Source organism: Clostridium sp. MCC353, from assembly GCF_018785315.1.
Classification (GTDB): Bacteria; Bacillota; Clostridia; order Lachnospirales; family Lachnospiraceae; genus CHH4-2.
This window is the reverse complement of sequence record NZ_WQPN01000134.1, coordinates 16,810-74,480: the sequence shown is the minus strand read 5'-3', so window position 1 is coordinate 74,480 and position 57,671 is coordinate 16,810. Positions and strand designations below refer to the sequence as shown.

Below are 57,671 nucleotides of genomic sequence, written 5' to 3'. Positions count from 1 at the left end.
GGATAAATCGACAAACTCTATGCCAAGCTGCATCTGAAGCGCCTCTATCAGCTGATTTTCCGTAATAAAACCATGATTGATCAGCAGTGTACCAAGCCTCTCTTTTGTCTCCTTCTGAAGGGCGAGCGCCTCCTCAAGCTGGCTGTCACTGATCAGCCCCACTGACTGCAGCAGGTCTCCCAATCTCTTATATGCCACGGCTTTCTCCTTTTTCCCGTCTTATTAAACCGTCTGAATTGTATGCAGTAAACCGGTTAATTACACAAACTTCTTAATATTTTCTTACAATCCAGTATATCAAATCAAAATTTAATTATCAACCAACAACGCTGTTTGTAACCAATTACGTATATTTATGAAAAAAAAGACCGGAATCAATGGACTTTCCACTGCTTCCGGTCTTCTCCCCGATTTTTACTTTTTTAACTCCACAGCTGCTGCCATGACCAATAAGAAAACAAACCATACAGCCAGCAAAACCATAAACATTTTCAACCCAAACAGTATATGGCGGAACCAGGCCCCAAACAAGCCGCGAAAAAAATGCCCCAGAACCGGAGTTTTTAACTCCGCCCTCTGCTGCTCTTTCACAGCATTCTTTATGTATTTCTTTGCCTCTTTAAACTGCTGAGACGACTGAAATGCCCCAGCCGGAATCATAAAGAATAACATATTTCTGCCAATATCAGCTGAAAAGAATATGTTTTTTCCCACCGTTAAGACCTTCCGGAAATCCCCATAGTTGGCAGAACAATTGAGTTCCGGCTGTTCATCGTTGTAAAACCAGACATATCTGGGCGTCAGGGAACAATGAAAGGTGATCACACCATTTGCGAGCCGGTTATCCTTTTGCAGAATTCGCCGGTAATAGAAAATCCACAGCAGCACCAACACAAAGCTGTATATGATCAATAAAATCATTAAATTCCTCATCGTTGCCGGCGGAACATCCGCTATTGCATTCCATACAATATAAATGGCAATAAAAACCGAAAGCAAAATCTGCGCCAGCAGACTGGCCGTACAATATGCGGCAAATGCGCAGCTTTTTCTCTGTCCTTTTTTTGTCAATTGAAAAATAAGATTCATCTTTCCCCTTTATCCAATCCCTTTTATATTATATTTAACTGTTAAAAAACTCCATATCACCTTTTGAAACAGATTCAATCCTATACCATCCGCTCTCGATCACCATAGCCGACAGCTTTCCGCCAAACACACATCCCGTATCAAGGCATATACTTCCGCTTTCAGGAAGGCCGTACCTTGTTCCCTGAGAAATTACGGCTGGACTCCCCGATTCATTCCGGTAAATGACTTCTTTTCCAGGAGTATGTCCATATACCAGCAGCTTTCCTCCATACGGTTCCCCACATGCAATCCCTCTGTCCCATAAAAATACATCCCTTTCCGTATGTTCCGGGCCGCCGCAGGAAATGCCGGCATGTACACAGATCAAGTCATCATTTTCCCAATACAAAGGCAGATTTCTTAAATAACCGGTATATTTCTGTATTCTGCTCCCCGCTTTGTAAAAACTCTTTCTCGTTTTCCCTCCGCCGTTGCTGTTCCAAAGGCCCCTTTCCCCGCTGTCAGCCGCATCAACCGCCAAATCCTCATGATTGCCCATCAGGCAAACAAAACGTTCCCCCATGGCCGAATTCAGTTCCAATGCCTTCATAAGAACCTGATAAGACTCCGGCCCTCTGTCCATAAGATCTCCCAGCAGAATCAGCCTGTCGGACAAAATGCTTAACTCCACTTTATTTAACAGCGCGGTAAACTCATGGTAACATCCATGGATATCTCCGATTATGATCGTCCTCATATATAGTTTCACCCCTCTTTATCATAAGCTGATAAAATAGAAACATCTGCTGAAATGACAGCGGCCGCTTGATGGTGCTGTATCACAAACTCTTATAATCATTAGTATAAATTCTTAAACCGGCCTAACGGCTGCCTTCCTCAGTGAATAAAAGAAGGGCGTAATACTTGAGAGGTTCCTTTTCCTTCATTCCCCTCAAATACCCGACATACTCTTCTTCTGTCATTTCATTTTTCCAGGTATAGCTGATATTGTAAATACGCTGGGCGTTAATAATGCTCTCATGACTGCCCGCCGTTTCCTGCCACTCCAAGGATTTTGGCAAAGGGTTACGCACAATCCAGTCTCCAAGAATGCTCACAATCACATCTTTGATATCCATATACCCATTTTCAATATTCGTCTCACATTGTCCGCAGTTTACCAGTAATTCCGTTATATTTTGGCACTCATACCCCGCTTTAATGGATGATTTACCTTTTTTCGCTGATTCTACAGGCAGTTTATTGAATAACTGTTTCCATTTATTCAGATATTGCTTCTTAAATTCGGAAAATCCTGCTTTTTTCAGCTTCAGACAATAAAAATACTGTCTTTCATAATCCGTCAGCCCCTCAAACTGAGACCCCGGCTTCTCATAATCTCCGAAATAGGACCGGATGGCGCTGCAATAAAGAACGGCAAATAATTCCGGCATGAGTTCATCCGCTTCAAATTTATTATGGGATGACCAGTTTCTGAAATTACGGACAGCCTGGTGGTAACACCTGATATTCGGATATTTATCCAGGCTCTGAATTTTGGCGCTTTCTTCATGGAACATGGCAGCCACCTGCATCGCCTGGTAGTAAAGCCTGTATGTATTGGACGGTTTTGATACCGGAAAGAGCATTTGAATCCGGTCCAGCATATTGCAGATGCTTTCCGGGCTGATCTTCGTCTCCTCTTTACCATACAGTGAATTGAAGAGTATGATATCCTTCCCCGATCTCAATTCCTCTTTCCAATATTCGCAGGACTGGAAAACCAGCCTTCTTATTTGATAATAGGAATCCTGATAGAATTTATCAATCCATGCTCTCCCTTCCATCCTAATCGTTCTTTTTTCAAATATAATCCCCTGATCCGGGTCTATATGTGCGCTCTTTAAAAATTCAATCGGTTCAAACGTACTGTTTCCGGTCAAAATGAGCATTCTGTCGTTGGGATAACCGCAGTTCAGAAGGAATAGATACAGATACATTCCGGCTTTTACTTCGAACTCCCTCCACTTCCCCCCGCCTTTTGAATCTGTCTTTTGGCGGTCATATTCCCGGACAAAAACCTTTCTGGATTTCAGTCTTTCATTTATTTCATCAAACTCCATAGAATCCATTCCCTGGCGCATATTGATATCAAAAACGATTAAATCAAACTGGTTCCGCTCCTCTTCTATCCACTTTAGTGCTTTGAGATAATTCTTTTCCAATACCACATTGCACCCATGTTCAAAAAACAGCTCTTCTTTCCGTTCCTTATCCGCCTGGGATTCGCCGCCTGGACTGGCTTCGCATTCCAAAAAATTAGATTCAAACCCGCTGTCATTATCATCACAGTCATCGATCCACAGTATATTTTTATACGTCATTCCCGATTTCTCCTTCCATCCTTCGTTGAACGCCCCTGTTTTACTCAAACAGGGCGTTTCCCAACCGGATTTTTGTCGTAAACAGATCCTCATCTGATTCCGTCACGATCGCATCACCTTTCAAACCTCCGGCCTCATTGATGATCTCTATGGCGTCCGCCTCCGCCTCTAAACCAAATCCCCCTTCTTTGCTTTTTGCACTATTTTTATCGATATGGTTTTGGGCTGTTATTAAAAAACAACCGTCGTCTTCCGTAAATTCGACGGAAGCGCCCTTTTCTTTATCGGCATATTTAAAAATGTTAATGATCAGTTCCGTTAAAACACCGGTAATCAGCAGAGCGGCGTAAGATTCATCTTCAAATGCCAATGAGTTCCATCTCTCCGACACCCGGACCGTCAATGGAAACAGATTTTTATTAAACCAGGAAATGATATCACCATTTTCCGAGAACAAAATGTTTTCTTCAAAACTGTTGCGAATCCCAATCAGATCATAATCAGTAAATTTCTCCCTGATTCGTTTCGCGCCGGGACCGCCGTCATGCACCAGAGTGACCATGCATCTGGTCATCGCGTCATGCATCAATTTATCCACGCCGACTCCATCCAGCCCATCAGGGCAGATTGACGCTCTGATCTTATCCTGTAATTCTGATTTTCTATCTTCAAAACGCAGTTTCAACATCTCGATATCCTTTGTCAGGTTCTTTTTTACGCTGTATTCATAGAGTATTTTTCTGCCGTAGTTCTTCAGCTCTGTATCGTCTTTTTTTAACAGAGATGTGGCAACGTTGTAGAGGGATGTGGCCCGCATTCCCATGTAGGTGTGGGAGAATTGGTTCACTACTTTTTTTCTCTCGGCAATGGCCTTTTCCCGTTCAGCCTCACTCCTCTTTAGTCGGCTCCTTTCCGACAGCATGATACTCATGACCTGATCCATTCCATCGGCAGGCAAATAATGAGGTAAAAACAACGCTCTCGAAATATCTTCCCTCAACTCCGTAAAATTTGAGAAAATCTTTTCTGTCCCTAATTCGGCCAAAAAGCTCTGCTTGCTTATAAACTTTATATATGGAATACCTAAACCAAATTCAGAGAATAATTCCGGATGTATTGTACGGAATTCTCCATCCTTCACCTCTCCTTTAAATGTGCTTGGACGCTCTATCCCATAGGCAATGTTTACTAATTCTTTATCCAGAACTGCTTCATATGCATCCACCGATGTGTCTTCACCTTCCGTATCCAAGTAGCTGCGGACAGCGATGATACACTTATACATATTTGCAAATTGATATTTGGGTTCAATCTGCAATAATTCATCTAAAAAAGACACTGCTGTATTCAAATCTTCATCTGCTGCATTCTTTAAATATACGATAATTTGTTTTACAAATGGTTTTACTACATCCCATTTCTCATCGATCTCTGAAACTACAGTATCAAGATATTCCTTTTTGCCGGTCTCTGAATATTTATTTAGTATTTCATCATTCAGAACGATTTTTAAACTGCTGAAATATGATAAAAGGCAGGCCAGTATCATCTTTTCTTCCACTTGTACATACCTGCCCAGCGTTTCATCCTCCCAGCTGAGCTGTATTTGATTGACGTTAAAAATCCCCAATCGGTCAAACAGGCCACAGTTGTAATACAAATTAAGGGTGCAGCCCACGGCCATTGCCACTTCATCGTTACTTTTGTTTTCCTTACAAAAATCATTCAGCAGAGTAACCATGCGGGCCTTAGCGCATTCTGCAAGATATCCATCCACTTCCGGCATTCGGAAATCTCTTATATAGTCGCCCTTTTCCTCATTCTGTTTTTCAGGAACACCCTCTGCATTTTTCGGAATCTCTTCCCAATTGCTGTATATTTTTCCAAAACTATAAAAACTGTTCCCCCATATCCCTGCGCCATTCACTAATGAATGCAATTCATTGCTTATCTTATACAGCAGTTCTATAACCTGATCCATCTCTATCCCCTCCTTCTGGCATTTGAGTATGTTTCCATGCCGGAAAACTTTAATATGTTTCCATTGATATCACAATCAAAAAAACGGTTCATATTAAAAACTTCGATCTTCTTCATCCCTTACCACCTTTCAAGCCAACAAGCATTTTCCATCCCCGGTCCATGGAAACAAGATACCTGCTCTGCCCCAAAGGCAAAGCAGGCGCTTATTATTCGCAGAGACAGCCTCCCGTCAGTGCGCAGACCACTTTTAACGGACAACACAGACATTTTACTTCCATAGATACCACCTTTCAGCCATATCCTCTTCTTGTTACAGCTTCACCTCATCAATCCCCTGTAATTCGGACCTCGTATCTAATCCCAAAACAGTCCTGCGATCGATCCGATGGCCCCTCCAATGGTCGCTCCCAGCCCGGAAGTCACCGGGCCGCCCAATGCTCCGATGGCTGCGCCGATACTTCCGCCTGCAGCGGCTCCTGTCGCTCCGCCTGTTAAAACATCTCCACACTTGTCCTTAAAATCTGACATACACATTACCTCCATTTTCAAATTCTTCCGACTGTAAATAATAGATACCTGATACGAAAACCGTATCATATTGGCCGTTATCGGGGATCTATTATTCCCAATGCCTCTTTCAGGCCTTTCACCAGCACGCCTGAGAAATTCAAGTTTTGCTTTTTGGCCAGATCATCCAGCCATTTGGGTATGGTCAACGTCTTCTTCACATAGACCACTTTTTGTGTATATCTGAAATAGGGCATCCATAAATGAACATATATCAGTTTCTCGCCTTCATCCAACGGTATCCGGCTTTCTTCTAAGGGGGGCGGATTCCCAATTCCTGCATCTTCATTGCTGGTAATGCAGAGCGCAAGCACTTCCTGAGCTGCCCTGACGGCATCTTCCTCTGTGTCCGCCTGTGTCATATGTTCCGGAAAGTTTGGAAAAGTTATTAATAATGTACCATCTTCATCCTTGTGGATTTTTATTGGGTATACATAATTTTCTTTCATATTGTCCTCCGTCTGAACCATTGCGTTAAATCGGCTTTATTTCTTTAAAATCCAAATGAATAAATAGTTTCGCCATTCCAGCACGTATCTTAATACGTGTTCTATATTTTAAATAATACCACGTGTTTCAATACGTGTCAACACCTTTTTTATATTTTTTCTATTGACTAAAACCAATCCCTTTTTTATACTTAAAGAAATTAGTTTCATATCTTCGAAGCGATCAAACATTATGTCACTGTTGACTTTGCTTCATAAAGGAGATTCATATGAATACTAATTTTAGAAAAATCGAGAAAACGATTGTTGCTGACGGCTGGGCTTTGGATCGTATTAACGGTTCGCATTACCTCTACAAAAAAGAGGGCTTCTCGCCCATCGTGATTCCCAATCATAAAGGCAGGGATTTGTCCATCGGCGTGACTAAAAATCTCGAAAGTATCACTGGGTTATCTCTTCGGAGGTAACCTTTTTTGTTTTGCCTTCCAGTAACCCGTCTGTTATATGCGCAAAAAAACGCCCATTTCTGAGCGTTTTCTTCTATTCCATATGTTCTCTTCCTCTGTCTAACTCTAAGGAAAAAGCTAAAATACCGCAGTCTGTTTATCAATCAGCCGGCAGTTTCCACATTCACTTATTTGCGCTTCAGCACAAACACATAGCTTCCTTCTTTCAAGGAAATTTCAAATACATCTACAACAGCAAACCCATTTTCCACGCTCATCTTCCTCACATATTCCCCATTGCGGGAGTATAAAACCATGATCCCGTCCGGTTTAAGAAAATGCCCTGCTGACGCAAAAAATGATTGATACAGGCTCTTAATCTCTTCTTCCGTCTTTCTCCCAATGCTAAACGGCAGATCGGTGATGATTTCATCAAATAAATACTCATGTTTAAATTCGAAGAAATCCCGGTTAATGTAATGGATAATCTGCCCTGCCGCCTCCGTATTTTTCCTGGACTTTAAAATGGCCTCTTCCTGGATGTCCACGCCGTACATGGTATTGGCCTTAACCGCTTTATGGCGTTCAATCAGCATGGTGCCCACCCCGCAGAACGGATCCAGCACTTGTGCGTCCTCTTTTCTGTATTTTTCTGTCAGCTTCACGGCCAGGGCAGCATTTACTGCTTTTATGCTGGTTGGAACCACCTCTTTCCTGTAGGAAAAGCGACGATCCTTCAAGGTATATAATTTCAGCAGAATGTTAAAGCCGCCTTCCTTGTTCTCGATCAAACGGATCTCAAACTCATAATTAGAGGTGGTGTTGATCAGTTTGCGGTCCGATAATCTTTCAATTTGGGAAGACAGTTTTTTCGCAAATGCGCTTCTTTTATCCAGTTCCATCCTGCTTTTTAACTCCACCCGGAAATAAAATGGCAGTCCGCCGTTATGATTCCGGGCCAGAAAATCAAGAAGCTGGGATTTAACAATGATTTCAGCCGCCTGGCCGGCATCCATGGGACAGGTTCTCATCCCCTTCACCACAAACAATAGATCCTGGTAAGTCCTTATCTTGTCCATCCAGTCCAGCCCAGTTACCCGGGCCATAATGCCTGCATTAAAGATCTTTGCTTTGGCTTCCGGCTCTAAATCCAGCAGTTCTTTCATCGTGACTTCAGGAAAATTCCGGTTGGTCAGCAAAATGATATCATAAACGTCCTCACTGCCCGTGAATACATGGCTTTTAACTCCCTCTATAGTCAAAATCATGGAGGAAAGCTGGCGTATTTCTTCCGTAATATGCTTTAAATTCTCCGGCGGGGCCTCCACCTCTGACAATTCATTAAGACGGCCCTTAAAGTATTCCAGATAGTTCCTATAATCAAAATTCTTTATGGCTATCAAATACGAACTCTTCACAAACATCTGCTGTTCTGCCCTGTATGCCTGAAAAAGCGGTTCTAAATATTCCTTTTTCCCCAGCTCTCCCATCAATAAAGCGGCGTTCTTACGGACTTTGGCATCCTCATCCTGCAAAAGCCCGATAAGGCGCTCTTCTGCCCCTGCCATACAGGAAACCGCCTGTTCCCTTCCTCTTGCCCCTTTCAGTTCCTGGCGCAGCCTGCTCAAATTCTGTCTTGTGTCCTGGTTATTTACTATCTGATCCCAAATTTCTTTTATCATAGTTCTCCTTTTGTAAATTTTGATTTCAGATAAGTATACTATAATCCGGCAGATTTTGCCATAGACAGACGAAAGCATTTTTTAAACACATTCCAACATCCGTATAAACCGATCCAGTTTTTCGTCAGTTACTTCTTTATACTTCCGTGCAGATTACGATTATTGAAACAGTTTATACGTTTCCATTTTCTTAACACTGCCGCGCTTCACCAGTTCCGCCTGGAACTCCACTTTTTTTGCCAGCGTCCGCCTGCGGTGGATGCGCTCTTCAAGCACCGCCACCGCTTCTTTTCCCATCTCATAGGTATGCATGTCCACCGTAGACAATGTGGGGAATGAAATTGAAATCAACTCCAACTCTTTTTCCGTCCACCCCGGCAGCACAATAAACTGCCGGACCGTAGCCAGCCTCTGCCGCCGTTATCACGTTCATGTGCTGGTCAGTTCCGACGCCCATTCCTGCTATTCTGTGGGAAATCATGTTGAAGCGCTCAACATGCTGGAGGAATTGGGCTTTCCGGAAGAACTGGTGATCAACAGTTCACCGGAGAGACTGGAAAAGTATTTTTCGGAAAAACAGTCTTTTTGAATCAAAACATTAAAACGAGGGCGTCCAAAAAGTTATAAATTAACTTGATGGACGCCCTCATTTAATGGTTTAATATAACGGAACAGTACCGGCATTCACGGATTTACTCCGCCCCTGGTGATTGGGTATTTTGGATGTTTTGGATGTTTTTTTCAACAACTCTTACTATGCTCTATTTGTTGCCGCGTTGTCCCCTCCCAGCTCTATCTGCATTTTCAGCTAATAGCAATTTTTTATTTCTTATTTATCTCTAACATAAATTTTACATCTTCTTTCAAATCATCACTGAATTCTTCAAGATCATCAAAGCTTATTGCACCGTCAAGAATCAATGAAACGATGTCCCACATCATATTAGATTTACTCAATGAGATACAAACGCCCGGCGTTTTTTTATCTCTCTTCACTCTTTTCTCCAACTCCCAGAATTTGGTTGACGCCGGCAAATCGCTGGATAAAAACTCTGTATATTGCCCAAGAAGTCTTTCCATGTAATCTTCCTGCCATCCGGATATTTTTTCTCTATAAAGTTTCCAATCTTTTTTCGATGGTTCCATCATTTTACATTTTCCTCCAGCTCTAATTCATAAAAAATATGTTTCAGGTTCTCCGAAATTGTGCTTCTTCCTTTACCCAAAAGCTTTGCAATTACATCCCGGGCAAGTCAGACAGCCTCATTCAGAGCACAGACTTCTATCATGTCAGCACTCCCTTCCTTGTTTTAATTCTAACAAAATAAAGTTTTTTGCACAACCCAATCTATTAGTAATTGGAGTTCTCTCCAGGCGCCAGATACACCAGCGATTTGACGGTCTCTCCCTACTTTCTCATCACTCCGATTTCAAAGAATATCCTTTCTGTTCCATCTGCCATCTTATGGTTCTTTCGTGACACACTGACACCTCCAATCATCAGATTTATTCTTGTCATGTTATATTTCTTATTTAATTATTTTACTATGCTGAAACAAATATCTGCAACAAAAGACGCCCATTTTCCAGGCGTCTTCTACCATACTGCATTATTTTCTTAATTTAGCAAAAACAACACTTTTCGACACCTATATTTCTGGTAATTGGGTGAAATAGATATTTTTATTTTGGTGCTTCTATCATGCTGAGGTAGCGATCTAGCTGCTGTTCTACCAGTTCCGCAATCATCTCAGCAAATGGCACAAGATTCCCTTGTCCTAGCTGACGTAATTCGACTTTATTCGACAACCGCCTCTCTTGATTGGATGAAATAGATATTTCTCATCTACCACATATAAGGCATAGACTAAACACATTATGACTTGTCACTTACACCTGTTTAATACTCGTTTTGTATCAAGTGCCCCTGCTCCATCTCATCTTTCAATATCTCATACACATAAGGGGCTCCTTCTAAATACAATCCCGTATCCTCATCTAACAGTTTTTCGTATATTTCTGAATTATAAAATACCTTCATTGCTTCCGCAATGTCAATTTTACGATCCTCTACAAGAAAGGCAATGATATCCTGTGTAATATACTCTATCAATTGATCACGTTTATTCACGCAGAATTCCCTCCTTCCTCAAATAGGCAATCGCTTTCTTCGTGTGAAATGAATACTGATTCGTCAATTTTTTAAACTTCATCTCCCGAACCAAAGTATCCACATCAATCAGCCCATTAGAAAACTGGCGAAACAAAAGAGCCAAGTCATCATTGGCAACAGGACCAATTACCAAGTCATACTTATTATCCAGATTGCACGCTTCACTCGCTATATCTTTGAATTCCCTGCTTCGATTATATAACAAATAGCGCCCACTCTTTTGTCGGAAATTTAAATTTTCTTACCCTGATATCCCCGTCGGTAAGGGCAGTTTCATCAAATTCATATACTGTGATACAAGGCTTACCACCGTAGATTCGTGCAACTCTTGATGCCATTTTCTCTGCCTGGTCTCTAATCTCGGTTAAATAAAAGCCTTTTCCAAAATCTTTATATGGGCTACACTTATTTAAATCTATCTTGCTTATTTCAATGTTAGAACCATGATACAATCTCACTATAGGTTTCCTCCATTATTCTTACAAATAATGTCCAAATCCTCTACTGCATCTTCAATGGACAATGTATGCTCCACTTCATAATGTACTTTTAAAAAATCAATTCCTTTATGTCTATACAAATACTGGAATGCAATTCGCGGATGAAGCGCCTTTGCTCTTGCAAATTCATTCACACAAACTACCATATAATTGATCTGCTTTCTTACGGCCTCCGGCATGTCAACACTCCTTTCCTATTCTGATTGTAACAAAATAAAGTCTTTTGCACAACCTAATCTATTATTAATCGGAATTCTCTCTAAAATTATTTTTTGGACATTCCAAGAAATTTATTCATCCTGAGATTTTCTCCCAATGAATTTTAAAGGGAGACTACGACACCTTGATGCCGTCCGTCTCCCTTATTGACTGATTTTATCGTTGTCCTTCAACCTCAGGCCCATTCGTCCTGCATTGCTTTCGGATTTTATCGTTGCCCGCCAACCTCAGGTATATTCGCCCTGCATTGCTTTCGGATTTTAGGTGTCAGCCACACCAGCGAGTTGACGCTCGCTTTCCTATATTTATTATACGCAATAATATCAGAAATAGCAATCTATCTTTTCAACGTCACCTGTTATATGAATGTGTCTGAAGTCTATTTTACTATACAGTATTATTTCCTTAAACTATTCCAATCGACACCATTCGACATCTATATCTCATCAATCGCCTTCCCAATATCCCCCCTCATATACTTATTCCCAAACTCAACCCACTTCACTGCCTCATAAGCATTCGCCCTGGCCTGCTTCAGATCATCTCCGGTCGCCGTAACTCCCAGCACCCGTCCGCCGTTGGTTACCACATCGCCGTCCTCATCGAACTTACTCCCCGCGTGGAACACATAGTATCCGTCTTTTCCGGCAAATGCATCCAGGCCGCTGATCTTAAATCCTTTTTCATAGTGTTCAGGATACCCAGCCGATGCCAGCACCACGCACACCGCCGCGTTGTCCTCAAACTCCAGTTCCACCTGATCCAGGGTTCCGTCGATGCAGGCTTCAAATACATCTACAATATCATTTTTCATTCTCGGAAGCACAACCTGGGTCTCCGGATCTCCGAATCTGGCATTGTATTCCAGAACTTTCGGCCCGTTCTCCGTCAGCATGAGGCCAAAGAATATAATTCCTTTAAATTCCCTTCCCTCCGCTTTCATGGCGTCCACGGTCGCCTGATAAATGTGTTTTTTACAGAATGCATCCACTTCCTCCGTATAGAAGGGACTGGGTGAAAATGTTCCCATACCGCCCGTATTAAGCCCCTGATCCCCGTCTTTGGCCCGTTTGTGATCCTGAGCCGAAGTCATGATCTTAATGGTGTTCCCGTCTACAAAAGAGAGCACTGAAACCTCTCTTCCGGTCATAAACTCCTCCACCACAATCCTGTTTCCCGCAGAACCAAACTGTTTGTCCAGCATCAGGGTCTTAACGCCCTCTTTCGCTTCTTCCAGCGTATTGCAGATCAAAACCCCTTTTCCCAGAGCCAGGCCGTCCGCTTTCAGCACGATGGGCATAGGAGCTGTCTCCAGATATTCAAGAGCAGCTTCTGCTGAATCAAAATTCTCATACGCTGCCGTAGGGATATTGTATTTTTTCATCAAATCCTTGGAAAATGCCTTAGATCCCTCCAGTATCGCCGCGTTCTTACGAGGTCCGAACACCCGTAAACCCGCTGCCTCAAACGCGTCCACAGCTCCCGCCGCCAGAGGATCATCCGGCCCTATAATGGACAAATCGATCTCATGTCCCTTTGCAAATTCCACCAGCTTATCAAATTCCATCACACCAATGTCCACGCACTCAGCCACTTCGGCAATTCCTGCATTTCCCGGCGCGCAGTAGATCTTTTCTACCCTGGGGCTCTGTGCCGCTTTCCATGCAATCGCATGTTCCCGTCCGCCTCCGCCAACGATCAGTACTTTCATATATTCCTCCGTTCCGCCGCTCAAAACGGCTCAAAATACATAGTCAAATTTTATTCCATTCCCTTGAGGCCTTTCTGCTTCCATCCTCATGCTCACTGCCCTCATGAATCCAAAATACCCCATCCGGGATGCAGGTCCCCCTGCACCCCAATGGGGAAATCATCTGTTCGCTATCATCTGGATGGCCTGCGGAAGTATCACCCATTCCGCCTGTTCCATCACCCGTCTCTGAAGGATCTCCGGCGTATCGCCTTCCATCACTTCCACCGCCTTCTGCAGAATGATGGGGCCGGAATCAACCCCTTCATCCACATAATGAACCGTGGCCCCTGTGATCTTCACGCCTCTTTTGAGAGCCGCTTCATGAACTTTCAGCCCATAATATCCCACGCCGCAGAACGAAGGGATCAGGGATGGATGGATGTTGATGATCTTATTGCGGTATTTCTGGATCATGGCAACAGGAATGGTCACCAGGAATCCGGCCAGCACGATCAAATCCAGCTCATATTCATCCACTTTTGCCAAAAATGCCTCATTAAACGCCTCTCTGGTTTCAAAATCCTTAGGCGAAACCGCAATTGCCGGTATCCCGTGATTTCTGGCCCGTTCCAGCGCATATGCGTTCTTATTATTGCTGATAACCACCTGGATTTCAGCATTCGTAATCTTTTTGCTGTCCAATGCATCCAAAATGGCCTGAAGGTTGGTTCCTCCGCCGGAAACCATCACGCCCACTCTCAGCATAAGGTCACTCCCTTTTCTCCCGCTTCCACAGAACCGATCACATAAGGAGTTTCACCGGCATCTTTTATGGCCGCAGCCGTTTTATCCACATCCGCAGGATCCACCGCCACGATCATGCCGATCCCCATATTGTAAGTATTGTACATCATCTCTTCCGCGATCTCGCCCTTTGCAGCCAGCAGCCTGAAAATAGCAGGCACTTCATAGCTGTCCTTTTTAATCACCGCTCTGGTTCCTTCTTTTAACATACGCGGGATGTTCTCGTAGAAGCCGCCGCCCGTAATATGGCTGCATGCTTTTATCTTAACGCCCGCTTCTTTAACCGAACGGAGCGCTTTTACATAGATCTTGGTAGGAGCGATTAATGCCTCTCCCAAGGTGGTGCCAAGCTCCTCATAATAGGTGTTCAGCCCCTCCTTATTCATTTCATTTTCAAATACCTTACGAACTAAAGAGAATCCATTGCTATGTACGCCTGAAGAAGCCATGCCGATCAGCACATCCCCTTCCGCCAGGTCTTTTCCATCGATTAAATCCTTCTGATCCACTACGCCTACGGCAAAACCGGCCAGATCGTACTCATCTTCCGGATAAAATCCAGGCATCTCGGCAGTTTCACCGCCCACCAAAGCCGCATTGGACTGCTTGCAGCCGTCCGCCACTCCGCTGACGATTGCAGCGATCTTTTCAGGCACATTTTTCCCACATGCGATATAATCCAGGAAAAACAACGGCTCGCCGCCCGCGCAGGCCACATCGTTCACACACATGGCAACACAGTCGATTCCCACCGTATTGTGTTTATCCAAAATAAATGCCAGCTTCAGCTTGGTTCCGACCCCGTCCGTACCGGATAACAGCACCGGATGATCCATGCCCTTAATCGCTTCTAAAGAAAATGCACCTGAAAAACCGCCGATTCCGCCTAAAACTTCCGGCCTCATGGTCTCCATCACATGTTTCTTCATCAGTTCCACCGATTTATAACCAGCTTCAATATCAACTCCAGCCTTCTTGTAATCCATAACTTCCTCCATCTCCATTTTCCGCCCATATCCTGTTTAAACTCCGCTTTACGCGGGTTTGGCGGCAATCAATTTAACTGTTATTATTTCTGTGCAAGATACTCTTTATATCCGATCTGATCTAATTTCTCAGCTTTTTTAACCACATCATTTTTAAGGGATTCCGAATAATCTTTCAATCTCTGAAGAAGTTCCGGATCAGAGGTGGCCAGAATTTTAGCCGCCAGGATACCGGCGTTCATTCCGCCGTTGATCGCCACCGTAGCTACCGGGATTCCCGACGGCATCTGAACAATTGAGTAAAGGGAATCCACACCGCCAAGGTCTGAAGTCTTCATCGGAATACCGATTACAGGCATTGGGAAAATAGCCGCGCACATGCCGGGAAGGTGGGCCGCTTTTCCGGCTCCGGCAATAATCACCTTAAAGCCTTTTGCCTCCGCAGACTTTGCATATTCAAAAAATACATCCGGCTCTCTGTGAGCTGAAATAATGGTCATCTCACATTCCACGCCTAATTTCTCTAAGATATCTGCTGCCTGTGCCATTACCGGCATATCTGAGTCGCTGCCCATAACAATACCAACTTTTGCCATAGTAAATTCTCCTTTTCTCATTATAATCCTTTGATCCCAAAGCCATTCATAACATTGCGCTCCAGGATTAATAAGCTCATCTTATAAGTAATATTAATTAATGCATACTTACTTATTAATTATAATACTAGGTTTTATTCCCTGCGTCAATGATTTTTTCATACATAATTCAATCGCTTAACCGCTTGGGTTAAAATGCCCGGTTTAACTCCTCCAAACCGGGGAGCACAAACCGGCCGTTCTCAATAATTCTCACAGCATTTCCCTTCCGGTCAACCGCTTCGATATAATCCAGTTCATCATAGGGAATTGTAATATCCGTGTGGCAGTTAAAGTAAGCTTTTGACACATCCTCTTTCCTGAGCAGGGAAATTTCATTATCCCGCGCAATGATCTCCTTGCCGTCCGGATTATAAACCGGAGAATCTTCCGACCAGCTGTAACAGGTATCTCCGACCGCAAAATGAGGCCCCATCTTCTCCACAATCAGGATCGGCAGTTTATCGATAATTCCAAATTTCTTAGCCATGGCATAGGCGGTGGTGTTGGTCCCTATGGCGAACTCACCCATTGGAACCGAATCATGGTTCTTTAAGATCACCTGCTTCACCAGCCTCTTTCCCTCTTCTTCCTTTTCAAAGTTCCCACATCCGTAATCCGTCACCATGCCGTTTTCAAATGTAAGGCGCAGGTTCTTAAACTGAATATCACCGATGTAGACATTTTCCACATGCAGAATCCCTTCTGTTCCCTTTAAAACCGGGGATGTAAAAACTTCTCCCAGCGGAATATTGACGTCAGCCACGCAGTTTTCAAAATTCGTCTGTTTATCCGGGCATTCCAGCTCATGAAGAGCCACGAAAAGCTGTGTTTCATTGCCCCCGCTGCCCTTGATCCTCACACCGGCAGCCCGGTCCAGCACATCGATGATCACCTGCTGAATCCCTTTATAAACTTCGTAATCCAGGGTATTGATTCGGATGGTTTCCTTGAAAATATCTTCAAAATCTTTCCCAATGGCCGGAATTGGAAATGCGATGATCGTAAAGCTGGTCTCATCTCCCGGCATATATTCATTGGATATCTGCATGGATTCATTGGCATAAGCGATGGTAAGCTGTTCCTGCTTTTTCGAAAGGCCAAACGCCTCCGGTTTGTTGACCGGCTCGAAACCATTTTCCCCAAAAGTCTCAATCACAGCAGGTCCGGCAAAAAGGGACGCTTCCTTTTTTAACGCCTCATAGGAAGAGCGCAGAATGTCCTTTCTCTTATTTTTAAAGGTTCCGGTCAGGTAAACAGCTCCGTCGTAACGGTGGTCATATTCATACTGCTTATTTCCCGAAGCGCTGTAATACCCCACTTTCCGGTTGGGGTTTTTATTTAAAGTCTGGACGGCCGCCCGGTAAATAACCGGCTCCAGCCCCATGTTTCTGAAATTAATAACCGCCTGCTTTACCATCCGTTCAAAACCCAGTTCATACCGGATCGCCACATTTTTCTTCCCCGACAGATCCCTGCCCATCACTTCAAACCCCTTGCGGTAGCCTTCCGTATAGGTATGGGCCATGAGCTCAATCGTTTCCTGAGGCAGGCTGTTTAAAAAACCGGCTGTCTTTAATTCATTATCCGTAATCTGCTCACCGAAATGGTACAGATATCTGAGATCATTCAGGTTCTCATTCATGATGATATCCACAGCGAAAGAGAACCCGGGATCCAGCGATTCCCTCATCCGGTAAGAGATCATCTGATCCGCGTAATCGTTGATAAACCAGTAAAGGGCGTCCTTGATCTTCTTTGCCTGGGGAATCCCTTCCTCAAACATGTTATAGATTTCGATAAACAGCTCGTTCAGAATCGTAATATCCCCAAGCCTGTTCTCATAAGCGAATACAATATCCCCTCTGATTTCCGCATAAAGAAAAGAGAGGAGCTGTCCCACACCGTCTCCCAGCATCTTCACCGCATAGGCAGGGTTTGCGAAGCTCTTCTCATATGTGCCTTCCTCTATATCCTGATACAGCCTGCGGTTCCATGATTTTAGCTCCTCAAAAGGTGCTTCTTTCAGCATTCCCCGGTTTAATTCCTCCACCAGTTTACCGATCATCAAGATAAAATCCGCCGTCCGTTTAAAATACTCCCTGTAAGGCAGAGAAACCGTATCCTCTCCCTCCATCTCCCTGATCCGCTCCATGGAAAGCTCATACCGCTCCATGACCGCTTCATTCTCTTCTTTCAACAATACACGGTAATCCATAATTTCAGCCTCCTATTCCCACAATCATAATCAAAATCCAGGCGAAAATTTCCAGCCCTCCAACCACAATTCCCACTTTGGCCAGAATATAGTTCTTTTCCTTCTCCAAAAAGGAAAGAGCTCCGTACCAGACCCCCACCAAGTTGAGAATCAGACTGCAAAATACCATGGCCGCCACATTGAGCGGCGCCTGTCCCTGGTTCTTTATACTCAGATACATGCCGGCCGCAAATAAGCACAAACCTGCTGTCACCAAACCGATGGACATAAAACTGCGTTTTGCCAGCGGCTTTTTCACATATGAAACTCTAGTATGTCTTCTTTCCACGAAGTTTCCTCCTAACCCGGGCTTTCTGAATGATTTTATAACAGATAAATCCCAAAATACCTCCAATGGTATTGAGTAAGAGGTCATCCACATCAAAACTTCCCACCTTGAAAATCAATTGTGTTGTCTCTATGCAGAGGCTTAAACTGAATCCCAGAAGAAAGGTATTATACCAATGGCGTCCTCTTCTGCTCACAACCGGAAGGAAAAATCCAAACGGCATGAATGCGATTACATTGCCGAATATATTCAAAAAAAATGCCTTAAAGCCAAGCTGCTCCCTGTATATATAAAACCGCTTAATCTCCTTAAACAACTGCAGGTTATATGCGTATCTCGTCTGTTCCTGGGCAGACCTTCCAAATGATTCTGCAAAGAACATAAAATATGTCAAAGAAATCAGATAGAGAATAAAAAAAATCCATCCGAACTTCTGAAGTTTCGTACTCCCTTTTATCATAATACTCCTCAATGGTTATAAAAGGACAGCACTCACCCTTGGCGAATACTGCCCCTTTTAATTAAAATGTTATATTTGATTTACGCTTCAGCAAAACGGCGCCGCTGATAATGGACATTGTTCCGGCTGCAATTCCTGCCGCCAAAATGATAATGCCTACAACGATACTGCAGACTCCGGCATTTCTCATCGTTTTATAAACCTTTTCCATTCGGTTCACTCCTTATTTTACACCATACTGATCATAATACATATCGATGGCTGCTTTAATCTTATCATCAATAATAATCTTTCCCTGATATTCCTTATTATACAAATGTTCCACCACATCATTCATGGTTACGATGGCATTCGCGTCGAATCCATAGGTTTCTTTGATCTCTTCCAAAGCGCTCTTTTCGCCTTTTCCCCTCTCCATCCGGTTTAAGGAAACCATCAGTCCGATGATCTGGACCTTACCCTGGGCCTGGATGATGGGAAATGTCTCTTCAATGGATTTGCCGGATGTGGTAACATCCTCGATAATTACCACCTTATCACCGTCTTTGATCGGGCTGCCAAGCAGTATGCCCACATCGCCATGATCCTTCACTTCCTTGCGGTTGGAACAATACTTAATATCCTTGCCGTATAATTCGCTGAATGCGATTGTGGTTGCCACACTCAACGGAATCCCCTTATAAGCCGGCCCGAACAATACGTCAAAATCCGTTCCGTAGTTATCGTGGATTGCTTTTGCATAATATTCGCCCAGTTTGCGAAGCTGGGTTCCCGTCACATAGGCTCCCGCATTCATAAAAAATGGGGATTTTCTTCCGCTCTTTAATGTAAATTCTCCAAATTTCAGCACCTGGCTGTCTACCATAAACTCAATAAATTCCTGCTTATACTGTTCCACTGATTCTTCCTCCGTAACCGGCGTTCACCGCTGTGTTTATCGTGAATCATAACACAGATCAGTCCACACACCCAATTAATTCATTAATATCTTCTATATTATACTTCTTCATGTACGCTTCAATGCCCGCTGCAATTTCCTCCGTCGCGTATGGATTATGGAAATTGGCCGTGCCCACGGATACCGCCGAAGCTCCCGCCATCATAAACTCAATGGCGTCTTCCGCGTTCATAATGCCTCCCATCCCAATCACAGGAACCGATACCGCATGGGATACCTGATAAACCATGCGCACCGCCACAGGTTTGATCGCAGGGCCGGAAAGCCCGCCCGTTTTATTGGCCACCGCAAAACATCTCTTGTGAATATCGATCTTCATGCCGGTCAGCGTGTTGATCAGGGACAGCACATCCGCGCCCCCCGCCTCCGCTGCCTTTGCCATCACCGTGATATCCGTAACATTGGGGCTCAGCTTCATAATAACCGGCTGTCTGGCGTATTTCTTCACCTCTCTGGTGATCGCCTCCACCGCTTTCGGATCTTGTCCGAAGGCGATTCCTCCCTCCTTTACATTGGGGCAGGAAATGTTGATCTCCAGCATATCCACCGGCTCATCCGCCAGCCGTTCCACCACTTCCACATAATCCTCAGTGGTTCTTCCGCATACGTTGACAATGATCTTAGTATCATATTTCTTCAAAAACGGAATGTCCCGTTCCACAAACACATCGATTCCCGGATTCTGAAGGCCGATGGCATTGATCATACCTCCATAGGTTTCCGCTATTCTGGGCGTTGGATTGCCGGGCCAGGGCACATTGGCCACACCCTTTGTCACCACCGCTCCCAGCTTGTTCAAATCCACCATCCCGCCGTATTCAGCGCCGGAACCAAATGTCCCCGACGCAGTCATGACCGGATTGTTAAGGGTAATCCCCGCCAGAGTCACTTTCGTATTCATCACAATTCCACCTCCTCTGCACGGAATACCGGTCCGTCCTTGCAGATCCGTTTATTATGCACGTGGGAATGGTGATCCACTTCTTTGGACTGGCAGACACAGGCCAGACAGGCGCCGATTCCGCAGGCCATCTTCTCTTCCAGAGACAGCCAGCATTCGATTCCATGTTCCGCTGCATAGGATTTAATGGCGCGCAGCATAGGCGTAGGGCCGCAGGCATAGATCACTTCCGCATCCAGCCCCTGTTCCCGGATGGCATCCAGCACATTCCCTCTGGTGCCCGTGCTTCCGTCTTCCGTAGCTATTGTCACACTGCCGTAATCCTCAAATTCCCGGTTTAAAAACAGCACGTCCCGGTAACCTAAAACCATCTGTTTCTCCCCGTCCAGATTCTTTGCCAGTTCCAGCATAGGCGGTATTCCGATTCCGCCGCCGATCAAAAATGACTTTCTGCCCTTATTTTCCGCCACCGGGAAACCATTTCCCAACGGCCCCATGATCACAATCTCATCATCCGCCTCATATCCGGAGAATTCCTCCGTCCCCGCTCCAACAACCCGGTAAACAATCCTCAGCTTTCCCGCGTCCTTATCCACTTCACAAATGCTGATGGGCCTGGGAAGGAGTTTCGAACCGTCCTTTGAATAGACGGAAATGAACTGCCCCGGAACCGCCTGTTCCGCAATCTCCCCGCAGCAGATCCACATGCTGTACACATCAGGAACCAGCCTTTTCTGGCTGTCCACAACCGCAGTTAATTTCACCTGACTCATGGACTTCCTCCTATAATACGCTGTTTATATCGGCAACCATATCAATCACTGCCTGTCTGGAGGCCTCCGCGAAATGCTCCGCGCCGAATTTTGCGTATTTTTCCTGTTTGTATGCAGCGATAATTCCTCTGGAGGAATTGACAATTGCTCCCAGACCGTCTTCATTAAAGCAGTATTTTAAATCTTCTGCAGTTCCGCCCTGGGCGCCGTAGCCAGGCACCAGGAAATAAGTATTGGGCATTAATTTGCGGAGGATTCTGCTCATCTCAGGATAGGTAGCTCCCACTACCGCTCCGATGTTGCTGTAAGCTCCGTCCATGGATTCATTTCCCCATTCTACAACTTTATCGGCTACAAGCTCATATAACGGCCTTCCGTCGATCAGCTTATCCTGGAACTCCCCGCTGGACGGATTGGAGGTCTTAACCAGGATAAATAAACCTTTATCTTCCTTATTACATACATCTACAAAGGGTTTTACCCCGTCGGTTCCAAAATACGGATTAACGGTCACAAAATCCGTATGGAATCCGGAATAGGACTTGGAGCCAACCTGAACCTGACCGATGTGGGCGGTGGCGTATGCCGCAGAAGTTGAGCCGATATCGCCCCTCTTGGCGTCCCCGATTACAACAAGCCCTTTCTCCCGGCAATAGCTCACTGTCTTTTCATATATCTTTAAACCTTCGATTCCGAACTGCTCATACATGGCAATCTGCGGTTTAACAGACGGAATCAAGTCACAGGTATGATCAACGATTTCTTTATTAAACTGCCAGATCGCATCAGCAGCCCCCTCCAAAGTCTCTCCAAACTCCGCAAATGACTTTTTCGTGATATGCTCCGGGATATACCCCAGCATCGGATCCAATCCCACACAGATCGGCGCTTTCGTTTTCTGTATTTTTTCGATCAATTGACTAATCATCAACCATATCCTCCTCGGTTTTCTCTTAATTGTTATTCTTTCCCATTTTAGCATAAGTCCATGGTTATTGCAATGTTATCGTCCCCACATACTCCCCATTTTTATAAACCTTCCTGCTCAGGGATTCCTCCACTTCAAAGCCCATTCTAAGCCACAGTTCCTCCGCCGCCAGCATGATATGGGCCAGCACGATTCCGATGTTAAATTCCCTCATAGACGACAGCATAGGAACCGGCAGACGGTCCCGGCAGGAAAACAGGCTGAAATGGTCCTTATATACGATGAAACGCCATGGCTGCGTATTCATGGAAGACGGAGCCAGACGGGCCGCCTTTAAAATAGTCTTCACATTCTCGCTGGGTTCCTCTTTAAAAATACACAGATCCTTCAGCGAAAGCCTTTTTGCCCTTGAAGCCTCCCTCAGAAGAACTCCCTGGGCATATCCGAACGCAATGACAATGATCTCTTTCCATCCCCTGGGCAGCAGAACATCAGCCTTAGATCCCCCCAGATAACAGCTCCCAAGCCCTTTGGCGGTCAGGTATAAAACCACCTGTTCCGCCAGATAGCCGCCGTTTCGTTCACATCCCTTTTTATCCTGTGAAGAGAGCACCAGATAGTAGGGCGCATTGACTTTCCACAGCCCTTTTAATCTGACCGATCCCTTTGTATTATCGAGTATTTCCGCCTTAGTCTCAATCTCATAGTCCAAAAGCGCCGCTTTTCTGCAGAATGCCAGTATCTGATCCAGCATTTTCTGCGGAAGCAGGGCCTCTGAAAACTTACGGACCGACTTTCTTCCGCTTATGGCCTCATATAGGTTCATCCTCATTCTCCTGTTCAAATTCTTCCAACAAACTCTCAAATACCTTCAAAGCTTCCTCAACCGGTTCCGGAGAAGACATATCCACCCCACACAGCCGTAATAAATCGATTGGAGACATGGAGTTTCCTCCACTTAAAAACTTAAAATAGCCATTTATCGTTTCCTGATCCCCACTCAGGATCTTTGTGCTGATGGCAATTGCGGCTGAAAAGCCGGTTGCGTACTGGTATACGTAAAATGGCGTATAAAAGTGGGGAATCCGGGACCATTCATAATCAATTTCCGGATCCACAACCATGTCCGGACCAAAATAATCCACATTTAACTGATGATACAGCCCGCAAAGCGTCTGCGCTGTCAGGCTCTTTCCTTCTTCCGCCATCTTATGGGTCATGGCTTCAAACTCCGCAAACATGGCCTGACGGAATAAGGTGGTGCGGAAACTCTCTAAAAAATGATTGATCAGATACTTTTTTTCTTTCTTGTCTTTGCTGCACCCCAGCAAATGACGGATCAGCAGCGCCTCATTGCAGGTAGACGCCACTTCCGCCACAAAGATCTTATATCCTGCATAAGTATAAGGCTGGCTATGGTCAGAATGCCAGGAATGAAGGGCATGCCCCATCTCATGGACCAGAGTGAACACGTAATCCAGGGTATCATTATAATTGAGAAGCACATAGGGATGGCTTCCATAAGCGCCCCAGGAATAGGCCCCGCTCCGCTTTCCTTCATTCTCATACACATCGATCCACCGGTTATCAAAGCCTTCCCTGAGAAGTTCCAGATATCTGCCGCCTAACGGCGTAAGTCCGGCCTCAGCCATTTCCTTGGCTTCTTCAAAAGATACGGTTTTCTTAACATCTGAAACCATGGGCGCATAAATATCATACATATGGATCTCATCCAGCCCCATCACCTTTTTCCTGATTCCCACATAACGGTGCAGAGCCGGAAGAAACCGGCGGACCGCTTTAATCAGGTTGTCGTAGACTTCCTCCGGTATCTCATTCTCCGCCAGGACATGGGCCCGGCTGGATGAATAGTTCTTCGCCTTAGCATAAAATATGGCTTGCTTTACGTTGGCGCTGTAAGTGGCGGCCAGGGTGTTGCTGAATTGTTTATAACATCCATAAAGAGCCTGGAACGCATCCTTTCTGACCCGCCTGTCACTGCTTTCCATCAAAGAAATATAATTTCCATGGGTGATCTGCACCTCATTTCCATCCGCATCTTTGATTACAGGGAAACGAAGATCCGCATTGTTAAACATTCCGAATATCTGGGACGGGCTTTGGGTGGCCTCATAGGAATCGGCCAGAAGCGCCTCCATCTCAGGCGACAGGGTATGCTGCTTCTTCGGCATCAATAAATCCACGGCCCGTTTAAAATGTTCCAGCCCATTGCCGGATTCCATATACTCCTTTAAAAGCCCCTCATCCATTGACAGGATTTCAGGTACAATATAGGAGGACAGGGCCGCCGCTTTATAAGAAAGGCTTTGCGCCCTGGACGTATAATCCTGATAAAGAGGATTTGCCGTATCCTGGTCTGATTTCTGCTTCGCATAGACGAAAATCCGTTCCAGCTTTAAGGACAGTTCATCATCCAGTTTCAAACATTCATACAGGGTTTTGGCGGAATCAGCCAGATGGCCCTTAAACTCCTCATAGCGTTCCAACTGCGCCTCTGTTTCTTTATATAAAGATTCCCACTCCCTGTCGTCAGAAAACATATCTTCCATTTTCCATGTGAACTCCACTGGTATCTCTTCTCTTTTTTTCATCATTTCTCCCTTCCAAAGCTTATATTCGTCAAATCAAACCGCTCACCACAGGCACCACCAGAACCGTCATCAGTCCAGCCACCGCAATGGCTAAACTGCTCATCGCCCCTTCGATTTCCCCGATCTCCAGCGCTTTCGCCGTACCGATCGCATGGGCGGAAGTGCCCAGTGCCAATCCCTTTGCGATGGGATGGGTGATTTTCGCAATCTTAAATAAAGTCTCTGCTATTATGTTCCCTAAAATTCCGGTAATTATGATACTAACCACCGTTAACGTTACAATTCCTCCCGCTTCTTCGCTGACTCCCATACCGATTGCGGTTGTAATGGATTTGGGAAGCAGGGTGACATAGTGCACATGTTCCAGTTTAAACACCAGGCTCAACGCAAAAATGCTGAACGCGCTGGCCGCCACTCCCGACGCAATGCCGCCGATCACAGCCAGCAGGTGCTTCTTTAACAGCCTCAGCTGCTTATACAGCGGAATTGCCAGACACACTGTGGCAGGCGTCAAAAAATAGGAGATATAACTTGCCCCTCTATTATATTCTTCATAATCGATCTTAAATACCACCAAAAACAAAATAACCAGCGCCACGGAAATGAGAAGCGGATTAAACAGGGCCAGCTTCGTTTTATTCTTAACCCAGATACCAAACAGATAAGTGACCGTACTGATTACCAGTCCGAAAAATAGGGATGCAGACAACATATCGCTCATGATTTTCTCCTCTCATTTCTGTGTATAATCCATTCTGCTGTCTTACCTGTAACAATCATGACCACTATGGTGGAAACACATGATATCACAACAATGGGAATCAACACTGCCTTCAGCGCTTCAAAACTGTCGAGAAGTCCCACCGAAACCGGCACAAACATGAGAGGCATCAGGTCCAGAAGCAGGTTTCCCGTCCGCTCCACATCCTCTAACTTTATTATCCCTGAACACAGCCCCGCCAAAAGCAAAAACAGCCCGTACACTCCCGAAGGGATGGGAAATGGAAGAATCTGGTTCAACAGTTCCCCGATCATGGTAATTCCAAAAATAATGCTGATTTGTTTTAAGTATTTCATTGCTTTCCCCCGATATTCCGCTTATTCTTTTTGTAATTCATATTCTACCATTATGATATTGTTCAAACAATGTAAAATATGGAAAATATTTGGTTGAAACAGGCGCCTTTCTTGTACTATACTATATAAAAACCGGAAAAGAGAGATCTTATGAAAACCAAACAGACCTGGACACTCAGTGAAGAAGAAAAAATTCAGATTCGTTCTGTCGTAACATCCTGCTGCGGCCATGATTCCACGCGGCTTTCCTATCCCCTGGAGGAGGGCGCCCGCCATTTTCTGCTTTTCGATGACGACGGCTCTCTCATAAGCGCCCTATCCCTCTTCTTTTCCTGGGAAGACTGCTGTGAATGCACCGCTTTCACCCTTCCTGAAAAGCGGGGCCAGGGCTGTTTTTCCCAGCTCTTTGATCTGGCCCTCTCCTGGCTGGAAGAAAAGGAAGAAAAGGAAGACGCCGGATATGATCTGCTTTTCGTAACTTCCCCCGGATGCCGGGAAACGATGAACGTACTCAATGCCATCGGAGCTGAATACGACTATTCTGAATATATGATGGAACGCGCCATAAAAAAAGAGACAGAGCCGGAAGATCCCATCCACCTTGAATTTCAGGAAGACGGGCTCTGCCTCGGCCTGTTAAATCATCAATTGATCGGAAGCTGCCGTCTGGATTACGGCTGCGGTTCCGCCTGCCTTTATGAAATGGAAATAAAAGAACCCTTCAGAAACCAGGGTCTGGGCACACGTTTTCTATGGAGCCTCTTTCCCCGTCTGATGGAAAACGGAATCCTCATTCTCCGTCTGCAGGTGACAAGCGCCAATAAAGCGGCCCTGTCCTTATATAAGAAAACAGGGTTCCACATCTGCGAAACCCTGTCCTACTACCTTTATTAACCGAATGGCTGTTGATGGTTACTTTTTAACGGTGATTCCCTGGGCCTCAATTCTCTTTCTGATTTCCAGCATCTTAATATCCGTCTGGGCAATCACATCTGCGCAGGTCTTTAATTCCTGCCCGATCTCTTCCGAATCCACAAATTCCTTTTTATATTTCAACTGATGATCCAGGCTGGCCCAGAAGTCCATCGCGATTGTCCTGATCTGCACTTCAACCCTCATGGGTTTTTTCCGGTCGGAAAAGAATACCGGAATCTCGATGATCATGTGATAACTTCTGTAACCATTGGGCTTGGGATTCTTAATATAATCTTTAATCGTAATGACCGTTATATCATCCTGCCGGATCAGCATGTCCGCAACTTCATAAATATCATCCACAAAGGAACAGATCACACGGATACCCGCCACATCATCCAGATTATTCAGCACCGATTCAAGGGAAATCTCCAGCCCTCTCCTCTGCAGCTTTTCAATAATGCTCTTAGGCTTTTTCACTCTGGATTTTATCATCTCAATGGGATTTCTCTGGTTTTTCACTGAAAGTTCGTCGTTTAACACCTCTAACTTGGTTTTCACTTCACGGATTGCGCAGGTAAACATCATCATCACCTGCTGGAACTGATATGCCTGATCCGCCCAATTATCCGGAACATGCACCAAATCCGGAACGCTGACGATGGATTGTTCCAATTCACTATTGGGATTCATGTTAATATTCATTAGTACACCTCTGGTTCCTATTGTCCTACGAATATTATATACGTAAATCACATTATCATCAATGGGAGAATGCTTAAAATTTTCTAAAGCCCCCAGACTTACAGTTCACAGCCCTCTATGAGCAAAGCCAACCGGACGGAGCTGCCGGCCTGCCGGCTTTACTGATGAGGGGCTGTGAGCAAAAACCTGTCAGCAGAATCATTCTTTACAAAAATATCCCTCCATGTTATGATTCAATCAGATTTTCATCCTATAAAATCTGCTATTTTATTTTAATTTCAACCATGAACGGAGTTTGTGTCGGTGCGGCATCCGCAGGCTCTGTTTTTTAATAAAAAGCTGCGCAGAAATGAGGACATTTATGGAAAAATTAGGTTATTATAATGGAAATTACGGGCCATTGGACGAGATGACCGTTCCGATGAACGACCGCGTCTGCTGGTTCGGGGACGGCGTTTACGAAGCCACCACTGCCAGGAATCACGTTCCCTTTGCCATGGACGATCACATCGACCGCTTTTACAACAGCGCCGGCCTTTTAAAGATCAAACTTCCTTATACAAAAGCCGGGATGAAGGCGCTGGTGATGGACATGGTTCAAAAAGTGGATTCTCCCAACCAATTTGTCTACTGGCAGGCTACCAGAGGAACGGCAGAACGGACCCACGAATTCCCCAAGGGAGATGTTCCGGTCAATATCTGGATTATGATCAAACCCGGCGGCGAATTCGACCTCTCCAAAAAGCTGAAACTGATCACCACAGAAGACACCCGTTTCCTTCACTGCAATATTAAAACCCTGAACCTTCTGCCCAACGTCATGGCCGCCCAAAAGGCCTCCGAAGCGGGCTGCAATGAAGCCGTCTTCCACCGCGGAAACATCGTGACAGAATGCGCACACAGCAATGTGTCCATCATAAAGGACGGCGTATTCAAAACCCATCCAACCGACCACTACATACTGCCGGGAATCACCCGCTCCCATCTGATCCGCATCTGCAAGGATCACAACATCCCTGTGGACGAAACGCCTTTTACCCTGGATGAGCTGATGTCCGCCGATGAGGTAATCGTATCCAGCGCCAGCAAACTCTGCAAAACGGCCTGTGAAATTGACGGAATCCCAGTAGGCGGAAAGGCGGCTGAGATTGTGGATGTGCTTAAAGATGCGTATTGGAAAAAATATCTGGCAGATACGGAAATGAGGGAATAATTTCCACTTAATGTTTACGTAAGAGTAACGCCGGGAAGAAACAAGGCTTGTTCAAGCACCTGTTTTGTCAGAGTGCCCGCGCCTTGACGGCCTTTATGTTCAAGTCATTATCTATAATCAAGGCTCTCTGCACCGTATTCATAGCGCAGACCTCCTTTTCTAGTCAATACCCCCTTACTACTTCTGGACGCAAAATATCCAGAAGTGCATGGGGCCATACCAGCGACATGACAATCCAGCCTTGCCCATATAATGTCCGCCGCAATTTTCCCATATACACAAAAACGCCGCCCATTGTCTCCAATAGCGGCGTTTTGTTGTAGGTTGGCACCTGTTTTTTCAGTTGTTTTATTATGCCCTTGTCAAAAACCTTTATAGATTTGATATATAGCAGGAAAGCGGGACGAGGGGGCGGCGGCAGGTCCGGGCTTTGGGAACGGGCCGGGCCGGATGGAATCCAACGGTGCAGGAAGGCGTCTGGAAACCGTTTAGTTAATCTTAGGCCGCAGGGATGGAAAAAGACGGGCAGAAACTGAAAACCAAATCAGTTTCTGAGATGCCCACTGAACGGTGAAGTCCATAAAGAGTTCACCGTGAATGGGCATCGGACCGTCCTTTTCCATCCCTGCGGCCTTAGATTAACTTACGGTTGGAAGCCGCTTTCCTGCGCCGTTGGATTCCGTCCGGCCCGGCCCGTTCCCAAAGCCCGGACCTGCCGCCGCCCCCTCGTCCCGCTTTCCTGCGTAACGTTCACGGCTTAAATCAAATTTTCTCCACAATCCCCGCCGCCTCATCAAGCCACGGCGCGTCTAAATACTCTATGGTTCCCGCATCCACAGCCCCTGCCGTTTCCGGCCGGATCGGGATCTTCGCGATTACCGGAACACCATACTCTTTGGCAACTTCATCAATATGGCTCTCACCGAATACGGAAATCTTCTTTCCGCAGTCCGGGCATTCCAGATAGCTCATATTTTCAACCAGCCCGATAATCGGAATGTTCATCTTCTTCGCCATATTAACCGCTTTACCAACGATCATGGACACCAGTTCCTGAGGGGATGTGACAATGATAATTCCATCCACAGGAAGGGACTGGAATACGGTAAGAGGGACATCTCCTGTTCCCGGAGGCATATCCACAAACATATAGTCAACATTCTCCCACAGGGTTTCCTGCCAGAACTGTTTTACCGCGCCCGCAATCACAGGTCCTCTCCAGATAACAGGATCCGTATCATGATCCAAAAGAAGGTTGGCCGACATGATCTCGATACCGGTTGAACTGGTGGCCGGAACCATCAGGTTCTCTCCCGCCATTCCAACGCTGTCTTTGGAAATGCCAAATGCCTTGGGTATGGAAGGTCCTGTAATATCCGCATCCAAAATGGCTGTCTTATGACCTTTTGCGTTCATCTTCACCGCCATCATGGCTGTAACCAGGGATTTGCCCACTCCGCCCTTTCCGCTGACAACTCCAATCACTTTTTTAACGGAACTTGCCGGGTTAAGCGGCTCTAAAAAGCTGGTCTGCTCCTGAGTGCGGCTGGAACAGCTTTCACCGCAGCTGCTGCAGTTATGTGTACAATTTTCACTCATTGCTTTACCTCCAAATTATGTTATAATCACATAGATAGTATTATATTCTCATTTAAGGAGATTGTCCATGAATTTTAAACACGCAGAAGAAATTTTCGAAAAATATCTGGATCAATACGACAGGGAAGATGATAAGATTAAACTGAAAATCATCCATACATACGGGGTTATTTCAGCTATGGATTATCTCACGGCAGACTTAAAGCTGACCGTTGAAGATACAGAAATTGCCAGGCACACCGCCCTTCTTCATGACATCGGACGGTTTGAGCAGCTACGGTTGTACAACAGTTTTGACGACGCCATAATGCCCCATGCCCAGTGCAGCCTTGACATTTTGTTTGAAAAGCGGCTGATCGAATCATTTATCCCCGAACGCACTTACGATACCATCATCTATACAGCCATAAAAAACCACGGCCTGTACCGCATGGAAGAAGGGCTTAAAGGACAGGTTCTGCTTCACAGCCGGCTGATCCGGGATGCGGATAAGATGGATAACTTCAGGGTGAAAGACGTTTCCGACATGAAGACCATGGTGGACGTTTCCGAAGAAGAACTGGGACGGGAAGAGATCACCGATGAGATCTATCAGAAGTTTTTAAACCACATTCCCATTTTAAACAGCGAACGCCGCACACATATGGATATGTGGATTTCTTATCTGGGATATATTTACGACTTCAATTTTCCTTCCGGTTTAAAATATCTGCTGGAACGCGATTACATCACCCGCCTGGTAAAACGCGTCCCTTATTCCAATGCCAAAACGGCAGAACGGATGAAAACAGTCCATGCTGCCGCTATGGATTATCTGAAGGCTGCAGCCCTTCCAAAAATGTGATAACTGCGGTAAATTTCTCATTATCATATTCATATTCCAATACGCCGCCATATTTTTTTGCCGACCGGGCCGCACTCCGGATTCCCAGCCCATGCATCCCGCTCTCTTTTTTCGATGAAATCAGGGACTGCCCCTGTTGCAGCGGCTTTTCCAGCATGGAATTTGATATGATAAAAAACAGCATTTCATTGATTTTACGCATTTTGACCTGCACCCACCGTTTCTGCTGCGGAACTTTCTGTGCCGCCTCCAGCGCGTTATCCAGGAGGTTGGCAAACAGACAGCAGATATCCTGATCCTCCATTCCGGAAAGATTCATGGCGTCCGCCTGGATCGTGAAAGGGATTCCCAACTGTTCTCCCTGGCCTTTAAAATGGTTCAATAGGATGTCAAGGGTGGCGTTTCCGGTCCAAATCTGACCGGACAAACGGTTAATCGGCTCTCCCAGCCGCCCGATATAGGCCTTGGCCTCATCATATCTCCCCTCTTCCATCATGGTTGACAGCACCAGCAGGTGATTTTTCAGATCGTGTGACATTTCCTGCTGTTGTTTTTGCTGCCCTAAAACCAGTTCATATTCCCGCCTCACCATCTGATCCTTCAGCTGCAGAATTGAAGATGTCTCCTTTTCCTTCCTGTAATTGGTATAGAAAAGCAGGGTGAAATAGAATACAAACAAAAGGACAATGCACATACTCCAGGAAAACAGGGCATGGACGCTGGTTTCCTGGATGGTCAGCCAGGATAAAAAACCCACGCCGCAAAGCCCCAAAAATGATACCGTAAATATCATGGACGCATTAAAAAAAAGTTCCTTTTTCAACGCCTTTTTCACCAGCAGGTAGAATAAAAACAAGAGAAGCTTATTTACCGCCAGATAGGCGCACCTCCACAGAGAGAGCTGGCTTATGACCATCTGGGCGAACTGCTGGTTTTTCCCCAGCACTCCCATGGCCGACAGGCAGAAAAAGTCGATGATATAAGCGCACAGGATATAAAAACTGACCAGGGAAACCGAATAAAACGCATCCACCTGAAATACCAGAACCGATGTCATACAGATATAGAACACAAACCACAATGTGGTAATCAGTGGAAATATGTTAAAATGTTCAGCCGTCTGCATGGTTATTAAAAGGAGCACCGATAAGATGATAAAGCGGACTCCCCCCTTAATTTTCTGGGGAACAAATAAATTGACAAAATGATAACAGAGCAGAGCCTCAATGAAATCAGCCGCCATCTCTCCCGCTAAAAACAATTGGTTCATAACCGCTTCCTCCAAAACGATGCTATTTTATCCCTCACTTCTTTTTGATAGCTTCCGCCCACAGGAAGGCGGATTCCATCCCGCAGCAAAACCTCTGAACCCTCCATTTTCACCACATAATAGAGGTTGATGATGAATCCCCGCTCGATCATCAAAAATTCTTCCCGTTTCAGTTCTTCCAAAACCTGATTCAGAGATTTCCGGACCGGTATTTCCTCTGTCTTTGTAACCAGAATCGCATATTTCTGTTTTTTATATATGTAGATTAAATCGCTGATATTGACTTTCTGCACCTTTCTGGGCGATTCGATCAGATAACACTCCCGGTCCTGCCAGGAAATCAGGTTCAAACCGTCAAACAGGGCCAGAGGCAGGGACTTTTCCATCTCGGACTTGGGAATATAGCGGAATACGGACAGTTCAAATGCCTTAATCGCATATTTTGTGTGGGATGTTACGAATAAAATCATGGCCTGGGAAAGCTTTTCCCTTATCATCGCCGCCAGTTCCATGCCGTCCAGCCGGGGCATTTCAATGTCCAGCAGTATCATATCAAAATGTATTCCTTCCTGAATATCATAGAGCAGCATTCCACTGTCCGTATAGTCCCTTATTTCAGCCCCGATTCCATTTTCCCGGCAGTATTGTTCAATTATGTTTCTCTCTTTATCAGCAAATTCCTGCTGGTCGTCGCACACTGCAAACCGGATCATGTTTCACACCTCAATTCCTTACCGCCTGTTTTAATATTTCTTTCCCGATTTCCTTTACTTTATCCGAACACTTATAATCTTCATCCTGATAAAGCAGTCTGTGGAGCTTAGTCACGTTGGATTCCAGCGTATTGGGTATCAGGCAGGCCCCATATGTGCCCAAACGGGCCTCTTCCTGGTCAAACGGAAAACCACCGGTTTCCACTATTTTATACTCAGTTATATTCTTTGCCATCATTGCCAGATCATCAAAGTTCAGACTGGTGGCTGTTTGGGGGAGAACCACATTTAAAACTCCCAGCAGCTCCTCCCAGCCAGCCCGGCGGGCCTTTTCGAGAACCAGTTCCATCACCTTTCTCTGGCGCTCCGTCCGTTTCATATCCGTATCCGACAGGCGCAGCCTGCTGTAAGCCACTGCCTGCACACCGTCTAAGTGCTGCATTCCGGGACCGCTTAAATGGCTGGACGCCACTCCGGTGCAATTCACGGTTTCCGTTATAAATGCATTGATAAAATAATATTCCGCGTCCGTAATCTGCAGATCAATTCCACCCAGCATATTGATGGCGTCCACAGCCGCCTTCCAGGAAAATGTGATGTAGTCGGTGATCTTTAAATCCAGATTGGTGTTCAGGGCCATCACATTTTGAACTGGCCCTCCCTCGGCATAAGCGCTGTTGATCTTTCCAAAACTGTCTGTTTCCGTATTTTTTATCAAAAATGTATCCCTATACACGGACACCAGCCGGATCGCTCCGTCAGCCCGGTTTACAGTCATAACCATCTGGGTGTCCGCATTGGTTCCTGATCCGATCTCCCCATTCCTGCTGTCCACTCCAAAAATTGCAATGGTCCAATAGTCATCCATTTTTTTCTCCGTCAATTTTTCCAGATTGGCATTGGTGATATCTGCGATATTTCCCTCCGTCTCAGGCAGTTTCTGCGGCATGGAAGCCAGTTTCGTAACATATAAGACAGCAGAGCAAATCAAAAACAGGCAGATGGCCATAATAGAAATCCCTATTTTTTTTAAAATCCCCACATTTATTTTTCCCTTCAGTAAATTCATAGCATTCGCCCCTTTCATGAATTTCAAAGTTTGTAGTCTGCAGAACTTAAACGTTTTGAACTGTCCTCATTATATCAGCCTCTCCCGCCTCCACCCCATTCTGACCGCGAAAAGGCAAAAAATGACCGCCACTAAAAAACTGCAGCAGGCCTGGGTTTCTTCCCAAAATCAAAAAACTGCAGCAGGCCTGGGTTCTCTTCCAAAAACCAAAACCTGCTGCAGCTATCCTGTTCTATCTGGCCTGAACCATACGAAAATTCTTGATGATCCGGAATATTCCGGTTGATTCCAGCGCCTTGCTGATGGTATAAAAAAGCATGGAATTGATGGGCCACATGATCATATTTTTAAACACCCTCATTGGAAGAAGGACCATAAATCCCTTACCGTACATCATGCTGAGCCACAGGGTTCCCAACAGCATATTGCAAACCACTGACACCACCAGTTCCGCAATCAAAATCCTCCAAAAATTGATGGGCTTTTTATAAAGAATCACCCCATAAAGCACACCCGCGATCATGGCGCTGACCGTCCAGCCCGGGAAAAATGCCGCCGTCGGCTTTATAATGTACTTCAGAAGATCCAAAGCTCCGCCAAACAAACCGCCCACCACCGGGCCGAATAAATAATACACAAACTGACTGGCTATGGTTGAAAAACCAATCTTAATGTAGTCCCCGATTACAATCGTAAAATAACCTAAAACTACGGAAATCGCGGCGAACATGGCCGCAGTTGTGACAGTTCTCACTTGTTTGAATTCATGATACGAATCTGAGAACAAAGTTGCTAATTTTCGCATAAAAAATTACCTCCTTTGCAGACCTCTCATACTACAACAGGAGATAAATACCTCTTCCGTGCAGCGGGATGCGACCTGTGTACCGCAAGAAATTCCCTGTTTTCCAAGAAATATTCTTTTCGTCCAACTGACAACTCCCTGTTCAGCCGGCACTTAACGCACGCAAGTCTACTCTGCGTTTCTTATTTTATTGTTTTCATGAGTATACCATATCATTTAAAAATGTAAATACCTTTTCTTATTTTTATTACAATTTCCAATACTTTCAGGTAATAGTATCTTCCCTTCTTTCCTCTGCCGAAAAAATGATCGCCAATCTGATCTCCGCCATTTTTAAAAATGTTCTTTTCTAATTATATATTCATCTCCTATTTCCGCCATAAAATACCGCGTATTTTCAGCACAAATACACACTTAGAACTTCATCTTCTTCTCCACAATTCAAATTCGAAACTCTGGCACTTATTTAGCTATAAAAAATAAACCAAAGAAACTATTTTTCAACTATTAATCCCCTATTCCCCCAATCCCCAGCCGTGAATCCCGGGAACGGGGGCAGGCGGCAGGCCAGTCTGGGTCCGGAGGCGCCGGTTTCCCACTGGATGCGGCTCCAGGCCCCCAGGAGGCCGGGGCACGGTCCGCGGTTTCGGCGATTTGTTCCGGCCGTCGGCAGATCTTGGGCTGAAAGGGAGGAAAATGGAGGGGAAATCGCTGACCTCAAAGTCAGCGATTTAGGGAGCCTGAATTGAGAATTTCTTCAGAAATTCTCAATGAATGCTCACGGTACCCTTCATTTTCCTTCCTTTCAGCCCTAGATCTGCCCCGGCCGGAACCATGAGCCGAAACCGCGGACCGTGCCCCGGCCTCCTGGGGGCCTGGAGCCGCATCCGGCGTGAAACCGGCGCCTCCGGACCCGGACTGGCCTGCCGCCTGCCCCCGTTCCCGGGATTCACGGCGTAACTTTCACGAACACCTCAAACAGGAACACCCCCCTACGCCAGATTAGAATACCCAATCAGGCTTTTATCCACCTCTTTCGCCACCTCCCGGCCTTCCCGGATGGCCCATACCACAAGGGACTGGCCCCGGCGCATATCGCCGGCCGCGAATACCTTATCGATATTGGTACGGTATTTCCCTGCCTCCGCCGCCACATTGGTTCTGGCGTCCAATTCGACGCCGAATGCGTCGGCCACGTACTTCTGGGCGCCTAAAAATCCTGCTGCGATCAGCACCAGATCCGCAGGCACTTCCCGCTCCGTCCCTTCCACAGGAACCATCATCATACGGCCGGATTCCGGGTCTTTTTGGGCTTTCAGGCTGATTAATACCGCTTTTGCCACATTTCCATCCTTATCTTTTATGAATTCCTTTACCGTTGTCTGGTAAATCCGTGGATCCCTTCCAAACACCGCGATGGATTCCTCCTGTCCGTAATCCGTTTTACAGATTTTCGGCCACTCCGGCCAGGTGTTGTCCTCTGTCCGTTTGTCAGGAAGCTTGGGCATCATTTCCAATTGGGTTACAGAAGCGCAGCCGTGGCGGATGGAGGTGCCGACGCAGTCATTTCCCGTATCCCCGCCGCCGATTACGATCACATGTTTTCCCTTGGCGGAGATGAACGCCCCGTCCTCTAAATTGGAATTCAACAGGCTTTTGGTGGTGGACTTTAAGAAATCCACCGCGAAAAAGATCCCGTTGGCATCTCTTCCCGGCGCCTGGATATCCCTTGGATTAGACGCGCCGCAGGCCAGAATGATCCGGTCGAATTCCTTCAGAAGCTTTCCTGCCTTATAGCCGGCTCCCACATTGGCATCCGTAATAAATACAATGCCTTCCTCTTTCATGATGTCGATTTTACGGTCAATCACTTGTTTTTCCAGCTTCATATTGGGAATCCCGTACATCAAAAGACCGCCGATCCGGTCATCCCGCTCAAATACAGTCACGCTGTGGCCCCGCTTGTTCAACTGGTCCGCAGCCGCCAGCCCGGACGGGCCGGAACCAATGACAGCCACCTTTTTCCCTGTGCGGATTTTCGGCGGGCGGGCTGCGGCTGCGCCGGTTTCATAGGCCCGCTCGATGATGGCCATTTCATTTTCCTTAATGCTCACCGGGTCTCCGTTCAGGCCGCAGGTACAGGCGGCTTCACACGGGGCCGGGCAGACCCGGCAGGTGAACTCCGGAAAACTGTTGGTCTTTTTCAGCCTGTTATATGCCTGATTCCAATTTCCGGTATAGACCAGGTCATTCCATTCCGGTATCAGGTTGTTCAGAGGACAGCCTGAGGCCATCCCGCCTATCATCATTCCCGACTGGCAGAACGGCACTCCGCACTCCATGCACCGCCCGCCCTGGCGGCGCTGCTCCGCCTCGCAAAGAGGAGTGTGGAATTCATTAAAATTCTTAATACGGGCTTTTGGGCTCACCGCTTCACTGACTTTCCTGTCAAACTCCAAAAATCCTGTTGGCTTTCCCATATCTTTTCTCTCCTTTCTCCTCTATTTTCTGGTGTTTGCATAAAATGCTTCGATCTGGGCCTGTTCACTGCTGAGCCCCTTTTCTTCCATCTGCACAATGGTATTCATCATCCGGCGGTAATCATGAGGAAGGATTTTCTTAAATTTCGGCAGATAATATTCGAAATTGTCCAGAATTTCTTTTCCCTTGGCCGAATTCGTATAGGCCACATGTTCCTTGATCATATCCTTTAATTCGTAAACATCGTACTTGTTAGTCACATCTTCAAAAGAAACCAGTTCTTTATTTAGCCTCTTATATAAATCGCTCTTTTCATCCAGCACATAGGCGATGCCGCCGCTCATGCCTGCGGCAAAATTCTTTCCGGTAGGCCCTAACACCACCACGCGGCCTCCGGTCATATATTCACAGCCGTGATCTCCCACGCCTTCCACAACAGCCGTGGCCCCTGAATTCCGCACGCAGAAACGTTCACCCGCCACGCCGTTGATAAATGCCTTTCCGCTGGTAGCGCCGTAAAGGGCTACATTTCCGATAATGATATTGTCCTCTGCCTTAAACTTCACTCCGGTAGGCGGATAAACCACCAGTTTTCCTCCGGACAAGCCCTTTCCGAAATAATCATTGCTGTCGCCCACCAGTTCCAGGGTCAGCCCTTTCGGTATAAATGCCCCAAAACTCTGGCCGCCGCTGCCCGTGCAGTTGATGGTAAATGTATCCTCTGCCAGCCCATCCGGATGAGCCTTCGTGATCTCCGCGCCGAAAATTGTGCCCAGCGTGCGGTCCACATTGGACACATCGATCTGAATGCTCCTCTTCTGGCCGCTGGCCAACGCCGATTTCAGCTTTTTAAGGAAAATTTTCTCATCCACAGTCTTTTCCAGTTCAAAATCAAAAACCTGTTTCTGAGTGTATCCTGCCACCGGCTGGCCCGCATATGGATTATCCAAAATGTTGGACAAATCCACTTTTGCCGCCCGGCTGACCGGCATTTCCTCTTTCCGTTTCAAAAGGTCCGTCCTTCCCACCAGTTCATCCACGGTGCGGATTCCCAGGCGCGCCATGTATTCCCTCAGCTCCTGGGCCACAAACTGCATGAAGTTCACCACATATTCCGGCTTTCCCTTAAACCGCTTTCTCAGTTCCGGATTCTGTGTGGCGATTCCAACCGGACAGGTATCCAGGTTGCAGACCCGCATCATGACGCATCCCATGGTTACCAGAGGAGCCGTGGCGAATCCGAACTCTTCCGCTCCCAGCATACAGGCGATTGCCACATCACGGCCTGTCATCAATTTCCCGTCGGTTTCTAAGATCACCTTATCCCTGAGCCCGTTCATGATGAGGGTCTGATGGGCTTCCGCCACGCCCAGTTCCCATGGAAGCCCCGCATTGTATATGGAGTTTCTGGGCGCCGCCCCCGTACCTCCGTCAAATGAAGATACCAGGATGACCTGGGCTCCCGCCTTGGCAACTCCGGCGGCAACAGTGCCCACACCGGCCTCCGATACCAGTTTAACGGAAATCCTGGCGCTGGTATTGGAGTTTTTCAGATCATAGATCAACTGCGCTAAATCCTCAATCGAGTAAATGTCATGATGGGGCGGCGGGGAAATGAGGCCCACACCGGTGGTTGAATGCCTGGTTTTGGCAATCCACGGATAGACTTTACCGCCCGGAAGCTGTCCGCCTTCCCCCGGTTTTGCGCCCTGGGCCATTTTAATCTGAATCTCCCTGGCGCTCACCAGGTATCTGGAAGTGACGCCGAAACGGCCGGATGCCACCTGCTTAATGGCAGAGCATTTATTCACTCCATGTTTACCGCCGTCCAGACGTTCCAGGCTTTCACCGCCTTCGCCGCTGTTGGATTTCCCGCCCAGCCGGTTCATGGCAATGGCCAGCGTCTCATGGGCTTCCTGGGAAATGGATCCATAGGACATGGCCCCTGTTTTGAAACGCTTCACAATGGAATCAACGCTCTCCACCTCTTCGATGGGAATTCCTCCGTTTTCATCGAACTTAAAATCGATCAGGCTTCTCAAGTTAATGGTCTTTCCACCGCAGTTAAGCGCCTGGGAATACTGTTTAAAGATCTCATAATCCCCGGTCCGCGCCGCCTTCTGAAGCAGATGGATGGTGAGGGGATCATACAGGTGTTCTTCCTGCCCTGCTCTCTCCTTGTGGCTTCCCACGCTGTCCAGGGTCAGATCCACATCCAGCCCCAGCGGATCAAATGCCGCGGAATGAAGGGTATCCACATCACTGGCAATATCCTCCAGGGTAATGCCGCCCACACGGCTGACCGTATCCGTAAAATATTTATCAACCACCTCTTTGGAAATGCCGATTGCCTCAAAAATCTGGGCTCCCTGATAGGACTGGATCGTTGAAATCCCCATCTTGGACGCGATTTTCACAATTCCATGAAGCACCGCGGAGTTATAATCCTGGACTGCCGCATAGAAATCCTTATCCAGCATCTTGTTTTCAATCAGGTTTTTTATGGATTCCTGGGCCAGATAAGGGTTAATGGCACACGCCCCATAACCCAGAAGCGTGGCGAAATGGTGTACTTCCCTTGGTTCTCCGCTTTCCAGAATCAACGCCACCGAAGTACGTTTTTTCGTCTTAACCAGATGCTGCTGGAGTGCGGATACCGCCAAAAGCGACGGGATCGGCACATGATTTTCATCGATATCCCGGTCGGAAAGAATGATGATATTGGCGCCGTCCCTGTGGGCCCGGTCCACTTCCAGGAATAAACGGTCTATGGCTTTTTCCAGGGATGTGTTCTTGTAATAAGTAATGGGAATCACTTCCACCTTGAATCCCGGTTTTTTCATATGTTTGATTTTCAGCAAATCCGTACAGGTGAGAATCGGGTTATCCACCTGTAAAATCTTACAGTTCTCAGCCGCCTCCTGTAAAATGTTCCCGTCCTCTCCCACATACACTGTGGTGGATGTTACGATCTCTTCGCGGATGGAATCAATGGGCGGATTGGTCACCTGGGCAAACAACTGCTTAAAATAGTTAAACAGGGGCTGGTGGGTTTTGGAAAGCACCGCAAGAGGACTGTCGGCTCCCATAGCAGAAATGGCTTCCGCCCCGTTTAAGGCCATTGGAAGGATCATGGTTTTATACTGTTCATACGTATATCCGTAAGTTTTCTGAAGTCTGGCCCTTTCTTCCGCCGTCATCTCCGGAACTCCCACATTGGGAATCTGCAGGTCTTTCATCTCAATCAGGTTGGAATCCAGCCATTCGCCGTATGGACGCCGGGAAGCGTAATGCATTTTAAGGTCTTCATCGCTTACGATCCTGCCTTTTATGGTGTCCACCAAAAGCATTTTCCCCGGGCGCAGCCGGTCTTTTTTAATCACATGGCTCTGGTCGATATCAATCGCCCCCACCTCAGACGCCAAAATCACCTGTCCGTCGTCCGTAATATAATACCGGGAAGGGCGGAGTCCGTTGCGGTCCAGCACAGCTCCCATCACATCCCCGTCGCTGAATACGATGGATGCCGGGCCGTCCCATGGCTCCATCATGGTCGCGTAATAATGATAGAAATCCTTCACTTCCTGGGGCATGGATTTATCGTGGCTCCAGGGAGCCGGAATGGTAATCATAACGGCCAACGGCAGTTCCATGCCGCTCATCATCATGAATTCCAGCGCATTGTCAAGCATGGCCGAATCCGAACCTTCCTGGTTGATGATAGGAAGTACCTTGTGCATCTCAGATTGAAAGAACTGGGATTCCATGGTTTCTTCCCGGGCCAGCATCTTATCCACATTTCCCCGGATCGTATTGATCTCCCCGTTGTGCACGATAATCCGGTTGGGGTGGGCCCTCATCCAGCTTGGGTTCGTATTGGTGCTGAACCGGGAATGGACGGTGGCTAACGCGGATTCATAATCCTTATCCTGAAGATCGGGGAAAAACCTGCGCAGCTCCTTTACCAGGAACATGCCTTTATATACAATGGTGCGGCTGCTCAAAGACACCACATAGGTATTGTCATTGCACTGCTCAAATACGCGCCGCGCCACATACAGGCGGCGGTCAAATTCCAGGCCTTTATTGATTACAGACGGCTTTTGAACAAATCCCTGGACAATATAGGGCATCCTCTCAACCGCCTTCGCGCCGATCAGTTCCGGGTTGATGGGAACATCCCTCCAGCCCAGGAAATTAAGCCCTTCTTTTTTTACGATTATCTCAAACATCTTTTTGGCCTGGTTACGGGCCAGTTCTTCCTGAGGGAAGAAAAACATGCCCACGCCGTATTCCCGTTCCTCACCTATGCTGATCCCCAAAGGTCTGGTGACCTTTTTAAAGAATTTGTGGGAAATCTGAAGCATAATGCCCACACCGTCGCCGGTCTTTCCATCCGCATCTTTTCCGGCCCTATGTTCCAGATTCTCCACAATATGCAGAGCCTGTTCTACGGTTTTATGGGTCTTGATTCCTTTCACATTGGCAACGGCGCCGATCCCGCAGTTATCATGTTCAAATCTCGGATCATAAAGTCCGGGAGTTCCAGAAGCTGATATCTTTTGATTGCGATCCATAATTTCTTCCTTTCTCTTGAAGTTTTTTAGATGATACTACAGTTTTTTTTGATTGTAAATAACTATCTTTTGCCAAGTTGTCAGATTATTTGAAAATTAACTTATTCAAAATATATTGTCTGTATTTTTATCTGAATATCAGCTTATATTCATCCCTTCCCGCACATTTCTTCTTAAAAAGCCAGAAATTCCTTATTTTTTTAAGTGATATTCCTGTATTTTTCAAATTTTCCTGATTCTGGGCCTGTTTTTAAGGGGTGAAACGGTATATTCCCTGCGGGCACAAAAAAAGAGCGCTGCAAACAACATGCAGCGCTCTAAAATACAACACTTTAAATTGTAAAGTTCAGACGTCTAGTCCATCTCACCAAGTCCGCTTTCAATCGCTTTCGCCATAGCTTCCATAGCAGCAGCTTCATCTTCGCCGTCACAGATCAGGTTGATCTCTGTCCCGCATTTGATACCTGCGGCCATAACGTTGAGCACGCTCTTTGCAATAATACGCTTTTCTCCGCATTCAATAATAATATCTGACTTAAACTTCATCGCAGTCTGAGATAAAACACCTGCCGGTCTTAAATGTAATCCTGATGGATTCACTACTGTCAAAGTTTTAGTTAACATATCCTTATTCTCCTTTATATTATATTCTCCCTCACGTTTCATTGCACAATTTAACAAATCCACTACTAAAATTCTAGTACAAATCCACTATTGTGTCAAGCAAAAGGTGAGGGCTGTCTGCGCAGTTAATTCCCAGACCTATCTGACTGCAGCGAATAAACGCAGCCGCAGTAATTCTGGCGGTACAATCCATATTCTCTGGATAATTCTGTGGATCGTTTATAGCCTTCCCGCTTTTTAAAATCAGAAGGCAGGTATGCTGTTTGATACTCCGCCCCAAGGCTTTCTCCGATCTCATTGAGCTTGTCCGCATTTTTAAGAGGGCTGATGGACAGAGTGGTGGTAAAATAATCATAATGCCCTGCCGCAGCCACTTTGGCCGCTTCCCGAAGCCGCAGCGCATAGCATCGGAAACAGCGTTCGCCGCCTTCCGGGTCCTGTTCATGGCCTTTTGCAATCCTGTAAAATTCATCCGTATCATATGGCCCGCTGACAACATGAACCGGATTCTTTACCTTCATACGGTCTGCCAGTTCCTGCTGCTCCGTCACCCTTTTATGATATTCTTCCGGCGGAAAGATGTTTGGATTGTAGTAGTAAACCGTGATTTCAAAATACTGCGACAAATACTCCAGAACATAGCTGCTGCAAGGCGCGCAGCAGCTATGCAGCAGCAGTCTTGGCACCCTGCTTTCCGACTGCAGGCCGGTCAAAATATGATCCAGTTCTTTCTGATAATTTCTTTTATTCATATGCCCTTCCATTCTATGGCCCGCTAAAAGCCTGCGGTCAGCCAACATTCATGTGACGAATTTATGTAACGCAAATAAGGGCAGGCGAAAATTCTGTTTCACCTGCCCCTGAATTCAAAATATCAAAGGAAATCTCTGATCCGTTTGCTGCGGACAGGGTTTCTCAATTTTCTCAGGGCTTTGGCTTCAATCTGACGGATACGCTCACGGGTTACGTTAAATTCCTTGCCGACTTCTTCCAAAGTTCTCGGATGTCCGTCTTCCAGGCCGAAACGCAGTACGATAACCTGACGTTCTCTCTCCTTCAAATCTCCCAAAAGGGCATCGATGTGTTCTCTCAGCATAACAGATTCCACATTGCCTTCCGGAGTCACCACATTATTATCTGCAACAAAATCTCCCAGGTTGGAATCGTCTTCCTCTCCAATCGGCGTCTCCAAAGATGCGGGCTCTCTGGCGATCTGCATGATCTCCATCACCTTATCTTCCGACATCTCCAGCGCCTCCGCCAGTTCTGTTACAGATGGTTCATAGCCAAGTTCCAGCGTCAATTTACGCTGCATCTTGGACATCTTATTAATGGTTTCAACCATATGCACCGGCACACGGATTGTTCTGGCCTGATCCGCCAACGCGCGGGTTACAGACTGTCGAATCCACCAAGTTGCATATGTACTCAGTTTGAATCCCTTTGTATATTCAAATTTTTCTACGCCTTTAATCAGTCCCAGATTGCCTTCCTGAACCAGGTCAAGGAAACTCATGCCTCTACCAGTATAACGTTTGGCGATGCTGACAACGAGTCGAAGGTTTGCCTCAATCAGACGCTCTTTTGCGTATTCATCCCCTTCTGATTTCAGTTTTGCCAAACGCAGTTCCTCATCCGCACTTAACAGCGGCACTGTACCAATCTCTTTTAAGTACATGCGGACCGGATCTTCCGTTCCGATTCCCTCCAACAGATCAATGGCATCCAGATCAATGTCTTCATCTTCGGTTTCTTTTATAAAGCTGTCATCTACATCATCATCCAGGAGCAGGGCATCATCCACTAAAACAGTGTCGTCTATTACCGGGATCACGTCGATTCCATGACCCTCCAGGTAACTATAAATATGCTCCATCTGATCCGGATTCAGATTATCGCCGGCAAAAAAATCACTCACTTCAGCCACATCCAGTGTCTGGTGTTTGGTCTTTGCCAATGCTACAAGCTTATCCAGCTTCTCTAAAAAATTGTCTTTTTCCACTTAGTAACGTCCTTTCGGTAAGAAGTTTACTTAAAAAGCTACACAACTAGTCATTATATACTACCGGTATACATTTTTCAACATATTTTTGCAATTTTATATTTTTAATATATTAATTCGTTTCTGCAGATTTTCAATAGTCACTTCTGTCCTCGTTCCGCCAAACTCTCCGTCTAAAACCCAGTCCACAGGCTCTTCGGAAGACAGGGTCAGGTATTTCGCTTTGAATTTGTGGACATATTCATTTTGCTCTTCTTTTAAAAACATATAAGAAATGATATTGCTCAGATCCAGCGGGGTTTTCGGCATACGGATCAGCAGAACTTCAAACATTCCGTCATTTAACGCCACGCTTTGAGGCACAAGGCCTTTAAACCCGCCAACACTGATGGTATTGGTAACCATTCCGAAGATGAAATCGTCTTCGATGACCTGGTCCTCCGTTTCCACCTTCATATGATAAGGCTTCACGGACAAAAGGCTTTTTACGCCTTCCAGCATATACGCCTGATGGCCCAGCACATTTTTCTTCTCCTGGGGCGTCATATAGGAAACTTCCGTAAACGCGCCGAAGGCAGCTATATATACAAAATACCGGTCTTCACAAAAATGCCCGATATCTATGGGATATGGCGTTCCGTCCATAATCTCCCCGGCCGCTTTATTCATATTAAAGGGAAGCCCTAAACTGGCCGCAAAATCATTGGTCGAACCAGCCGGAATATATCCCAAAAGAGGCGGGTTCTCCATCTGCATCAGTCCGGAAATGGTTTCATTCAGTGTTCCGTCACCCCCGCTGCATACGACCAGATCTTTGCTGCCGCCATGTTCCAACACCACATTGACCGCATCTTTGGTCCGCTGTGTAACATGAACCTGAATTTCATATCCGCCTTTTATAAAAGTATCCAGAATATTTAAAAGATGATTCTTTATCTGGGCTTTTCCGGATCTTGGATTAAACACAAAAAGCATTTGTTTCATCCATATCCCTCCTCACTAAACATTATCCGCATTTATCTGTTTCATATACGCTGCAAATGCATTGGGCAGCGGGTATTTATCCCTCAATTCCCTTTTTTCTGCAAACAGATAAGGCAGTCCGCCTTTCTGTTTTATTATCATCCTGTATCCAATCATATTCCATTCCACATGGGAAAATATATGTCTTGCTTGGGGAAGCTGTTCAATAACCTGAACCCGGTCCTGGGGTATGCCCAGTTTCCCGGCCAGATCCTCTTTCTTTATATGCCCTTCCAGGTTGGGAAATTCATAAAGGGATGCCAGCAGTCCCTGGTCCGGGCGTTTGTGGATCGCGATCTTTCCATCGAATTCCAGAATCAGAACGGTTCTGTCCTCCTTTTTACGGACCTTTTTCGGCGGTTTATATGGGATTTCGGAAATCAGGCCCCGCCGCTTTGCCAAACAGACGGAATCCAGAGGGCATTCCCCGCATTTCGGCGCTCCGTTAGGGACGCACACGATCGCTCCAATCTCAATCAAAGCCTGGTTAAAATCTCCCGGCCTGTCCTTTGGGATCACAGCGCTTACATCCTGCTCCATCTTTTTCTTAACAGACTGTTTGGTGATATCTTCCCTGTCTGCCAGAACACGGGAAATCACCCGGAGCACATTGCCGTCCACTGCCGGTACGGCAGCCCCGTATGCGATGGATGCCACCGCTCCCGCGGTATAGCTGCCGATTCCCGGAAGGCTTAACAGGTCTTCATAGGAAGAGGGAACCCTCCCGCCATACCTCTCCACCATAATTTCAGCGGCTTTCTTTAAATTTCTGGCGCGGTTATAATACCCCAGGCCTTCCCAAAGTTTCAAAAGCTCTTCTTCCGGCACTTTTGCCAGATCCTTCACATCAGGAAGCGCATTCATAAAACGTTCAAAATAAGGCTTGACCGCTTCCACCCTGGTCTGCTGAAGCATGATCTCAGATATCCAGACACGGTAGGGTTTGGGATCGTCCCGCCAGGGAAGAACTCTGGCGGATGTCTCATACCATGCCATAAGAGGCCCTGTAACCGCTTTTAAGCGCTCGCCGCGCCCCATCTCCTGATCTTCCCGCTCCAAAACTTTTAAGCCGGTGTAAAGCTGATTTGAAACCTTTTCCATATCCTTATACATATCCATATATTCCACGCACTGAAACCTCTCCGGAAACCACGGCCCGGACGGTTCCGTCTTCCAGCTCCACCAGAAGTTCCCCGGATTTGTTGATGCCCTTGGACACTCCGGTATAATCCCCTGACGGAGCCAGAACTTTCACCTCTTTGCCGCAGTTAACCAGTTTCCCATTATATTCATCCATCAAAAGCGACAGGTCTTCCCTGTCCAAAAACTTCTGGTAGTAAACCTCAAATGCCCGCATCACCGCCGCAATCAGAGCGCTCCTGCCAACTGGGCCGCCAAAAGCAATTCTCAGCGAAGTGGCCGTTTCTTTGATCTCTTCTGCAATTTCCGCAGAGTTTACATTGATGCCGATCCCCACCACCACATAGTGGATGCAGTCCAGCTCCGCGCTCATCTCCGTCAGGATTCCACAGACTTTTTTTCCGTTACATACAATGTCATTGGGCCATTTAATCCCAGTTTCTATGCCTGTTACCTCTTTTATTCCCTGCGCAACCGCCATTGCGGCCGTCAAAGTCAGCATGGAAGCGCAGGAAGGCGGAATCTGAGGCCTTAAAATCAAAGTCATATAAATATCGGTAAACCGGGGAGATACCCAGCTCCGGCCTCTTCTGCCCTTTCCGGACATCTGGCAGTCGGCCACCACCAGAGTTCCTGAGGCCGCGCCCTGGTCTGCCAGAACCTTGGCCCTCGTATTGGTAGAATCTGTTTCATCGTAATATACTAGATTCTTCCCCATCCACCGGCTGTCCATACAACTGCTCAGCTCCGCTTTTGTGATAACATCCGCGCTTTTTTCCAGCCAGTATCCTTTATTTCTCACAGCCTCTATCTGATATCCTTCTTCCTGAAGCTGTTTGATCACTTTCCAGACCGCCGTTCTGGAGACATTTAATTCATCGCAGATATCCTGGCCGGACAGATACCCATTTGCCTCTTTGAGCATTTTCAAGATCTTTGTTTTCACTGCCGTCACCCCCACCAGATGCTGACTGCGCTGGCAATGGAAAGAATGATCAGTAAAACTGCCGCTATTATCAGCCCGATTCCAGACATCTTTTTCTTTTTATCCCGTCCGCTCTGATGAATCCGGTAAATGCCATTGATCATATTAAGCGATGCAGCGAGCAGAAAGATCAGAGGAAACAAAAGCAGATTCCCTTCCGGATTCAAAAAAGAGATGACTGCCAGCACCACAATCAGGATGCCGATTATGATATGAACCATATCCAGCATCAACGACGCATTTCTTGGACTTCTGTGTTTATCCTGTCCGTACATAAACCCGCTCCTATCCTGTTATCAAATATACCTTAATCTCCTAAAGTTGCAGCCATGACAGCCTTTATGGTATGCATGCGGTTTTCCGCCTCATCAAACACCTTGGAACACGGGGATTCAAACACCTCATCCGTCACTTCCATATCGCTGATATTGAAGCGGTCCGCCATCTCTTTCCCAATCTTGGTCTTTAAATCGTGGAATGCAGGCAGACAATGGAGGAAAATTGCGTTCTCACCGGCATGATCCATCACTTTTTTCGTCACTTTATAGGGTGTGAGTTCACGGATTCTCTCTTCCCATACTTCATCCGGTTCACCCATGGATACCCAGACATCGGTATAGATTACATCCGCGCCTTTTGTTCCCTCCCAAACGTCTTCCGTCAAGGTGATGGCAGCTCCGCTTTCATCGGCAAATGCCTGGCATTCCTTAACAAGCTCCTCATTGGGGAAGTACTTTTTCGGAGCGCATGCCACAAAATGCATTCCCATCTTGGAGCAGGCCACCATCAGGGAATTGCCCATATTATAACGGGCATCGCCCATATAAACTAATTTTACGCCCTTTAAATGTCCTAAATGTTCTTTAATTGTCAGAAGGTCCGCCAGCATCTGGGTCGGATGGTATTCATTGGTGAGGCCGTTCCATACCGGAACTCCTGCGTATTTGGCCAGTTCTTCCACCACTTCCTGGCCGAAACCGCGGTATTCGATGCCTTCATACATACGTCCTAAAACTCTTGCCGTATCCGCAATGCTCTCCTTTTTACCGATCTGGGAGCCTGACGGATCCAGATAGGTCGTTCCCATGCCCAGATCATGGGCTGCCACCTCAAACGCGCATCTCGTTCTGGTACTGGTTTTTTCAAAAATCAGCGCCACATTTTTTCCTTTAAATTTGTCCACTAAAATGCCTTTTTTCTTCTTGTCCTTTAAATCGGCGGATAAATCCAGCAGATACTGAATCTCCTCCGGGCTGTAATCTTTCAGCGTCAAGAAATTTCTTCCCTTTAAGTCCATCATCGCATCCTCCACTTTTGTAATCATTTTGTATTTAAACATACTACATCGGCAAAATACTGTCAAGTAAACCGACCTTAACATAAATTTTTTTAACAAGTTCATCCACAGTGTAGACCTTAAAACGTTTGATTTTCATCCGTTTCGCCATATCTTCCAGAACCGCCAGATACAGATCTTTATAATTCCAGCCGTCTTTCAGCTTCAGCACGTCGGCCAAATGGGGAAACATGATTTCCGTAAAAAAGCGGTATCCCTCCAACTGTCCATAGGATTCCTCATCCATTTCCCTCTCTATATAGCGTTTGATCAGTTCAATCTCAGACATCATCTTGTCAAAATAATAAGCTTCCCCGTAAGGCGCATCAATATAGTAGGCGCGCCCGGATAATCCGTATAAAAAGCGGAGCCCGTCATAATACCCCATGGTCATATTCTTCCTGGCCTGGCGCTTGTCAAATTCCAGAATCCCGCCCAGCCCCTGCCGGGGAGCGATATGATAAACATTGGCGTCTTCAGGAACTTTCACCACCCGTTCCTTATCAAACCCCCAGCCGTATATTCTTATTATAATGATATCCTGGTATCCCCGGTCCAGCAATACGTCCAAAGGCACGTTGTTCACTCCGCCGCCGTCCATATACCGCTTGCCCTGGAGTTTTTCATTCTTAAACGCCATGAAATAAGCGCTGGCCAAAAGCATATCTGCCATGGTTCCCGGTTCCGCCTGGTTGATGTCCACAGCCAGTTCTTTTCTCTCCGATACGGAGTAGGTGATGGCATACAGTTTCCGATCGGAATTCCTGATCTTTTCCTCATCAATGGCCTCTGCCATCAACTCCCGCAGAGGCGTGATGTCAAAACCTCCGTCCTTAATCAGCTGGAAACTGCTGTTGACCACCTCCGCCAGATTCAAAGACCGGAAATTCTTGCTCTTTAAGTTCTTCATCAGCTCATCATTCACGTTCATCACATCAGAATAACTGATATTGCTCCAAATCCGCTGTGCCGTTTCCAAATCATCCATACACATCAGCGCCCCGTTTAAGGAGCCCACCGAGGCTCCCGCTATGGCCCGTATTTTGACACCGGCTTCCTTCAGGGCTTTCCAGGCTCCGATCTGATAAGCGCCCTTCGCTCCTCCGCCTTCCAGCACGATCCCATATTCTTTTTTCAAATCCAGTTTTATATCCATAGACGCTCCTTGGCCCATAAGCTTTTTTAACATTAGAGGTGAAGGGATTTTCATAAAAAGCCCAAGGCTTTTTCGAAAATCCCTTCACCCCTAATGTAAAAAATCCATGCTGCAGTACCTGCTGCTTTTATATTTCCTCTTTACCGCTCACTTCCACAAGTGATTTTACAAGGCCTGCAACGCCCTGAATTTCAGATGGGATGATAATCTTGGTAGCTTTGCCGTCCGCAGCCGCCGCGAACGCTTCCAGGCTCTTGATCTGAAGAACCGCATTGTCGGCTCCTGCTTCTTTAATGAAACGGATACCATCGGCATTCGCCTGCTGGATTTTAAGGATTGCTTCCGCCTCGCCTTCCGCTTCCCTGATCTTTTTCTCTTTTTCCGCTTCCGCGCGGAGAATCGCAGACTGTTTATCAGCTTCCGCATCCAGAATCACAGATGCCTTTTTACCTTCCGCAACCAGAATTGCCGATCTCTTCTCACCTTCCGCACGGAGGATGGATTCACGGCGTTCACGCTCTGCCTTCATCTGTTTCTCCATGGCGTCTTTGATCGCTTCCGGAGGAATGATGTTTTTCAGTTCCACACGGGTCACTTTAATTCCCCATGGGTCGGTGGCAACGTCTAAAGACGCCCGCATCTTCGTATTGATCGTCTCTCTGGAAGTCAGGGTCTGATCCAGTTCCAGATCACCGATGATATTCCTCAATGTAGTCGCCGTCAGGTTTTCAATTGCCATGATCGGATTTTCCACACCATAAGTAAAAAGTTTTGGATCCGTGATCTGGAAAAATACTACCGTATCAATTCTCATGGTTACATTATCTTTTGTAATAACCGGCTGAGGCGCAAAATCCACAACCTGCTCTTTCAAATTCACCCTTTTAGCGATCCTGTCGATAAACGGCGTCTTAAAATGAAGACCTACCGACCAGGTGTCCCGGTAAGCTCCGAGACGTTCCACCACCATTGCGTGAGCCTGCGGAACAATCTTCACACACGAAGTTAGTATCAGCAAAATAAGTAATAAAAGTATGATAATTCCAAAAAATCCAGTAATAAATCCCATATATCCCATCTATGCCTCCTCCTGAGCCTTGCTCACTATCAGTTTAACTCCCCTTACTTCCTTTATCATAACCATAGTTCCCGGGGGGTATACTTCGTCTTCCTCAACTGCCCTGGCAGTCCATTCCTGACCGTTTACAACAGCAGTTCCAGTTTCCTTGTCATTGTTCACCTCTGATGTTACGCGGGCAGTTTTTCCAATCAGGCCTTCCACATTCGTTTTTACCGTAGTTCTGTTGATATACTTTGCCGCAAAGGGCCTTGTGCCAAACAACAGGATAAATGAAACTACCACAAATGTTACCAGCTGTACCTCTACACTGAAATGAAGAAGTGAAAGGATAAAAGCCGCCAATGCCCCGCCTGCAAACCAGATCGTTGTGAGCGCCAGCGTTGCAAGCTCAATTACAACAAAAATAACTAACGCAGCCAGCCAAAATATTGTTGCCATCTTATCAACTCCCTTCTCAGATATTTTACTATATTGTCAGACATTTTACAAGTGTTCTGCTTCAGGAATCTGATACGAAAGAAAATTGTAAGTAATCGTTCAGATAGGTCTGAAGAATTACTTACAATTGTAAGAATTAATTCATTCTTCTCTGTCTCGCTGCCTCAAACATCAACACGGAAGATGCCACTGCCGCATTCAAGGATTCCACCTGTCCTGCCATGGGTATTTTGATCAATGTATCCGCCAGGGCCGCTGCTTTTTCGCTGAGGCCATTGGCCTCGTTTCCGATCAAAAAGCCGGTATTCCCTGAATAGTCTTCCTCTTCATAGTTACGCTGCCCCTTTAAATGGGCGGCAAACAACCTGATTTTCTTTTCTTTCAGTTCTTTAAACACCAGATCCATATCATCCGCATATACAAAAGGCACCCGGTAAACGGACCCCATTGTTGAACGGATCGTTTTGGGATTGTAGATATCCGCCGTCCCTGCGCTCATGATTACGCCTGTAATCCCGGCCCCTTCACCGGCCCGGATTATGGTGCCTAAATTTCCGGGATCCTGAATCGCCTCCAAAACCATAATAAGAGCAGGCCCCTTTGCATTCAAAATATCTTCCATCGTATAATGGAACTGCTTTGCCAGGGCCAGAATCCCCTGAGGGGTCTGGGTATCCGACATCGCTCTGAACACATCGTCCGTCACACACTCCCATGATATTCCGTCCAAAAGCGTCTTATGTGCCGTTTCTTTTAAAAAGCTTTCGGAAACATATACTTTTTTTACCTTTTCCCGGGGCAGTTCGGAAAACATCTTAATGCCTTCCACTACAAACAAGTCCTCGGTTTTTCTCAACTTCGCTTTCTTAACCAGAGCTGAAACAAATTTCACCTGGCTGTTGGAAGTGCTGCTGATCATACTATTCCTCCATGCCGGAGCGTTTTAATGCGCAAATTTTGCGTTGGGCAGGCACGCGCCGAGAATTTCAAGTTCTCAACTGCGATTCAAATTTGTGGCTCCGGCACAAATTTGGTGTGAAAAACAAGCCATCAGGATTATGTTTCACACGATCCTCAACCATCTATATCCTCAACTGTCTATATTCTCCAAATCTTCCATCCAGATTCTGCTGCAGGCGTCGCTGGGCATCCTCAAATCCCCTCTTGGCGATACTGCAACGGATCCCACTTTCGGCCCGTCCGGCAGACAGGAACGCTTAAACTGCTGGCTGAAAAATCTTCGGTAAAATACCTTTAGCCATTTCAGTATTGTCTCTTTTTCATATTCTTTCCCAAATGCATGAACTGCCATTCTGTAGATCTTGGAAGGCATGAAACCAAACCTCAGAATATAATACAGGAAGAAGTCATGAAGTTCATAAGGCCCCACCAGGTCTTCCGTCTTCTGGGATATCACTCCGTCTTCCGGCGGAAGCAGTTCCGGGCTGACCGGGGTATCCAGAACATCCATTAAAACCTCTTTTAATTCCGTTTCACCACAGGTATCCGCATAAAAACGAACCAGATGACGGACAAGAGTTTTGGGTACGGAAGCATTTACCCCATACATGGACATGTGGTCGCCGTTATAAGTTGCCCATCCCAGGGCCAGTTCAGACATATCACCGGTTCCGATGACCATTCCTCCCACCTGGTTGGCAATGTCCATCAATACCTGGGTCCGTTCCCTGGCCTGTCCGTTCTCATATGTCACATCATGATTTTTCATATCCTGGCCGATATCTTTAAAATGAAGGGTCACCGCTTCTTTGATGTCCACTTCCTGCAGTGAAGCCCCCAGTTTCCTTGTCATAACGCATGCATTCTGATAGGTACGGTCCGTTGTTCCAAAACAGGGCATGGTCACCGCATGAATCTGTTCCCTCGGTATTCCAAGCATATCAAACGCCCTCGCCGTAACAAGCAGGGACAGGGTGGAATCCAAACCTCCTGAAATTCCTATCACCGCATGTCTGCAGCCCGTGTGCTCCAGCCTCTTTTTTAAACCGAGAGCCTGGATGGAGAGAATCTCCTCACACCGCTTATTGCGCGCCTTTTCCTCATGGGGCACAAAAGGAGCGCTTTCTATATATCTGTTCAAATCCAGTTTTTCCGTTTTCAGGCGGAATTCTACGGTCCGGTATTCCTCCGTACCGCTGATATCAAAGGTTGTCATTCTCCTGCGTTCGCTGTCCAGCCGGGCCAGATCCAGATCCCCATACACAATTCCCGTTTGGAACCGCTGGGAAATGGCCAGACATGAACCGTTCTCCGCTATAATATTATGACCTCCAAACACCAGATCCTGGGTGGATTCCCCCTCTCCTGCATTGGAATAGATGTAACCGCAGACAAGACGGGCCGACTGCCCTGAGACCAGGCTTTCCCGGTACGTATCTTTACCTACGGTTTCATCGCTGGCAGAACAGTTGGCGATCACCGTAGCCCCTGCCAGCGCATGAGAAATGCTGGGAGGGCATGGCACCCATACGTCCTCGCAGATTTCGGCCGCCGCCACAAGGCCGGGAACATTTACACAGCGAAACAGCAGGTTGGTCCCCATCAAAACCTGCTCCCCTTTCCAGGAAACCGTAACAGGAATCTCATTGCCGCGGCTGAAATGACGGGCTTCATAAAATTCAGAATAATTGGGAAGATTGAGTTTGGGCACCAGGCCCAAAAGCCTGCCGCCATGGATTACTGCCGCCGTATTATACAGCTTTCCGTCCCTTTCCCAAGGAAGGCCTACAAAGGCCAGAATATCCAGATCAGCGGTCTCTTCAATAAGCCTGTCCAGCTCTTCCCGCGCTTTCTTTAAAAGGGCTGTCTGCAAGAATAAATCACTGCAGGTATATGCGGTCAGACAAAGTTCGGGGAACACCATAATCTTAGCATGATTTTTGGCCCCTTCCCGCATCATTCCTGATATCTGCTCCCGGTTGTATTCGGGATCTGCAACCTTTATCTTAGGAGTTGCCGCCGCAGCTCTTATAAATCCATCTTTCATATCTACCTCTCATTCCGCCGCAACATGCGGCTTTTATTTTGTCTCTGCCTCTTTAGTCTCTGCCTTTTTCGCATATCTGGGAAGCCATTTTGCTTTCCAGGCATAGACCACATCCATGAGCACGGTTGTAGCCCACGTGATGGGATAACACCACATAACCGCTTCATAAGTGGGGAAAAACGGCACGAATACATTGATATAAATCATACGTAGAATACACATATTCCCCACACCTATGAGCATAGATACCATAGTCTTCCCCGCGCCCCTGAAACTCCCCATGAGAATCTGATGAAATGCCAGGGTAAAATAAAACGGCAGAAGGATGTACATGGTTATATGGCCATAGCTGATCACCGCTGTGTCTTTCGAAAAAATGCCCAATATTTTATCCACATTAAAAAACAATACAACAGAAAGGATCAGCGTATAGATTAAACTGATGGAGATCCCTTCAAAAATCCCTTTCTTAACCCGGTCGATCTTTCTGGCCCCTATATTCTGTCCCGTAAATGTGGTCGCCGACATGCAGAAACTCTGCAGAGGCAGCATGACAAATCCGTCTATTTTGCTATAAGCGCCGAATCCTGCCATAGCCGCCGCCCCGAAGCTGTTGACATTGGCCTGGACGATTACGTTGGACAGGGAAATGATGGACTGCTGGATACCACTTGGGATACCGATTTTCAGAATACGCTTCAGCATTCTCACGTCAATCCTTATGGATTTTAGCACGACTTTATAGATATCATCCGACTTCACCAGCGCCCTGAGGGTCAGCCATGCAGATACCGCCTGGGCGATGATGGTGGCATATCCCACCCCGGCAATCCCCAGATGAAAGACCACCACAAAAACCAGATCCAGGACAATATTTACCACTGAGGAAACGCAGAGATAATACAGGGGACGTTTGGAATCCCCCACCGCTCTCAGCACACCTGCCCCCATATTATAAACCAGATTAAAAAGGGATCCGCAGAAGAAGATTCTCAGATAAACGGTGGAATTAACCATAACTTCATCAGGTGTTCCCATCAGTTTCAATATTATCGGAGAAAGAACCACTCCCAGGAAGATGAGGAAAAAACCGCCGATCATGCTGAGGGCCATACAGGTATGTACTGCCCAGTGAAGTTTATCTTTTGCCTGCGCCCCGTAATACTGGGATATGATAACGCCTGCGCCGGTCGCAATGCCCATAAACATACCGATGATCAGATTAATGAGGGAGTTGCTGGAGCCTACCGCCGCCAAAGCCTCACTGCCGATATAATTGCCCACCACAATGGAATCCACCGTATTATAAAGCTGCTGAAATATATTACCAATCAAAAGAGGAATTGAAAACGCAATCAGTTGTTTCCAGATCACCCCTTCTGTCATGATTACCTGCTTTGTCATCCGTCTTTCTTTCACGATATAACCTCCCCGCATTCATAGTTTTCAGTATACAACATTTGCCATTAAAATGGAAGTTTACATTTTCAATAATATCGTGTACAATCATTTATATCATACTAATTAGATAAGAATTGTCAAAGGCGGTGACTTTCATGAAAATATCGACAAAAGGCAGATATGCCCTTCGCATGATGCTGGAATTTGCCCTCCATCCGGACGAGTGCACAAAGATCAACCAGGTGGCCGAGCGCCAGCAGATATCAGTAAAATATCTGGAGCAGATTGTTACCATATTAAGCCGTGCCGGCTATGTGAAAAGCATGCGCGGATCCCAGGGCGGCTACAAACTGACCCGTGACCCTTCCGAATATACGGTAGGCATGATTCTGCGCCTGACCGAGGGGAATTTAGCGCCTGTGGCCTGTCTGGAAGACGACAAAAACCAGTGTCAAAGGGCTGGTTACTGCGTTACCCTGAATGTATGGAAACAGTTAAATGATGCCATCAACCAGGTTGTGGACAATGTCACCCTTGCCGATCTGGTTAAGGAACAGCAGGCAAAGCCTGATCAAAATCTATTATAGCTGACAGAGGTAGATATGATACATCCATTTTCACGAACAGAACTGTTAATCGGATCTGATAATTTAAATACACTGTCCGCCTGTACCATAGCGGTCTTCGGCGTGGGCGGCGTAGGCTCCCACTGTATTGAAGCCCTGGCGCGCAGCGGAATCGGCCGGCTGATTCTGGTGGACAATGATACTGTTTCGTTAACAAACATCAACCGCCAGAGCATAGCCGTCCATTCCACCGTTGGAAAGCACAAAACCCAGGTGATGAAGGACCGGATCCAGGACATCAATCCGGACTGCCAGGTGATCACATTTGAGGCATTTGTGCTGCCGGACAACCTGTCTTCTCTTTTAGACGGAATCGACGGACCCATCGATTATATCATTGATGCCATCGATACAGTATCCGCCAAAATTGCGCTGGCCCAATACGCGTTATCAAGGGAAATCCCCATCATCGCTTCCATGGGCACAGGCAACAAGCTTCACGGAGAATTGTTCGAAATCGCCGACCTTTCGGCAACTTCCATCTGTCCCCTCTGCCGTGTTATGCGGCGGGAACTGAAAAAAAGGGGGATTGAGCATCTGAAAGTCCTTTACTCAAAAGAAATGCCTTTGAAACCTATGGCCGAAACAGAGGAAGAAACCTCCAAGCGTGCCACCCCGGGAAGCATATCCTTCGTACCGCCGGTAGCGGGACTGCTGATCGCGGGGGAAGTGATTCGGGATATTATAGATTTCCGGGGAATTGGGGGTTAATTGGTGAAAGTTACGCAGAAAAGCGGGACGAGGGAGCAGAGGCGGGATTGGATGTTTGGAGGCGGCCCTGGGGAGCGGAATCCGTCGGGGATGAAAACCGGCC

60 protein-coding genes and 1 riboswitch (1 of these 61 running past the window's edge) are annotated in these 57,671 nt (G+C 46.4%); of the genes, 7 read left to right on the top strand and 53 right to left on the bottom strand.

Annotated elements, in window-relative coordinates:
* The 7 genes from GPL15_RS22110 to GPL15_RS22080 all read right to left on the bottom strand — a co-directional run.
* A protein-coding gene (locus GPL15_RS22110) for a GspE/PulE family protein (protein WP_215700838.1) crosses the window boundary here: on the bottom strand, positions 1-198 show its 5' end (the start). It extends 1,497 nt beyond the left edge of the window; the window shows 198 of its 1,695 coding nt (coding positions 1-198); the start codon lies at positions 196-198; its stop codon lies off the left edge, out of view.
* A 216-nt stretch (positions 199-414) separates the two neighbouring features.
* A complete protein-coding gene (locus GPL15_RS22105) occupies positions 415-1,089 on the bottom strand; it encodes a hypothetical protein (RefSeq protein WP_215700837.1) in 675 nt (224 codons plus the stop codon).
* Positions 1,090-1,123: 34 nt separating this feature from the next.
* Positions 1,124-1,828 (bottom strand): metallophosphoesterase family protein, encoded by a 705-nt coding sequence (locus GPL15_RS22100; protein WP_215700836.1) that lies wholly within the window; start codon positions 1,826-1,828, stop codon positions 1,124-1,126.
* Between the two features lie 124 nt (positions 1,829-1,952).
* Positions 1,953-3,455, bottom strand: coding sequence for a hypothetical protein (locus GPL15_RS22095; protein ID WP_215700835.1), 1,503 nt, complete (start codon positions 3,453-3,455; stop codon positions 1,953-1,955).
* Positions 3,456-3,495: 40 nt separating this feature from the next.
* The gene (locus tag GPL15_RS22090; protein WP_215700834.1) at positions 3,496-5,436 is read right to left on the bottom strand and encodes a hypothetical protein; all 1,941 of its coding nucleotides are present in this window, start codon (positions 5,434-5,436) and stop codon (positions 3,496-3,498) included.
* A 356-nt stretch (positions 5,437-5,792) separates the two neighbouring features.
* Positions 5,793-5,966, bottom strand: coding sequence for a hypothetical protein (locus GPL15_RS22085; RefSeq protein WP_215700833.1), 174 nt, complete (start codon positions 5,964-5,966; stop codon positions 5,793-5,795).
* 77 nt (positions 5,967-6,043) lie between these two features.
* Positions 6,044-6,454 (bottom strand): type II toxin-antitoxin system HicB family antitoxin, encoded by a 411-nt coding sequence (locus GPL15_RS22080; RefSeq protein WP_215700832.1) that lies wholly within the window; start codon positions 6,452-6,454, stop codon positions 6,044-6,046.
* 269 nt (positions 6,455-6,723) lie between these two features.
* On the opposite strand from GPL15_RS22080, the gene GPL15_RS22075 reads away from it, so the two are divergent.
* Positions 6,724-6,921: a type II toxin-antitoxin system HicA family toxin gene (locus GPL15_RS22075; protein WP_215700831.1), complete on the top strand. Its 198-nt coding sequence runs from the start codon at positions 6,724-6,726 to the stop codon at positions 6,919-6,921.
* Between the two features lie 167 nt (positions 6,922-7,088).
* On the opposite strand, the gene GPL15_RS22070 is transcribed toward GPL15_RS22075, so the two are convergent.
* On the bottom strand, positions 7,089-8,582 hold the full coding sequence (locus GPL15_RS22070) for a methyltransferase (protein WP_215700830.1): 1,494 nt from the start codon (positions 8,580-8,582) through the stop codon (positions 7,089-7,091).
* Positions 8,583-8,741: 159 nt separating this feature from the next.
* Positions 8,742-8,933, bottom strand: a complete 192-nt coding sequence (locus tag GPL15_RS22065; protein WP_252198558.1) for a substrate-binding domain-containing protein — start codon at positions 8,931-8,933, stop codon at positions 8,742-8,744.
* On the opposite strand from GPL15_RS22065, the gene GPL15_RS22060 reads away from it, so the two are divergent.
* Positions 8,911-9,171, top strand: a complete 261-nt coding sequence (locus GPL15_RS22060; protein WP_215700829.1) for a PHP-associated domain-containing protein — start codon at positions 8,911-8,913, stop codon at positions 9,169-9,171. The two genes, GPL15_RS22065 and GPL15_RS22060, sit on opposite strands and share 23 nt — an antisense overlap.
* Before the next feature lie 233 nt (positions 9,172-9,404).
* Here the strand turns inward: GPL15_RS22060 and GPL15_RS22055 are convergent, their stop codons facing one another.
* The 21 genes from GPL15_RS22055 to GPL15_RS21960 all read right to left on the bottom strand — a co-directional run bounded on the left by GPL15_RS22055 (position 9,405) and on the right by GPL15_RS21960 (position 25,847).
* Positions 9,405-9,731 carry a hypothetical protein gene (locus GPL15_RS22055; RefSeq protein WP_346345023.1) on the bottom strand — a complete coding sequence of 109 codons (327 nt, stop codon included), beginning with the start codon at positions 9,729-9,731 and terminating at the stop codon, positions 9,405-9,407.
* A gap of 751 nt (positions 9,732-10,482) precedes the next feature.
* The gene (locus tag GPL15_RS22050) at positions 10,483-10,713 is read right to left on the bottom strand and encodes a hypothetical protein (RefSeq protein ID WP_215700828.1); all 231 of its coding nucleotides are present in this window, start codon (positions 10,711-10,713) and stop codon (positions 10,483-10,485) included.
* Positions 10,706-10,960 (bottom strand): DUF3990 domain-containing protein, encoded by a 255-nt coding sequence (locus tag GPL15_RS28190; RefSeq protein ID WP_346345022.1) that lies wholly within the window; start codon positions 10,958-10,960, stop codon positions 10,706-10,708. Before GPL15_RS28190 ends, GPL15_RS22050 begins: the two co-directional genes overlap by 8 nt.
* Positions 10,950-11,213, bottom strand: coding sequence for a DUF3990 domain-containing protein (locus GPL15_RS28185; RefSeq protein WP_346345021.1), 264 nt, complete (start codon positions 11,211-11,213; stop codon positions 10,950-10,952). The genes GPL15_RS28190 and GPL15_RS28185 overlap by 11 nt, the downstream gene beginning before the upstream one ends.
* Entirely contained in the window at positions 11,213-11,434 is a 222-nt protein-coding gene (locus GPL15_RS22040) for a DUF3791 domain-containing protein (RefSeq protein ID WP_215700827.1), read from the bottom strand. Before GPL15_RS22040 ends, GPL15_RS28185 begins: the two co-directional genes overlap by 1 nt.
* Before the next feature lie 476 nt (positions 11,435-11,910).
* Entirely contained in the window at positions 11,911-13,185 is a 1,275-nt protein-coding gene (purD, locus tag GPL15_RS22035; protein WP_215700826.1) for a phosphoribosylamine--glycine ligase, read from the bottom strand.
* 159 nt (positions 13,186-13,344) lie between these two features.
* Positions 13,345-13,932: a phosphoribosylglycinamide formyltransferase gene (purN, locus tag GPL15_RS22030; RefSeq protein ID WP_215700825.1), complete on the bottom strand. Its 588-nt coding sequence runs from the start codon at positions 13,930-13,932 to the stop codon at positions 13,345-13,347.
* The gene (gene purM, locus GPL15_RS22025; protein ID WP_215700824.1) at positions 13,926-14,957 is read right to left on the bottom strand and encodes a phosphoribosylformylglycinamidine cyclo-ligase; all 1,032 of its coding nucleotides are present in this window, start codon (positions 14,955-14,957) and stop codon (positions 13,926-13,928) included. The genes purN and purM overlap by 7 nt, the downstream gene beginning before the upstream one ends.
* 83 nt (positions 14,958-15,040) lie before the next feature.
* A complete protein-coding gene (gene purE, locus GPL15_RS22020) occupies positions 15,041-15,553 on the bottom strand; it encodes a 5-(carboxyamino)imidazole ribonucleotide mutase (protein WP_215700823.1) in 513 nt (170 codons plus the stop codon).
* Between the two features lie 190 nt (positions 15,554-15,743).
* A complete protein-coding gene (locus GPL15_RS22015; protein WP_215700822.1) occupies positions 15,744-17,810 on the bottom strand; it encodes an aminopeptidase in 2,067 nt (688 codons plus the stop codon).
* A 4-nt stretch (positions 17,811-17,814) separates the two neighbouring features.
* The gene (locus tag GPL15_RS22010) at positions 17,815-18,138 is read right to left on the bottom strand and encodes a DUF6142 family protein (RefSeq protein WP_346345020.1); all 324 of its coding nucleotides are present in this window, start codon (positions 18,136-18,138) and stop codon (positions 17,815-17,817) included.
* Positions 18,119-18,598 carry a VanZ family protein gene (locus GPL15_RS22005; RefSeq protein ID WP_215700821.1) on the bottom strand — a complete coding sequence of 160 codons (480 nt, stop codon included), beginning with the start codon at positions 18,596-18,598 and terminating at the stop codon, positions 18,119-18,121. Before GPL15_RS22005 ends, GPL15_RS22010 begins: the two co-directional genes overlap by 20 nt.
* 61 nt (positions 18,599-18,659) lie before the next feature.
* Positions 18,660-18,809, bottom strand: coding sequence for a hypothetical protein (locus GPL15_RS22000; protein WP_215700820.1), 150 nt, complete (start codon positions 18,807-18,809; stop codon positions 18,660-18,662).
* A 12-nt stretch (positions 18,810-18,821) separates the two neighbouring features.
* On the bottom strand, positions 18,822-19,496 hold the full coding sequence (pyrE, locus tag GPL15_RS21995) for an orotate phosphoribosyltransferase (protein ID WP_215700819.1): 675 nt from the start codon (positions 19,494-19,496) through the stop codon (positions 18,822-18,824).
* Between the two features lie 58 nt (positions 19,497-19,554).
* Positions 19,555-20,457 carry a dihydroorotate dehydrogenase gene (locus tag GPL15_RS21990; RefSeq protein WP_215700903.1) on the bottom strand — a complete coding sequence of 301 codons (903 nt, stop codon included), beginning with the start codon at positions 20,455-20,457 and terminating at the stop codon, positions 19,555-19,557.
* A complete protein-coding gene (locus tag GPL15_RS21985; RefSeq protein ID WP_215700818.1) occupies positions 20,457-21,230 on the bottom strand; it encodes a dihydroorotate dehydrogenase electron transfer subunit in 774 nt (257 codons plus the stop codon). The genes GPL15_RS21990 and GPL15_RS21985 overlap by 1 nt, the downstream gene beginning before the upstream one ends.
* A gap of 10 nt (positions 21,231-21,240) precedes the next feature.
* Positions 21,241-22,158, bottom strand: a complete 918-nt coding sequence (gene pyrF, locus GPL15_RS21980) for an orotidine-5'-phosphate decarboxylase (protein ID WP_215700817.1) — start codon at positions 22,156-22,158, stop codon at positions 21,241-21,243.
* Positions 22,159-22,222: 64 nt separating this feature from the next.
* Positions 22,223-22,984 carry a nitroreductase family protein gene (locus GPL15_RS21975; RefSeq protein ID WP_215700816.1) on the bottom strand — a complete coding sequence of 254 codons (762 nt, stop codon included), beginning with the start codon at positions 22,982-22,984 and terminating at the stop codon, positions 22,223-22,225.
* Positions 22,971-24,770 (bottom strand): oligoendopeptidase F, encoded by a 1,800-nt coding sequence (gene pepF / locus GPL15_RS21970; RefSeq protein WP_215700902.1) that lies wholly within the window; start codon positions 24,768-24,770, stop codon positions 22,971-22,973. The genes GPL15_RS21975 and pepF overlap by 14 nt, the downstream gene beginning before the upstream one ends.
* 28 nt (positions 24,771-24,798) lie before the next feature.
* A complete protein-coding gene (locus GPL15_RS21965) occupies positions 24,799-25,491 on the bottom strand; it encodes an LrgB family protein (RefSeq protein WP_215700815.1) in 693 nt (230 codons plus the stop codon).
* The gene (locus GPL15_RS21960; RefSeq protein ID WP_215700814.1) at positions 25,488-25,847 is read right to left on the bottom strand and encodes a CidA/LrgA family protein; all 360 of its coding nucleotides are present in this window, start codon (positions 25,845-25,847) and stop codon (positions 25,488-25,490) included. Before GPL15_RS21960 ends, GPL15_RS21965 begins: the two co-directional genes overlap by 4 nt.
* 150 nt (positions 25,848-25,997) lie before the next feature.
* Here GPL15_RS21960 and GPL15_RS21955 point away from each other — a divergent pair, with 150 nt between their 5' ends.
* Complete coding sequence (locus GPL15_RS21955; RefSeq protein WP_215700813.1) at positions 25,998-26,741, top strand: GNAT family N-acetyltransferase; 744 nt, start codon at positions 25,998-26,000, stop codon at positions 26,739-26,741.
* 18 nt (positions 26,742-26,759) lie between these two features.
* On the opposite strand, the gene GPL15_RS21950 is transcribed toward GPL15_RS21955, so the two are convergent.
* On the bottom strand, positions 26,760-27,467 hold the full coding sequence (locus tag GPL15_RS21950; RefSeq protein WP_215700812.1) for a GTP pyrophosphokinase family protein: 708 nt from the start codon (positions 27,465-27,467) through the stop codon (positions 26,760-26,762).
* Positions 27,468-27,828: 361 nt separating this feature from the next.
* On the opposite strand from GPL15_RS21950, the gene GPL15_RS21945 reads away from it, so the two are divergent.
* A complete protein-coding gene (locus GPL15_RS21945) occupies positions 27,829-28,680 on the top strand; it encodes a D-amino acid aminotransferase (protein ID WP_215700811.1) in 852 nt (283 codons plus the stop codon).
* Positions 28,681-29,318: 638 nt separating this feature from the next.
* On the opposite strand, the gene GPL15_RS21940 is transcribed toward GPL15_RS21945, so the two are convergent.
* Both GPL15_RS21940 and GPL15_RS21935 read right to left on the bottom strand, forming a co-directional pair.
* Positions 29,319-29,459: a hypothetical protein gene (locus GPL15_RS21940; protein WP_215700810.1), complete on the bottom strand. Its 141-nt coding sequence runs from the start codon at positions 29,457-29,459 to the stop codon at positions 29,319-29,321.
* Positions 29,443-30,279 carry an Mrp/NBP35 family ATP-binding protein gene (locus tag GPL15_RS21935; RefSeq protein WP_215700809.1) on the bottom strand — a complete coding sequence of 279 codons (837 nt, stop codon included), beginning with the start codon at positions 30,277-30,279 and terminating at the stop codon, positions 29,443-29,445. The genes GPL15_RS21940 and GPL15_RS21935 overlap by 17 nt, the downstream gene beginning before the upstream one ends.
* 67 nt (positions 30,280-30,346) lie before the next feature.
* Between GPL15_RS21935 and GPL15_RS21930 the strand changes: the two genes are divergently transcribed.
* Positions 30,347-31,123 (top strand): HD domain-containing protein, encoded by a 777-nt coding sequence (locus GPL15_RS21930; RefSeq protein WP_215700808.1) that lies wholly within the window; start codon positions 30,347-30,349, stop codon positions 31,121-31,123.
* On the opposite strand, the gene GPL15_RS21925 is transcribed toward GPL15_RS21930, so the two are convergent.
* The 20 genes from GPL15_RS21925 to GPL15_RS21830 all read right to left on the bottom strand — a co-directional run bounded on the left by GPL15_RS21925 (position 31,083) and on the right by GPL15_RS21830 (position 56,249).
* On the bottom strand, positions 31,083-32,393 hold the full coding sequence (locus tag GPL15_RS21925) for a sensor histidine kinase (RefSeq protein ID WP_215700807.1): 1,311 nt from the start codon (positions 32,391-32,393) through the stop codon (positions 31,083-31,085). The genes GPL15_RS21930 and GPL15_RS21925 overlap by 41 nt on opposite strands.
* The gene (locus tag GPL15_RS21920; protein ID WP_215700806.1) at positions 32,390-33,106 is read right to left on the bottom strand and encodes a LytTR family DNA-binding domain-containing protein; all 717 of its coding nucleotides are present in this window, start codon (positions 33,104-33,106) and stop codon (positions 32,390-32,392) included. The genes GPL15_RS21925 and GPL15_RS21920 overlap by 4 nt, the downstream gene beginning before the upstream one ends.
* A 10-nt stretch (positions 33,107-33,116) precedes the next feature.
* Positions 33,117-34,175: an LCP family protein gene (locus GPL15_RS21915; protein WP_215700805.1), complete on the bottom strand. Its 1,059-nt coding sequence runs from the start codon at positions 34,173-34,175 to the stop codon at positions 33,117-33,119.
* Between the two features lie 232 nt (positions 34,176-34,407).
* A complete protein-coding gene (locus GPL15_RS21910; protein WP_215700804.1) occupies positions 34,408-34,980 on the bottom strand; it encodes a folate family ECF transporter S component in 573 nt (190 codons plus the stop codon).
* A 59-nt stretch (positions 34,981-35,039) separates the two neighbouring features.
* Positions 35,040-35,158: riboswitch (THF riboswitch) on the bottom strand.
* Between the two features lie 814 nt (positions 35,159-35,972).
* Positions 35,973-37,460 (bottom strand): glutamate synthase subunit beta, encoded by a 1,488-nt coding sequence (locus GPL15_RS21905; protein WP_215700803.1) that lies wholly within the window; start codon positions 37,458-37,460, stop codon positions 35,973-35,975.
* A gap of 21 nt (positions 37,461-37,481) precedes the next feature.
* Positions 37,482-42,038 carry a glutamate synthase large subunit gene (gltB, locus tag GPL15_RS21900; protein WP_215700802.1) on the bottom strand — a complete coding sequence of 1,519 codons (4,557 nt, stop codon included), beginning with the start codon at positions 42,036-42,038 and terminating at the stop codon, positions 37,482-37,484.
* A gap of 354 nt (positions 42,039-42,392) precedes the next feature.
* Entirely contained in the window at positions 42,393-42,662 is a 270-nt protein-coding gene (locus tag GPL15_RS21895; protein WP_215700801.1) for an HPr family phosphocarrier protein, read from the bottom strand.
* Positions 42,663-42,787: 125 nt separating this feature from the next.
* Positions 42,788-43,414 carry an epoxyqueuosine reductase QueH gene (locus GPL15_RS21890; protein ID WP_215700800.1) on the bottom strand — a complete coding sequence of 209 codons (627 nt, stop codon included), beginning with the start codon at positions 43,412-43,414 and terminating at the stop codon, positions 42,788-42,790.
* Positions 43,415-43,536: 122 nt separating this feature from the next.
* Positions 43,537-44,664, bottom strand: coding sequence for an RNA polymerase sigma factor RpoD (rpoD, locus tag GPL15_RS21885; protein WP_103230852.1), 1,128 nt, complete (start codon positions 44,662-44,664; stop codon positions 43,537-43,539).
* Between the two features lie 96 nt (positions 44,665-44,760).
* A complete protein-coding gene (locus GPL15_RS21880; RefSeq protein ID WP_215700799.1) occupies positions 44,761-45,648 on the bottom strand; it encodes a YegS/Rv2252/BmrU family lipid kinase in 888 nt (295 codons plus the stop codon).
* A 15-nt stretch (positions 45,649-45,663) separates the two neighbouring features.
* The gene (gene mutY, locus GPL15_RS21875; RefSeq protein WP_252198569.1) at positions 45,664-46,806 is read right to left on the bottom strand and encodes an A/G-specific adenine glycosylase; all 1,143 of its coding nucleotides are present in this window, start codon (positions 46,804-46,806) and stop codon (positions 45,664-45,666) included.
* Positions 46,793-47,773 (bottom strand): biotin--[acetyl-CoA-carboxylase] ligase, encoded by a 981-nt coding sequence (locus GPL15_RS21870; RefSeq protein WP_215700798.1) that lies wholly within the window; start codon positions 47,771-47,773, stop codon positions 46,793-46,795. The genes mutY and GPL15_RS21870 overlap by 14 nt, the downstream gene beginning before the upstream one ends.
* Positions 47,774-47,778: 5 nt before the next feature.
* A complete protein-coding gene (locus GPL15_RS21865) occupies positions 47,779-48,087 on the bottom strand; it encodes a DUF6637 family protein (protein WP_215700797.1) in 309 nt (102 codons plus the stop codon).
* Between the two features lie 32 nt (positions 48,088-48,119).
* Complete coding sequence (argF, locus tag GPL15_RS21860; RefSeq protein WP_215700900.1) at positions 48,120-49,109, bottom strand: ornithine carbamoyltransferase; 990 nt, start codon at positions 49,107-49,109, stop codon at positions 48,120-48,122.
* Between the two features lie 43 nt (positions 49,110-49,152).
* On the bottom strand, positions 49,153-50,304 hold the full coding sequence (locus GPL15_RS21855) for a patatin-like phospholipase family protein (protein ID WP_215700796.1): 1,152 nt from the start codon (positions 50,302-50,304) through the stop codon (positions 49,153-49,155).
* A 127-nt stretch (positions 50,305-50,431) separates the two neighbouring features.
* Positions 50,432-51,373: an SPFH domain-containing protein gene (locus tag GPL15_RS21850; protein ID WP_215700899.1), complete on the bottom strand. Its 942-nt coding sequence runs from the start codon at positions 51,371-51,373 to the stop codon at positions 50,432-50,434.
* Positions 51,374-51,382: 9 nt separating this feature from the next.
* Positions 51,383-51,823, bottom strand: a complete 441-nt coding sequence (locus tag GPL15_RS21845; RefSeq protein WP_215700795.1) for an NfeD family protein — start codon at positions 51,821-51,823, stop codon at positions 51,383-51,385.
* A gap of 136 nt (positions 51,824-51,959) precedes the next feature.
* Positions 51,960-52,742 carry an RNA methyltransferase gene (locus GPL15_RS21840; protein ID WP_215700794.1) on the bottom strand — a complete coding sequence of 261 codons (783 nt, stop codon included), beginning with the start codon at positions 52,740-52,742 and terminating at the stop codon, positions 51,960-51,962.
* Positions 52,743-52,913: 171 nt separating this feature from the next.
* On the bottom strand, positions 52,914-54,830 hold the full coding sequence (locus GPL15_RS21835) for an NAD(+) synthase (RefSeq protein ID WP_215700793.1): 1,917 nt from the start codon (positions 54,828-54,830) through the stop codon (positions 52,914-52,916).
* Between the two features lie 33 nt (positions 54,831-54,863).
* The gene (locus tag GPL15_RS21830; RefSeq protein ID WP_346345019.1) at positions 54,864-56,249 is read right to left on the bottom strand and encodes an MATE family efflux transporter; all 1,386 of its coding nucleotides are present in this window, start codon (positions 56,247-56,249) and stop codon (positions 54,864-54,866) included.
* 137 nt (positions 56,250-56,386) lie between these two features.
* On the opposite strand from GPL15_RS21830, the gene GPL15_RS21825 reads away from it, so the two are divergent.
* Together GPL15_RS21825 and GPL15_RS21820 are read left to right on the top strand one after the other, a co-directional pair.
* On the top strand, positions 56,387-56,818 hold the full coding sequence (locus GPL15_RS21825; RefSeq protein WP_215700792.1) for an Rrf2 family transcriptional regulator: 432 nt from the start codon (positions 56,387-56,389) through the stop codon (positions 56,816-56,818).
* 15 nt (positions 56,819-56,833) lie between these two features.
* Positions 56,834-57,568: a tRNA threonylcarbamoyladenosine dehydratase gene (locus tag GPL15_RS21820; protein WP_215700791.1), complete on the top strand. Its 735-nt coding sequence runs from the start codon at positions 56,834-56,836 to the stop codon at positions 57,566-57,568.
* The last annotated feature ends 103 nt before the right edge of the window (positions 57,569-57,671 follow it).

What these genes read in the sequence shown, in the direction of transcription:
- GPL15_RS22105 (WP_215700837.1), bottom strand. Translation starts at nt 1,089, where the DNA reads ATGAATCTTATTTTTCAATTGACAAAAAAAGGACAGAGAAAAAGCTGC.
- GPL15_RS22100 (WP_215700836.1), bottom strand. Translation starts at nt 1,828, where the DNA reads ATGAGGACGATCATAATCGGAGATATCCATGGATGTTACCATGAGTTT.
- GPL15_RS22095 (WP_215700835.1), bottom strand. Translation starts at nt 3,455, where the DNA reads ATGACGTATAAAAATATACTGTGGATCGATGACTGTGATGATAATGAC.
- GPL15_RS22090 (WP_215700834.1), bottom strand. Translation starts at nt 5,436, where the DNA reads ATGGATCAGGTTATAGAACTGCTGTATAAGATAAGCAATGAATTGCAT.
- GPL15_RS22085 (WP_215700833.1), bottom strand. Translation starts at nt 5,966, where the DNA reads ATGTCAGATTTTAAGGACAAGTGTGGAGATGTTTTAACAGGCGGAGCG.
- GPL15_RS22080 (WP_215700832.1), bottom strand. Translation starts at nt 6,454, where the DNA reads ATGAAAGAAAATTATGTATACCCAATAAAAATCCACAAGGATGAAGAT.
- GPL15_RS22075 (WP_215700831.1), top strand. Translation starts at nt 6,724, where the DNA reads ATGAATACTAATTTTAGAAAAATCGAGAAAACGATTGTTGCTGACGGC.
- GPL15_RS22070 (WP_215700830.1), bottom strand. Translation starts at nt 8,582, where the DNA reads ATGATAAAAGAAATTTGGGATCAGATAGTAAATAACCAGGACACAAGA.
- GPL15_RS22055 (WP_346345023.1), bottom strand. Translation starts at nt 9,731, where the DNA reads ATGATGGAACCATCGAAAAAAGATTGGAAACTTTATAGAGAAAAAATA.
- GPL15_RS22040 (WP_215700827.1), bottom strand. Translation starts at nt 11,434, where the DNA reads ATGCCGGAGGCCGTAAGAAAGCAGATCAATTATATGGTAGTTTGTGTG.
- purD (WP_215700826.1), bottom strand. Translation starts at nt 13,185, where the DNA reads ATGAAAGTACTGATCGTTGGCGGAGGCGGACGGGAACATGCGATTGCA.
- purN (WP_215700825.1), bottom strand. Translation starts at nt 13,932, where the DNA reads ATGCTGAGAGTGGGCGTGATGGTTTCCGGCGGAGGAACCAACCTTCAG.
- purM (WP_215700824.1), bottom strand. Translation starts at nt 14,957, where the DNA reads ATGGATTACAAGAAGGCTGGAGTTGATATTGAAGCTGGTTATAAATCG.
- purE (WP_215700823.1), bottom strand. Translation starts at nt 15,553, where the DNA reads ATGGCAAAAGTTGGTATTGTTATGGGCAGCGACTCAGATATGCCGGTA.
- GPL15_RS22015 (WP_215700822.1), bottom strand. Translation starts at nt 17,810, where the DNA reads ATGGATTACCGTGTATTGTTGAAAGAAGAGAATGAAGCGGTCATGGAG.
- GPL15_RS22005 (WP_215700821.1), bottom strand. Translation starts at nt 18,598, where the DNA reads ATGATAAAAGGGAGTACGAAACTTCAGAAGTTCGGATGGATTTTTTTT.
- GPL15_RS22000 (WP_215700820.1), bottom strand. Translation starts at nt 18,809, where the DNA reads ATGGAAAAGGTTTATAAAACGATGAGAAATGCCGGAGTCTGCAGTATC.
- GPL15_RS21990 (WP_215700903.1), bottom strand. Translation starts at nt 20,457, where the DNA reads ATGAATACGAAAGTGACTCTGGCGGGGATTACCCTTAACAATCCGGTC.
- GPL15_RS21985 (WP_215700818.1), bottom strand. Translation starts at nt 21,230, where the DNA reads ATGAGTCAGGTGAAATTAACTGCGGTTGTGGACAGCCAGAAAAGGCTG.
- pyrF (WP_215700817.1), bottom strand. Translation starts at nt 22,158, where the DNA reads ATGATTAGTCAATTGATCGAAAAAATACAGAAAACGAAAGCGCCGATC.
- GPL15_RS21975 (WP_215700816.1), bottom strand. Translation starts at nt 22,984, where the DNA reads ATGAACCTATATGAGGCCATAAGCGGAAGAAAGTCGGTCCGTAAGTTT.
- pepF (WP_215700902.1), bottom strand. Translation starts at nt 24,770, where the DNA reads ATGAAAAAAAGAGAAGAGATACCAGTGGAGTTCACATGGAAAATGGAA.
- GPL15_RS21965 (WP_215700815.1), bottom strand. Translation starts at nt 25,491, where the DNA reads ATGAGCGATATGTTGTCTGCATCCCTATTTTTCGGACTGGTAATCAGT.
- GPL15_RS21960 (WP_215700814.1), bottom strand. Translation starts at nt 25,847, where the DNA reads ATGAAATACTTAAAACAAATCAGCATTATTTTTGGAATTACCATGATC.
- GPL15_RS21955 (WP_215700813.1), top strand. Translation starts at nt 25,998, where the DNA reads ATGAAAACCAAACAGACCTGGACACTCAGTGAAGAAGAAAAAATTCAG.
- GPL15_RS21950 (WP_215700812.1), bottom strand. Translation starts at nt 27,467, where the DNA reads ATGAATATTAACATGAATCCCAATAGTGAATTGGAACAATCCATCGTC.
- GPL15_RS21945 (WP_215700811.1), top strand. Translation starts at nt 27,829, where the DNA reads ATGGAAAAATTAGGTTATTATAATGGAAATTACGGGCCATTGGACGAG.
- GPL15_RS21935 (WP_215700809.1), bottom strand. Translation starts at nt 30,279, where the DNA reads ATGAGTGAAAATTGTACACATAACTGCAGCAGCTGCGGTGAAAGCTGT.
- GPL15_RS21930 (WP_215700808.1), top strand. Translation starts at nt 30,347, where the DNA reads ATGAATTTTAAACACGCAGAAGAAATTTTCGAAAAATATCTGGATCAA.
- GPL15_RS21925 (WP_215700807.1), bottom strand. Translation starts at nt 32,393, where the DNA reads ATGAACCAATTGTTTTTAGCGGGAGAGATGGCGGCTGATTTCATTGAG.
- GPL15_RS21920 (WP_215700806.1), bottom strand. Translation starts at nt 33,106, where the DNA reads ATGATCCGGTTTGCAGTGTGCGACGACCAGCAGGAATTTGCTGATAAA.
- GPL15_RS21915 (WP_215700805.1), bottom strand. Translation starts at nt 34,175, where the DNA reads ATGAATTTACTGAAGGGAAAAATAAATGTGGGGATTTTAAAAAAAATA.
- GPL15_RS21910 (WP_215700804.1), bottom strand. Translation starts at nt 34,980, where the DNA reads ATGCGAAAATTAGCAACTTTGTTCTCAGATTCGTATCATGAATTCAAA.
- GPL15_RS21905 (WP_215700803.1), bottom strand. Translation starts at nt 37,460, where the DNA reads ATGGGAAAGCCAACAGGATTTTTGGAGTTTGACAGGAAAGTCAGTGAA.
- gltB (WP_215700802.1), bottom strand. Translation starts at nt 42,038, where the DNA reads ATGGATCGCAATCAAAAGATATCAGCTTCTGGAACTCCCGGACTTTAT.
- GPL15_RS21895 (WP_215700801.1), bottom strand. Translation starts at nt 42,662, where the DNA reads ATGTTAACTAAAACTTTGACAGTAGTGAATCCATCAGGATTACATTTA.
- GPL15_RS21890 (WP_215700800.1), bottom strand. Translation starts at nt 43,414, where the DNA reads ATGAATAAAAGAAATTATCAGAAAGAACTGGATCATATTTTGACCGGC.
- GPL15_RS21880 (WP_215700799.1), bottom strand. Translation starts at nt 45,648, where the DNA reads ATGAAACAAATGCTTTTTGTGTTTAATCCAAGATCCGGAAAAGCCCAG.
- mutY (WP_252198569.1), bottom strand. Translation starts at nt 46,806, where the DNA reads ATGGATATGTATAAGGATATGGAAAAGGTTTCAAATCAGCTTTACACC.
- GPL15_RS21865 (WP_215700797.1), bottom strand. Translation starts at nt 48,087, where the DNA reads ATGTACGGACAGGATAAACACAGAAGTCCAAGAAATGCGTCGTTGATG.
- argF (WP_215700900.1), bottom strand. Translation starts at nt 49,109, where the DNA reads ATGGACTTAAAGGGAAGAAATTTCTTGACGCTGAAAGATTACAGCCCG.
- GPL15_RS21855 (WP_215700796.1), bottom strand. Translation starts at nt 50,304, where the DNA reads ATGGATATAAAACTGGATTTGAAAAAAGAATATGGGATCGTGCTGGAA.
- GPL15_RS21850 (WP_215700899.1), bottom strand. Translation starts at nt 51,373, where the DNA reads ATGGGATTTATTACTGGATTTTTTGGAATTATCATACTTTTATTACTT.
- GPL15_RS21845 (WP_215700795.1), bottom strand. Translation starts at nt 51,823, where the DNA reads ATGGCAACAATATTTTGGCTGGCTGCGTTAGTTATTTTTGTTGTAATT.
- GPL15_RS21840 (WP_215700794.1), bottom strand. Translation starts at nt 52,742, where the DNA reads ATGATCAGCAGCACTTCCAACAGCCAGGTGAAATTTGTTTCAGCTCTG.
- GPL15_RS21835 (WP_215700793.1), bottom strand. Translation starts at nt 54,830, where the DNA reads ATGAAAGATGGATTTATAAGAGCTGCGGCGGCAACTCCTAAGATAAAG.
- GPL15_RS21825 (WP_215700792.1), top strand. Translation starts at nt 56,387, where the DNA reads ATGAAAATATCGACAAAAGGCAGATATGCCCTTCGCATGATGCTGGAA.
- GPL15_RS21820 (WP_215700791.1), top strand. Translation starts at nt 56,834, where the DNA reads ATGATACATCCATTTTCACGAACAGAACTGTTAATCGGATCTGATAAT.